Origin of the sequence: Actinoplanes sp. NPDC049802 (assembly GCF_040656595.1) — a bacterium.
Lineage (GTDB): Bacteria > Actinomycetota > Actinomycetes > Mycobacteriales > Micromonosporaceae > Actinoplanes.
Map to the genome: position 1 here is coordinate 1 of NZ_JBFAMR010000056.1, position 57,534 is coordinate 57,534.

The 57,534-nt window shown below is 70.9% G+C and carries 46 protein-coding genes; 23 read left to right on the plus strand and 23 right to left on the minus strand.

Annotated features, from left to right (window positions below; genetic code table 11):
• Window positions 1–97: 97 nt before the first annotated feature.
• The 3 genes from AB0I88_RS29910 to AB0I88_RS29920 form a co-directional block, all read right to left on the minus strand.
• A complete protein-coding gene (locus AB0I88_RS29910; RefSeq protein ID WP_361032059.1) occupies window positions 98–2,008 on the minus strand; it encodes an ABC transporter ATP-binding protein in 1,911 nt (636 codons plus the stop codon).
• Window positions 2,009–2,120: 112 nt separating this feature from the next.
• Complete coding sequence (locus AB0I88_RS29915) at window positions 2,121–3,857, minus strand: ABC transporter ATP-binding protein (RefSeq protein ID WP_361031931.1); 1,737 nt, start codon at window positions 3,855–3,857, stop codon at window positions 2,121–2,123.
• Window positions 3,851–4,459, minus strand: a complete 609-nt coding sequence (locus AB0I88_RS29920; protein ID WP_361031934.1) for a TetR/AcrR family transcriptional regulator — start codon at window positions 4,457–4,459, stop codon at window positions 3,851–3,853. The genes AB0I88_RS29915 and AB0I88_RS29920 overlap by 7 nt, the downstream gene beginning before the upstream one ends.
• Window positions 4,460–4,593: 134 nt before the next feature.
• Between AB0I88_RS29920 and AB0I88_RS29925 the strand changes: the two genes are divergently transcribed.
• Complete coding sequence (locus AB0I88_RS29925) at window positions 4,594–6,261, plus strand: sulfatase-like hydrolase/transferase (protein WP_361031937.1); 1,668 nt, start codon at window positions 4,594–4,596, stop codon at window positions 6,259–6,261.
• Window positions 6,262–6,318: 57 nt separating this feature from the next.
• Here the strand turns inward: AB0I88_RS29925 and AB0I88_RS29930 are convergent, their stop codons facing one another.
• A complete protein-coding gene (locus AB0I88_RS29930; protein ID WP_361031940.1) occupies window positions 6,319–7,290 on the minus strand; it encodes a nitroreductase in 972 nt (323 codons plus the stop codon).
• A 70-nt stretch (window positions 7,291–7,360) separates the two neighbouring features.
• Here AB0I88_RS29930 and AB0I88_RS29935 point away from each other — a divergent pair, with 70 nt between their 5' ends.
• Window positions 7,361–7,900 carry a GNAT family protein gene (locus AB0I88_RS29935; RefSeq protein ID WP_361031943.1) on the plus strand — a complete coding sequence of 180 codons (540 nt, stop codon included), beginning with the start codon at window positions 7,361–7,363 and terminating at the stop codon, window positions 7,898–7,900.
• A gap of 5 nt (window positions 7,901–7,905) precedes the next feature.
• Window positions 7,906–8,583, plus strand: coding sequence for an adenosylcobinamide amidohydrolase (locus AB0I88_RS29940; RefSeq protein WP_361031946.1), 678 nt, complete (start codon window positions 7,906–7,908; stop codon window positions 8,581–8,583).
• 82 nt (window positions 8,584–8,665) lie between these two features.
• On the opposite strand, the gene AB0I88_RS29945 is transcribed toward AB0I88_RS29940, so the two are convergent.
• Window positions 8,666–9,103, minus strand: a complete 438-nt coding sequence (locus tag AB0I88_RS29945; RefSeq protein WP_361031949.1) for a hypothetical protein — start codon at window positions 9,101–9,103, stop codon at window positions 8,666–8,668.
• A gap of 149 nt (window positions 9,104–9,252) precedes the next feature.
• Here AB0I88_RS29945 and AB0I88_RS29950 point away from each other — a divergent pair, with 149 nt between their 5' ends.
• The 5 genes from AB0I88_RS29950 to AB0I88_RS29970 all read left to right on the plus strand — a co-directional run bounded on the left by AB0I88_RS29950 (window position 9,253) and on the right by AB0I88_RS29970 (window position 16,299).
• Window positions 9,253–10,230 carry a methyltransferase domain-containing protein gene (locus tag AB0I88_RS29950; RefSeq protein WP_361031952.1) on the plus strand — a complete coding sequence of 326 codons (978 nt, stop codon included), beginning with the start codon at window positions 9,253–9,255 and terminating at the stop codon, window positions 10,228–10,230.
• Window positions 10,231–11,337: 1,107 nt separating this feature from the next.
• Window positions 11,338–11,847 carry an FBP domain-containing protein gene (locus AB0I88_RS29955; protein WP_361031955.1) on the plus strand — a complete coding sequence of 170 codons (510 nt, stop codon included), beginning with the start codon at window positions 11,338–11,340 and terminating at the stop codon, window positions 11,845–11,847.
• A 170-nt stretch (window positions 11,848–12,017) separates the two neighbouring features.
• The gene (locus tag AB0I88_RS29960; protein ID WP_361031958.1) at window positions 12,018–13,163 is read left to right on the plus strand and encodes a GNAT family N-acetyltransferase; all 1,146 of its coding nucleotides are present in this window, start codon (window positions 12,018–12,020) and stop codon (window positions 13,161–13,163) included.
• Window positions 13,164–13,172: 9 nt separating this feature from the next.
• On the plus strand, window positions 13,173–14,831 hold the full coding sequence (locus tag AB0I88_RS29965) for an FAD-dependent oxidoreductase (protein ID WP_361031961.1): 1,659 nt from the start codon (window positions 13,173–13,175) through the stop codon (window positions 14,829–14,831).
• Window position 14,832: 1 nt separating this feature from the next.
• Entirely contained in the window at window positions 14,833–16,299 is a 1,467-nt protein-coding gene (locus AB0I88_RS29970; protein WP_361031964.1) for an ATP-binding protein, read from the plus strand.
• A 44-nt stretch (window positions 16,300–16,343) separates the two neighbouring features.
• Here AB0I88_RS29970 and AB0I88_RS29975 read toward each other — a convergent pair whose 3' ends face one another.
• The 4 genes from AB0I88_RS29975 to AB0I88_RS29990 all read right to left on the minus strand — a co-directional run bounded on the left by AB0I88_RS29975 (window position 16,344) and on the right by AB0I88_RS29990 (window position 23,932).
• A complete protein-coding gene (locus AB0I88_RS29975; protein ID WP_361031967.1) occupies window positions 16,344–17,657 on the minus strand; it encodes an MFS transporter in 1,314 nt (437 codons plus the stop codon).
• A gap of 80 nt (window positions 17,658–17,737) precedes the next feature.
• Window positions 17,738–19,480: a S9 family peptidase gene (locus tag AB0I88_RS29980; protein ID WP_361031970.1), complete on the minus strand. Its 1,743-nt coding sequence runs from the start codon at window positions 19,478–19,480 to the stop codon at window positions 17,738–17,740.
• A 43-nt stretch (window positions 19,481–19,523) separates the two neighbouring features.
• Window positions 19,524–21,290: an N-acetylglutaminylglutamine amidotransferase gene (locus AB0I88_RS29985; RefSeq protein WP_361031973.1), complete on the minus strand. Its 1,767-nt coding sequence runs from the start codon at window positions 21,288–21,290 to the stop codon at window positions 19,524–19,526.
• A gap of 17 nt (window positions 21,291–21,307) precedes the next feature.
• Window positions 21,308–23,932, minus strand: a complete 2,625-nt coding sequence (locus AB0I88_RS29990) for a carboxylate--amine ligase/circularly permuted type 2 ATP-grasp protein (RefSeq protein WP_361031976.1) — start codon at window positions 23,930–23,932, stop codon at window positions 21,308–21,310.
• 191 nt (window positions 23,933–24,123) lie between these two features.
• On the opposite strand from AB0I88_RS29990, the gene AB0I88_RS29995 reads away from it, so the two are divergent.
• Both AB0I88_RS29995 and AB0I88_RS30000 read left to right on the plus strand, forming a co-directional pair.
• Entirely contained in the window at window positions 24,124–25,194 is a 1,071-nt protein-coding gene (locus tag AB0I88_RS29995) for an NAD-dependent epimerase/dehydratase family protein (RefSeq protein WP_361031979.1), read from the plus strand.
• A 120-nt stretch (window positions 25,195–25,314) separates the two neighbouring features.
• Window positions 25,315–27,444, plus strand: coding sequence for a bifunctional SulP family inorganic anion transporter/carbonic anhydrase (locus tag AB0I88_RS30000; protein ID WP_361031982.1), 2,130 nt, complete (start codon window positions 25,315–25,317; stop codon window positions 27,442–27,444).
• Window positions 27,445–27,866: 422 nt separating this feature from the next.
• On the opposite strand, the gene AB0I88_RS30005 is transcribed toward AB0I88_RS30000, so the two are convergent.
• From AB0I88_RS30005 to AB0I88_RS30030, 6 genes are all read right to left on the minus strand, one after another.
• The gene (locus AB0I88_RS30005; protein WP_361031985.1) at window positions 27,867–28,829 is read right to left on the minus strand and encodes a hypothetical protein; all 963 of its coding nucleotides are present in this window, start codon (window positions 28,827–28,829) and stop codon (window positions 27,867–27,869) included.
• Window positions 28,830–28,932: 103 nt separating this feature from the next.
• Window positions 28,933–30,477: a glycoside hydrolase family 13 protein gene (locus AB0I88_RS30010; RefSeq protein ID WP_361031987.1), complete on the minus strand. Its 1,545-nt coding sequence runs from the start codon at window positions 30,475–30,477 to the stop codon at window positions 28,933–28,935.
• Window positions 30,474–31,346 (minus strand): carbohydrate ABC transporter permease, encoded by an 873-nt coding sequence (locus AB0I88_RS30015; protein WP_361031990.1) that lies wholly within the window; start codon window positions 31,344–31,346, stop codon window positions 30,474–30,476. The genes AB0I88_RS30010 and AB0I88_RS30015 overlap by 4 nt, the downstream gene beginning before the upstream one ends.
• Before the next feature lie 2 nt (window positions 31,347–31,348).
• Window positions 31,349–32,275, minus strand: coding sequence for a sugar ABC transporter permease (locus tag AB0I88_RS30020; RefSeq protein WP_361031993.1), 927 nt, complete (start codon window positions 32,273–32,275; stop codon window positions 31,349–31,351).
• Window positions 32,276–32,277: 2 nt separating this feature from the next.
• Window positions 32,278–33,660 carry a sugar ABC transporter substrate-binding protein gene (locus AB0I88_RS30025; protein WP_361031996.1) on the minus strand — a complete coding sequence of 461 codons (1,383 nt, stop codon included), beginning with the start codon at window positions 33,658–33,660 and terminating at the stop codon, window positions 32,278–32,280.
• 244 nt (window positions 33,661–33,904) lie between these two features.
• A complete protein-coding gene (locus AB0I88_RS30030; RefSeq protein WP_361031999.1) occupies window positions 33,905–34,906 on the minus strand; it encodes a LacI family DNA-binding transcriptional regulator in 1,002 nt (333 codons plus the stop codon).
• Between the two features lie 335 nt (window positions 34,907–35,241).
• Here AB0I88_RS30030 and AB0I88_RS30035 point away from each other — a divergent pair, with 335 nt between their 5' ends.
• The 5 genes from AB0I88_RS30035 to AB0I88_RS30055 all read left to right on the plus strand — a co-directional run bounded on the left by AB0I88_RS30035 (window position 35,242) and on the right by AB0I88_RS30055 (window position 39,696).
• Window positions 35,242–35,763, plus strand: a complete 522-nt coding sequence (locus AB0I88_RS30035) for a methyl-accepting chemotaxis protein (RefSeq protein ID WP_361032002.1) — start codon at window positions 35,242–35,244, stop codon at window positions 35,761–35,763.
• 151 nt (window positions 35,764–35,914) lie between these two features.
• Complete coding sequence (locus AB0I88_RS30040) at window positions 35,915–36,229, plus strand: YchJ family metal-binding protein (protein WP_361032062.1); 315 nt, start codon at window positions 35,915–35,917, stop codon at window positions 36,227–36,229.
• 25 nt (window positions 36,230–36,254) lie between these two features.
• Window positions 36,255–37,106, plus strand: coding sequence for a tryptophan 2,3-dioxygenase family protein (locus AB0I88_RS30045; RefSeq protein WP_361032005.1), 852 nt, complete (start codon window positions 36,255–36,257; stop codon window positions 37,104–37,106).
• On the plus strand, window positions 37,103–38,347 hold the full coding sequence (gene kynU, locus AB0I88_RS30050) for a kynureninase (RefSeq protein WP_361032008.1): 1,245 nt from the start codon (window positions 37,103–37,105) through the stop codon (window positions 38,345–38,347). Before AB0I88_RS30045 ends, kynU begins: the two co-directional genes overlap by 4 nt.
• A complete protein-coding gene (locus AB0I88_RS30055; RefSeq protein ID WP_361032011.1) occupies window positions 38,344–39,696 on the plus strand; it encodes an amidohydrolase family protein in 1,353 nt (450 codons plus the stop codon). Before kynU ends, AB0I88_RS30055 begins: the two co-directional genes overlap by 4 nt.
• Window positions 39,697–40,135: 439 nt before the next feature.
• Here the strand turns inward: AB0I88_RS30055 and AB0I88_RS30060 are convergent, their stop codons facing one another.
• Window positions 40,136–41,161 carry a Gfo/Idh/MocA family oxidoreductase gene (locus tag AB0I88_RS30060; protein ID WP_361032014.1) on the minus strand — a complete coding sequence of 342 codons (1,026 nt, stop codon included), beginning with the start codon at window positions 41,159–41,161 and terminating at the stop codon, window positions 40,136–40,138.
• A gap of 289 nt (window positions 41,162–41,450) precedes the next feature.
• On the opposite strand from AB0I88_RS30060, the gene AB0I88_RS30065 reads away from it, so the two are divergent.
• Window positions 41,451–42,209, plus strand: coding sequence for a methyltransferase domain-containing protein (locus tag AB0I88_RS30065; protein ID WP_361032017.1), 759 nt, complete (start codon window positions 41,451–41,453; stop codon window positions 42,207–42,209).
• Window positions 42,210–42,232: 23 nt separating this feature from the next.
• On the opposite strand, the gene AB0I88_RS30070 is transcribed toward AB0I88_RS30065, so the two are convergent.
• The 4 genes from AB0I88_RS30070 to AB0I88_RS30085 all read right to left on the minus strand — a co-directional run bounded on the left by AB0I88_RS30070 (window position 42,233) and on the right by AB0I88_RS30085 (window position 47,119).
• A complete protein-coding gene (locus tag AB0I88_RS30070) occupies window positions 42,233–43,720 on the minus strand; it encodes a glycoside hydrolase family 130 protein (protein WP_361032020.1) in 1,488 nt (495 codons plus the stop codon).
• Entirely contained in the window at window positions 43,717–44,799 is a 1,083-nt protein-coding gene (locus AB0I88_RS30075) for a glycosyltransferase (RefSeq protein WP_361032023.1), read from the minus strand. Before AB0I88_RS30075 ends, AB0I88_RS30070 begins: the two co-directional genes overlap by 4 nt.
• 2 nt (window positions 44,800–44,801) lie before the next feature.
• Window positions 44,802–45,956 (minus strand): glycosyltransferase, encoded by a 1,155-nt coding sequence (locus AB0I88_RS30080; protein ID WP_361032026.1) that lies wholly within the window; start codon window positions 45,954–45,956, stop codon window positions 44,802–44,804.
• A gap of 161 nt (window positions 45,957–46,117) precedes the next feature.
• Window positions 46,118–47,119, minus strand: coding sequence for a glycosyltransferase family 4 protein (locus tag AB0I88_RS30085; protein ID WP_361032028.1), 1,002 nt, complete (start codon window positions 47,117–47,119; stop codon window positions 46,118–46,120).
• Window positions 47,120–47,201: 82 nt separating this feature from the next.
• On the opposite strand from AB0I88_RS30085, the gene AB0I88_RS30090 reads away from it, so the two are divergent.
• Window positions 47,202–48,890, plus strand: coding sequence for an alpha-glucosidase (locus tag AB0I88_RS30090; protein WP_361032031.1), 1,689 nt, complete (start codon window positions 47,202–47,204; stop codon window positions 48,888–48,890).
• Window positions 48,891–48,894: 4 nt separating this feature from the next.
• Here the strand turns inward: AB0I88_RS30090 and AB0I88_RS30095 are convergent, their stop codons facing one another.
• The gene (locus AB0I88_RS30095; RefSeq protein ID WP_361032034.1) at window positions 48,895–49,686 is read right to left on the minus strand and encodes an SDR family oxidoreductase; all 792 of its coding nucleotides are present in this window, start codon (window positions 49,684–49,686) and stop codon (window positions 48,895–48,897) included.
• A 64-nt stretch (window positions 49,687–49,750) separates the two neighbouring features.
• On the opposite strand from AB0I88_RS30095, the gene AB0I88_RS30100 reads away from it, so the two are divergent.
• The 3 genes from AB0I88_RS30100 to AB0I88_RS30110 all read left to right on the plus strand — a co-directional run bounded on the left by AB0I88_RS30100 (window position 49,751) and on the right by AB0I88_RS30110 (window position 53,282).
• On the plus strand, window positions 49,751–50,389 hold the full coding sequence (locus AB0I88_RS30100; protein WP_361032037.1) for a TetR family transcriptional regulator: 639 nt from the start codon (window positions 49,751–49,753) through the stop codon (window positions 50,387–50,389).
• Window positions 50,390–50,510: 121 nt separating this feature from the next.
• Window positions 50,511–51,005, plus strand: a complete 495-nt coding sequence (locus tag AB0I88_RS30105; protein WP_361032040.1) for a TspO/MBR family protein — start codon at window positions 50,511–50,513, stop codon at window positions 51,003–51,005.
• Window positions 51,006–51,119: 114 nt separating this feature from the next.
• Window positions 51,120–53,282, plus strand: coding sequence for an N-acetylmuramoyl-L-alanine amidase (locus tag AB0I88_RS30110; RefSeq protein ID WP_361032043.1), 2,163 nt, complete (start codon window positions 51,120–51,122; stop codon window positions 53,280–53,282).
• A gap of 38 nt (window positions 53,283–53,320) precedes the next feature.
• On the opposite strand, the gene AB0I88_RS30115 is transcribed toward AB0I88_RS30110, so the two are convergent.
• Complete coding sequence (locus tag AB0I88_RS30115) at window positions 53,321–53,950, minus strand: hypothetical protein (RefSeq protein ID WP_361032045.1); 630 nt, start codon at window positions 53,948–53,950, stop codon at window positions 53,321–53,323.
• A 77-nt stretch (window positions 53,951–54,027) separates the two neighbouring features.
• Between AB0I88_RS30115 and AB0I88_RS30120 the strand changes: the two genes are divergently transcribed.
• Window positions 54,028–54,693: a TetR/AcrR family transcriptional regulator gene (locus AB0I88_RS30120; RefSeq protein ID WP_361032048.1), complete on the plus strand. Its 666-nt coding sequence runs from the start codon at window positions 54,028–54,030 to the stop codon at window positions 54,691–54,693.
• On the opposite strand, the gene AB0I88_RS30125 is transcribed toward AB0I88_RS30120, so the two are convergent.
• Window positions 54,677–55,582, minus strand: coding sequence for an NADP-dependent oxidoreductase (locus AB0I88_RS30125; RefSeq protein WP_361032051.1), 906 nt, complete (start codon window positions 55,580–55,582; stop codon window positions 54,677–54,679). The genes AB0I88_RS30120 and AB0I88_RS30125 overlap by 17 nt on opposite strands.
• An 84-nt stretch (window positions 55,583–55,666) precedes the next feature.
• Here AB0I88_RS30125 and AB0I88_RS30130 point away from each other — a divergent pair, with 84 nt between their 5' ends.
• Together AB0I88_RS30130 and AB0I88_RS30135 are read left to right on the plus strand one after the other, a co-directional pair.
• The gene (locus AB0I88_RS30130) at window positions 55,667–56,707 is read left to right on the plus strand and encodes a methyltransferase domain-containing protein (protein ID WP_361032054.1); all 1,041 of its coding nucleotides are present in this window, start codon (window positions 55,667–55,669) and stop codon (window positions 56,705–56,707) included.
• Between the two features lie 63 nt (window positions 56,708–56,770).
• A partial coding sequence (locus tag AB0I88_RS30135; RefSeq protein WP_361032056.1) for a BTAD domain-containing putative transcriptional regulator occupies window positions 56,771–57,534 on the plus strand: 764 nt, incomplete at its 3' end.

Consider the following 57,534-nt stretch of genomic DNA (forward strand, 5'->3'; position numbering starts at 1 on the left):
AAGTGGGGCACGGCGGAGTCGGTGCCCCGTATGCGCATGTCACAGCCCCGCTGCGGCGGCTGGCGGACCGGTACGCACCCGAAAGCCACACGCTGTTTCAGTCGACTTCGACGACGGCCTGGGCGAACTGGGCCGAGTACAAGCGGGCGTACGCCCCACCGGCCGCGATCAGGGACTCGTGATCGCCCTGCTCGACGATCGTGCCGTTCTCCATCACCAGGATCACGTCGGCGTCGCGGATGGTGGAGAGGCGGTGCGCGATGACGAAACTGGTACGCCCGGTGCGCAGCGTCGCCATGGCCCGCTGGATGAGCACCTCGGTACGCGTGTCGACCGAGCTGGTCGCCTCGTCGAGGATCAGGATGCTGGGCTCGGCCAGGAACGCCCGCGCGATGGTGACCAGCTGTTTCTGGCCGGCACTGACGTTCGACCCCTCCTCGTCGATCTTCGTGTCGTAGCCCTCGGGCAGCATCCGCACGAAGCCGTCGACGTGGGCCGCCTCCGCCGCCGCGTGGATGGCGGCGAGGTCGGGGGCCGACGCGCCGTACCCGATGTTGTCGGCGATGCTGCCGCCGAACAGCCAGGTGTCCTGCAGCACCATGCCGATCTGTTCCCGCAGTTGCTCGCGGGGCATGGTGGCGATGTCCACGCCGTCCAGCGTGATCCGCCCGCCGGTCACGTCGTAGAACCGCATCAGCAGGTTGACCAGCGTGGTCTTGCCGGCGCCGGTGGGGCCGACGATCGCCACGGTGTGCCCGGGCTCGACGGTCAGGTTGAGGTTCTCGATGAGCGGCTTGTCCGGCAGGTACCGGAACGACACGTTCTCGAAGGCGATCCGCCCCTGAACCGGGGGCATCTCCACCACAGCCGGCTCCGGTGACTGTTCCGAAGCGTCGAGCAGGGCGAACACCCGCTCGGCCGACGCCACACCGGACTGGACCAGGTTCGCCATGCTGGCCACCTGGGTGAGCGGCTGGCTGAACTGGCGGCTGTACTGGATGAACGCCTGCACGTCACCGAGACTCAGGGTGCCGGACGCCACCCGCAGACCACCGACGACCGCCACCAGCACATAGTTGACGTTGCTGATGAACATCATGGCCGGCTGGATCAGCCCGGAGATGAACTGGGCGCGGAAGCTCGACGCGTACAGATGATCGTTGTGGGTTTTGAAGGTCGCCGCCGCCTCCTCCTGCCGGCCGAAGACCTTGACCAGCGTGTGCCCGGTGAACATCTCCTCGATGTGCCCGTTGAGCTGACCGGTGGTCTTCCACTGGGCGACGAACTGGGGCTGCGACCGCTTGCCGATCACGGTGGTCAGCCAGATCGACACCGGCACCGTGACCAGCGCGATCAGCGCCAGCAACGGCGAGATCCAAAACATCATCCCGAGTACGCCGACGATCGTCAGCAGCGCCGTCACCAACTGGGCGAACGTCTGCTGCAGGGTCTGCGCGATGTTGTCGGTGTCGTTTGTGGCGCGGCTCAGCACCTCGCCGCGGGCCTGCTTGTCGAAGTAGGACAGCGGCAGCCGGGCCAGCTTCTCCTCCACGTCCTGCCGGAGCCGGTAGACGGCGGCCTGCACGGCGCGGGTCGTGAGCCGGCCCTGAAGGACGCCGAAGATCCACGCGAAGACGTAGATGATCGCCACCCACATCAAGACCTCGGCCAGCCGGTCGAAGTCGATGCCCTGGCCGGGAACCGCGTCGACACCGGAGAGCAGGTCGGCCTGCGCGTCCTGACCGGTGGCCCGGAGCTGCTCGATGGCCTGCTCCCGGGTGACGCCGGGCGGCAGCTCCCGGCCGAGCATCTTGCCGACCACGCCTTCGAAGATCACGTCGGTGGCGTGCCCGAGCAGGTAAGGGCCGAGCACCGACAGGAAGACGCCGACCGCGCCGAACGCCAGCGCCCCGGCGACGAACAGGCGCTGCGGTTTGAGCAGCTTGAGCAGCCGCTTGGTGGAGCCCTTGAAGTCCTGGAGCTTCTCCGGCGGTCCGCCGGCCATCATCATGCGCGCGGCCGGCCCCCCGGCAACCGGACCACGCCGTTGCGGACCGGTCATGCTGCGCCTTCCATCGAACAGCGGCAAAGAACGCGTTCATGACGCTCGCTTCGCTCGGTCATGCCGCAGCCTCCTCGACCGTGAGCTGGGACAGGACGATCTCGCGGTACGTCGGGCTGGTGTCCATCAGTTCCTCGTGAGTTCCGGTGCCGACCACCCGGCCGTCGTCGAGCACGATGATCCGGTCGGCGTCGCGGATGGTGCTGACCCGCTGCGCCACGATCACCACGGTGGCGTCGGCGACGTGCTCGGTCAGGGCCGCCCGCAGGGCCGCGTCGGTGGCGTAGTCGAGCGCCGAGAAGGAGTCGTCGAACAGGTAGATCTCCGGCCGGTGCACCAGGGTGCGGGCGATCGCGAGCCGCTGCCGCTGGCCGCCGGAGACGTTGGTGCCGCCCTGCGCGATCGGGGCGTCCAGCCGTCCCTCCATCGCCTCGACGAACGAGCGGGCCTGGGCGATCTCCAGCGCCTCCCAGAGCTGTTCGTCGGTGGCGTCGGGGTTGCCGTACCGCAGGTTGGACGCGACGGTGCCGGTGAACAGGTACGGCCGCTGCGGGACCAGGCCGATCAGCCGGGACAGCAGCCCCGGCTCGATGTCGCGCACGTCCACCCCGTCGACCAGGACCTGGCCGTCGGTGGTGTCGAACAGCCGGGGGACCAGGTTGAGCAGGGTGGTCTTGCCGCTGCCGGTGCTGCCGATGATCGCCGTCACCTCGCCGGGGTGCGCGTTCAGGCGTACCCCGGAAAGGACGCTCGCCTCGGCGCCCGGATAGCGGAAGCCGATGTCGCGCAGCTCCAGCTCGCCGTGCCGGGACAGCGTGGTGACCGGCGCCGTGGGCGCCGCCACGCTGGACTCGGTGCCCAGCACCTCCTCGATGCGTTCGGCGCAGACCTCGGCCCGCGGCACCATCATGAACATGAAGGTCGCCATCATGATCGAGAAGAGGATCTGCATGAGGTAGCTGATGAACGCGGTGAGCTCGCCGACCTCCATGCCGCCGGAGTCGATCCGGTGACCACCGAACCACAGCACCGCGACACTGGACAGGTTCACGATCAGCAGCACGGTCGGGAACATCAGCGCCATGATCCGGCCGACCCGCAGCGACACGTCGGTGAGGTCGGCGTTGGCGGCGCCGTAACGCTCCCGCTCGTGGTCGTCGCGGACGAACGCGCGGATCACCCGGATGCCGGTGATCTGCTCGCGCATCACCTGGTTGACCCGGTCGAGGCGTTCCTGCATGGACCGGAAGAGCGGCCGCATCCGCACGATGATCAGGCCGATCACGATGACCAGCAGCGGCACGATGGCCAGCAGCAGCGCGGACAGCGGAACGTCCAGGCGCAGCGCCAGCACGATGCCGCCGACGCACATGATCGGCGCCGACACCATCAGCGTGAAGGTGAGCAGGACCAGCATCTGGATCTGCTGCACGTCGTTGGTGATCCGGGTGATCAGCGACGGCGCACCGAACTGGCCCACCTCACGCGCCGAGAACTCCTGCACCCGGCCGAAGATCGAGGCGCGCAGGTCACGGCCCACCGCCATCGCGGTACGGGCGCCGAAATACACCGCCACAGCCTGAGCGGCGATCTGAAGCACCGTGATCCCGAGCATCCCGGCGCCGACCCGCATGACGTAGCCGGTGTCGCCCACCACCACGCCGTTGTCGATGATGTCCGCGTTGAGCGCGGGCAGGTAGAGCGTCGCGATCGTCTGCAGGAACTGGAAGAGCACCACCAGGGTGATCTCGGTCCGGTAGGGCTGAAGGTGTGATCTTAGCAATTTGATCAGCAAGGCTGATCCTCCTTGATGTGGATGCCGTCGAGCAGCAGGGCCGCCAGATCCGCACCACTGAACGAGCCGGGCTCCCCGTAGGGCCCGAAGGTGTTGGCGCCGCAGAACATCAGCAGCAGCTGCGCGGCGCGGGCCGGTGTCACCCGGAGGCTCTCCGCGTCGGGCGCGAAGACGTCGGCGACCGCGGCGCAGATCCTCTCCCGGTCGGCGGCCATCCGGGCGACGGTGTCCGGATCCTGCTCACCCACCATGATCAGTTTGCGGGCGGCGTGCATGAGATGGGCGCGTTCGACGAATCGCTGGTGCACCAGTTCGGCCGCGGCGATCACCCGTACGCGCAGCGGTGCGGAACGGTCGATCGCGGCCAGCCCGTCGAGGTCGGCCTGCGGGTCGAGCGCCTTGATCACCGAGCAGACCACGAGTTGGCTCTTGCTCTCGAAGACGCCGAAGATGGTGCCTTCGGCGACACCGGCCGCGTTCGCGATCTGCCGGGTGCTCACCTCCAGTCCGTGTTCGTGCAGCAACGGGATCGTCGCGTCGATGAGCGCCGCCCGTCTCTCCTCCGGCGCCATGGCCGGGACGCGTCTGCGCCGGGATTCCATGGGAGCCACTGTAATGAGCGAGTGCTCACTCATCCAACCCGGTGTGTGGATTTCGGGCGCGCATCGCGCCCGAAATCCACACACGGGTTCACCCGCGTCGAACCGGACCGGGAAGCCTGGCGTATGAAGGGAATGTGAGCCCAACGAAGCCGCACCACCGGATCATCCGGCACCTGACCACGGGATTCGCAGCCGTGCTGGTGTTCCTGGCGCTGATCGTGCCGGACCAGATCTTCCGGCTGCCGCCCGGCAACTCGGTCTTCACCGCGCTCCTGAGAGTCCCGGTCGAGGCGCTGATCGCCGGCGTCCTCCTGCTCCTGCTCCCGGATCGGGGGCGCCTCGGCCGGGCCCGCCGCCCCCTCGCCGCCGGCCTCGGCGTGACCCTCGGCCTGCTGACCGTCGTCAAGATGATCGACATCGGGTTCTTCGCGGTGCTGGCCCGCCGCTTCGACCCGGCCCTCGACTGGATCCTCTTCGACGACGCCTACATCGTCCTCGCCGACTCGATCGGCCGGGGCGCCACCATCGCCGTCGCGATCGGGCTGGTGCTCGCCGCGATCGGGCTGGTGGCCATCATGACCTGGGCGGTGCTGCGACTGAGCGGCATCCTCCGGAGCCACCGCGCCCGGGCCTGGCGGGGCCTGGGCGCGGTGGGCGCCGCCTGGATCGCCCTGACCGCCATGAGCTTCCAGCTGATCGGCGGCATCCCGGTCGCCTCGCACACCGCCGCCGACCTGGCCGCGCACACCGCGCTGGCGCTGCCCAACGACCTGGCCGACCGGAAACGGTTCGCCGCCGAGGTGGGCGTGGACGCGTACCGGGACCGGCCCGCCGACAGCATGCTGACCGCCCTGCGCGACAAGGACGTGATCCTCTCCTTCGTGGAGAGCTACGGCCGCAACGCGCTGGAGGACACCCGGTACAACACGGCCGTGCTGAACAGCCTCGCCGCCAACGGTGAGAAGCTGGCCGCCGCCGGGTTCGTCTCCCGCAGCGGCTGGCTCTCCTCGTCGACCGCGGGCGGCGGGAGCTGGCTGGCACACTCCACCTTCCAGTCCGGACTGTGGATCGACAACGAGCGCCGTTACCGCAGCCTCGTCGCCACCGACCGGCTCACCCTCACCCGGGCCTTCCGCGACGCCGGGCACCGGACCGTCGGCATCGAACCCGGGCACACCTTCGCCTGGCCGGAAGGTGACTTCTACGGGTACCAGCAGCTCTACGACGCCCGCAACGTCGGCTACAACGGCCCCGCCTTCAGCTGGTCCCGAATGCCCGACCAGTACGTGCTCTCCGCCTTCAACCGGCTGGAGTACTCCCGCGCCGACCGGGGCCGGATGTTCGCCGAGATCACCCTGACCTCCAGCCACACCCCGTGGACCCCGGTGCCCGACATGCTCGACTGGGACACGATCGGCGACGGCAGCGTCTACGGCCCGATGGCGGCGGCCGCCGAGACCCCCGAGCGACTGTGGAAGGACGAGAACCGGGTCCGCACCGAGTACGCCCGCTCGGTCGCCTACTCGATCGACGTCCTGACCGGGTTCCTCACCGAGTACGCGGACGACGACACCGTCATGATCTTCCTGGGCGACCACCCGCCCGCCCCCGTCGTGGCCGGCGCCGCCAACCGCGACGTGCCCGTCACCATCGTCGCCAAGGACCCGAAGGTGCTCGACCGGATCGCCTCCTGGGGCTGGACCGACGGCGTCAAACCGGACCAGGCCGCCCCGGTCTGGCGGATGGACGCCTTCCGGGACCGCTTCCTGGCCGCCTACGGACCCGAGGGCGACCCGCACTGACCACTCCTCCGCCCAGACCCGGCCGGCCCTCCGTCAGGAAGGCCGGCCGGGTCGCCGTCAGCCGGCGACGATGTCGATGACCTGCCCGGCCGGCAGCCGGGGCGTCTTGGGTGGCGCCGAATGCGCCGGATCCAGCGTCCCCAGCCGCATCGCGAGGTAGGGATAGCCGACGTCGCCGAGCATCCGGCGCAGCGTCTGCCGGGTGAACGGCACCTCCACCGGGCTGCTCAGCGGCAGCAGATTGATCGCCTGCTCGGTCGCGGCCAGCCACACGGCGCTCAGCGCCTCCCCGGCCCGCAGCCAGTCCTCGTCGTCGTCCCCGGGGCCGTAGAGCACCGCGTACGTGGCGGCCTTGTCGTGGCCGTCACCGGCCTCCAGCGTCCCCGGGATCTGGAAGTCACGCTCGGCGACCGTCGTGAGCGGCACCTCCGCGGGCAGCGCCGACGCCGGGATCCCGGTCCCCTCGGCCCGGTCGCCGCCCACCCAGGCCGCGGTCTCCGCCTTCAGCCGGTCGTCGCCGTACTCCGCGTGCTGCGCCCGGTCCACCGCCACGGCCAGCGCGATCACCTGGTCCCGGCCGAGCACGTGCAGCCGGCCGCCAGCCTCCTCGGTGACCTTCACGAGGTGGCGCAGCGCGTCCTCCGGCACCCTCTCGTCGGTCACCGTCCGCCGGTCGGTACGCCGGACCTGCAACATCTGGAAGTGCCGGGTCGCCTCGGGCCGTGCCGGCACCTGCTCGACAGCCCGGATCCTCGCGAGCGGCTCCCCGGCCGGCCGCTCCACCTCGTGCCGCCACCCCTCCGCGTCCAGCGCGACCCGGGCGTGGTGCAGGGCGGTGCCACAGCTCAGCAGAAGCATCCGGCCGTCCGGGTCCTGTTCGCGCAACTGCCGCTCGGAAACCGCGTACAGCTCCAGGTTGCTGTCCCGGACCACCCAGCGCCACGGTTGCGTGTTGTGGATCGACGGGGCGAACCGTGCCGCATCCGCCGCCTGGACCAGTGCGCGCTTGACCACGTCGGTGTCGTTCATCTCTCCATGGTGCGATGGCCGGACGGCCGTCCGTAAGGCCTTTCGTCACTATCGCCGCTAGGCTGCCCCGGTGTTCTCGATCGACCTCACCGACGGCGCCGAGTTGCGCCCTCTCGAACCGTGGCAGGCCGCGGAGTTCCTCGCCCACATGGATCGCGCCCGGGCCACCGTCGATCCGTGGATTCCCTGGGCCGGCGTCAGCACCGACCTGACCAGCGCGACCGCCACCCTCCAGCGGTACGCCGACAACACCGCCCGCGACACCCAGCGCCTCTACGGCATCTGGCTGGACGGGACGCTCGTCGGTGGCACCATGTTCGTGGCGTTCGACACCGGCTCCGGCAACTGTGAGATCGGTTGCTGGCTGGAACCGGCCGCCACCGGGCGCGGGTTGGTCACCCGGGCGGTCCGGGTCCTGATCGACTGGGCCTTCCGGACCCGCGGCATGCACCGGGTGGAATGGCACTGCAACCCTGACAACACCAACAGCTCCAACGTGGCCCGGCGTCTCGGGATGACCCGCGAGGGACTGCTGCGACAGTCGTACCCGTGGCGGGGCGTCCGCAACGACACCGAGATCTGGGCGATCCTCGCCACCGAATGGGAGTAGCGACGATGTTCGCTGAACCGTCCCTCACGCACCGCCGGGAGGACGGCCTGGACGTCCCCCTGCTGCTCTGGCGCTTCCCGGAGCCGCTGCTCGCCGCCTCCAGCGCGGTCCTCGGCGGCGGTGCCGGCCCACGCGAGTGGCTGATCAACGCGTCCGTCGCGATGTCCTACGCCCGCCCCGATCCGGACACCCACCTCGCCGAGCTGGCCACCGGCCTGGGCCTCACCGGCCCGGGAGTGGGCCTGCTCACCGGCGTCGACGTGGCCGACGTGGTGGCCACCGACGAGGACGGCGTCCAGGTCTACGCCACCGTCGGGCTGGGCGCCCCGATCCTGGCCGCCGATCCGGCGGCGGTCGGCTTCGACCATCAGCCGGGCACGGTCAACATCGTCGTCTGGGCGCCGCAGCGGCTCTCCGACGGCGCCCTCATCAACATGGTCGCCACGGCCACCGAGGCGAAGTCGCAGGCGCTCGCCGACCTCGGGCTGGCCGCCACCGGTACGGCCACCGACGCCGTCTGTGTGCTCTGCCCGCTCGACGGTCCACCGGCCGCCTACGGTGGGCCGCGCTCCCGGTGGGGGGCTCCGATGGCCCGGGCCGTGCACCGGGCGGTCCTGACCGGCGGCGCCACCAACCTGGCCACCGGCCGTTCCTGGTCCGGCCGGGCGGCGTCCGGGAGGTAGCGGGTCAGGGGGTAGCGGGTCAGGGACGTAGCGGATCAGGGACGTAGCGGGTCCGCGACGCAGCGGGCAAGGGGGTAGCGGGTCAGGGACGTAGCAGCCCACTGTCGAGCAGGATCCGCCGCCCGTCCCCGTCCCGGAGGAACTCGGCGAACGCGGCCGCCTCCGCGCCGGCACCCGGCACGACCACCACCCGCAGCGGCCCGATCTTCTCGACCGTCCCGGTGGCCGCCGGCACGGGATCGTCGGTGACGACGACGTCGGCCGGTTCGCCGTCACCGGCGGCCACCAGCACCTCGATGCTCGGATGCCGCATCTCGAACCCCTGCTCGACCGGCGCGAAATCCTCCGCCAGCGACTCGGCCACGGCCACCCGCAGCTCGACCAGGCCGGCCTGCGGCTCACCGCCCGGTGCCCCCGCACCGGGCGCACCGGGTTCGCTGTCGCGGGACTCGGATCCGGCGCCCGCACAGCCGCCCGCCGCCAGCACCCCGGCGGCCAGTACGACGATCAGTCCTCGCATCACCCCTCCACTCCCTCGACTCGCGCTGTTTGACTGCCCGGAGGGCGGGGAGGTTCCGTACACCGGCGCAGTGCGGTGACAAAGCGGCACAAAAAGTGCAGCCGTTCCGGCGTTGCGTCCGTCACTCCCGCACCTGCATGCTGAGAAGCGTGCCGGAACGCATCGCCGAAGTCACCGCCCTGCTTGCCGAGGTGCTGGCACCGCGTGCCCCGCTCACCGTGATCGTCGACGGCGGCGATCCCGGCGCCGCGGCCGCGTTCGCCGCCCGCCTGGCCGCGGCCTTCCCGTCCACCGCCCGCGCGTGGAACGTCGACGCCGTCCTCGGACTGACCGGCCCCGGCGGCGGCATGTTCGACTCCGCCCTCAACGTCCTGGAACCGGCCACCGACCAGATCCTGGTGTTCCTCCGCGGCGGCCCCCGCCACCGTTTCGCCGAGGGCGACGGCGAACGCCGCGCCCAGGTGGTCATCGACCACCGCGACCCCGACTGGCCGGTGATCCGCCACCTGCACCCCGACCTGGCCGACCCCGACCGGTGGTACCTGTCGGAGACCCAGGCCTTCTTCGCCGCACGTGCCGTCGACTGGGACGCCAAGTTCGGCGACGACATGCCCCGCTACGCCGAAGCCGTCCGCCGCGCCGGAATCCGCCCCGGCCATGTGGTGCTGGACGTCGGCTGCGGCACCGGCCGGGCGTTACCGGCGCTCGCCGCGGCCGCCGGCCCCACCGGCCGGGTGTTCGGCCTCGACTTCACCCCCGGCATGCTCGAGGCCGCCCGCAAGGCGGGCCGCGACGACGACGCGACCCTCGTCCTGGCCGACGCCCGCCGCCTGCCGATCGCCGCCGCCACCGTCGACGCCGTCTTCGCCGCCGGCCTGGTCCACCACCTGCCCGACCCGCTCGCCGGGCTCGCCGAGTTGGCCCGCGTCACCCGCCCCGGCGGCGTCCTGGCGATCTTCCACCCCACCGGCCGCGCCCAGCTGGCCGCCCGTCACGGCCGCACTCTGCGCCCCGGCGAACCCCTGAGCGAGGAACGCCTCGGCCCGCTGCTGGCAGGTTCCGGCTGGCGCCTGCGCGGCTACGAGGACCTCCCCGAGCGCTTCCTGGCCATAGCAGACCGTCTTTGACCAACCCATTTCCGGTACGGGCGCCAAAGTCACCAACCGCAACCCACATGCCCCGCCGCTGACGGTGTCCCCTGGACTCCAGCGTGCGGCACCGGCCGGCCACCACACGCAACCACCACCACGATCACCGGCTGGCACCGCACGCGGAGACGGGTCCCCGTCCGGGGAGACGGGTGTTGGCGGACACCTCAACTTCCTCGTGCACGGACATGACTGAGTCCCCCATATCGCGATAACAGCAAGTGACGAAAGGTGGCTCATTACCCCGCCGACAGCGCGCGCTTGACTTGCTGAGCCGATCCTTGTCCGGCGGCACGGAGCCCCCTGGACCACGCAATCCGGTGGCAAGCCGACCCGCACCGCAGCCGCGTCATACGCGGCGAGGAGTGGAAGCGGCGCAGCAGGATCCACCGCGCCCAACGGCTCAAGCCGGCGGCGTCCCCATGAGAGTTTGAACCCGCTTCCGTCGCCCTCCGCTCGGCCACTACGGGGAGCGACGAGTTGTTCGCCAGAAGGGATCCAAACTGTCCGTCAGCGTGGAGCATGATGCCCGCCAAAAGGGATAATCCGGTGTCCGCTGTCAACGGGACAGGGATCACGGCCGTCTGTGTTCCGCAGACGTGACACCCGCAACGGGTGTCATCACACCCACCACGGGTGTCACGTTCTCCGAGCACACATCGCCCTGCACGCCGGCCCTCCGCCCACCGGACGCCAGGACGGTAGGGCGCCAGGGCGGCAGGACGGTAGGGCGCCAGGGCGGCAGGACGGTAGGGCGCCAGGGCGGTAGGGCGCACCGTCGGTGTGTCTAGTGCACCCCCCGCACGCCCGGCGGGGGTGCAGGCGGGCGGGCGGGACGGGCGATTTGGCCAGCGGGTCAGCTCGGGGGTGCCAGCCGGACCCAGTGGCCCGTGCGGCGCCAGCCGCCCGGGCCGGATCGTGCGGCGCCAGCCGCCCGATCAGGCTCAGCCCGGTGGGCGCGGCACGGGCTGGACCCGGCAAATGCTCGCGGGGCTCGGCGGGACACGCCGGGTGCGGTCGGGGGCGGTGTCGCCCGTACCGGAAATTGGGGTGAGGTTGATCTGGGGTTGGGTTAGTTTCGCGGGCATGTTGGCACTCGGGGAGAGGGAGATTCGCGGCTCCTTCGTGAATTGCAGTAAGGGCGAGGCGAGCCGGATCAAGATGCCACCGGGTTTCTCGGACGGCAGCGTTCCCTGGGATGACCTGGACTTTCTCGGCTGGACCGATCCGGGTGCGCCGATGCGTGCCCTGCTGGTGGTGCCGGACGAGGGCGGGCCGACCGGGATCGTGCTGCGGCGGCCGGAGGCGATGCGGGCCAGCGCGATGCGGTCGAGCATGTGCCGGGTATGTCTCACCGATCACGCCGCGTCGGGGGTGTCGCTGTTCGTGGCGCCGCTGGCCGGGGCGGCGGGGCGTAACGGGAACAGCGTGGGGGAGTACCTCTGCTCCGATCTGGCGTGTTCGCTCTACCTGCGGGGGAAACGGCAGCCGAGGATGCGGCTGGTCCGCCGGGAGGAGACGCTCACTCTGGCCGAGCGGGTCGACCGGGCGATGAGCAATCTGGCGGCGTTCACCTCCCGGGTGGTCGCCGGCTGATGTGCCGGCCGCGAGCCGGACCAGGTGACTCGTGCGGCGCCGGCCGCCGGAGAAACCAGGTGACCCGTGCGGCGCCAGCCGCCCGGTCAGGATCGTCACCGTCGACGACGGTCGCCGATCACGCGCGGGCATGGAAGGCTGCATGGGGGCGCGTGGGACGGAGGGCCGGCATGGGCATGGTCGAGGTTGTCGGGCTGGTGCTGCATCCGCGGCGGGACTGTGGCTCCGCGATCCGGGCGATCACCGGGTGGGCCGAGGAGCGCGGGGTGACCGTGCTGGGCCTGCCGGCGGAGGTGAGCCGGATCAACCATTGCACGGCGGTGGCGGTCGAGGCGGAGGAGATGGTGCAGCGGGCCGGGCTGCTGGTCAGCCTGGGCGGCGACGGCACCATGTTGCGGACGATGCGCCTGGTCGAGGGGCGGAAGACGCCGGTCCTCGGGGTCAATGTCGGCCGGCTGGGTTTCCTCGCCGAGGTCGATCTTCCGGCGCTCGGCGAGGCGCTGTCGGCGATCGACGAGCACCGTTACACGGTGGAGTCGCGGACGGCGGTGCGGACCGTCCTGCCGGACGGCCGGGAGGTGTCGGCGTTCAACGACATCGCCCTGGTCCGGGTGCCGGGGCACGGTCTCGCGGCGGTCGGCATCCGGGTGGAGGGCCGCGGGTTCGTCAACTACGCGGCGGACGCGGTGATCGTGTCGACGCCGACCGGGTCGACGGCGTACAGCTTCTCGGCGGGCGGCCCGATCGTCTCGCCGAACGTGGAGGCCCTGATCGTGAGCGCGGCGGCCGCGCATTCGTCGTTCAACCGTTCGCTGGTGCTGGACACGTCGGAGCAGCTGGCCCTGGAGGTGCTGCCGTCCAGCGGCCGGCTGGCCATCGAGGTGGACGGGATCATCGAGGGGCACGCCGAGCCGGGTGCCCGGCTGGAGATCCGGCCGGCGCCCGGGGCGGCCCAGGTGATCAGGTTCGGCAGAACCTCCTTCTACGAGCGGGCCCGCCGCAAGCTGCGGGTCGAGGGCAGCGCCCAGGCCGGCGCGCTGGACGCCACCGACGTGGTGGTGGTCGACAGTTTCGAGCGGGAGCGTTACGAGGTGCTGCTCGGCGGCGAGGTGGCCGGCTTCTTGCGGTACCGCCGTGACGCGGGCCGTCTGGAGCTGCTGCACACCGAGATCGACCAGGCCTTCTCCGGTCGTGGCCTGGCGAGCCGGCTGGCCGCCGCGGCGCTCGCCGACGCCCGTTCCCGGGCCACCCCGGTCACCGCGAGCTGCCCGTTCGTCATGGGCTATCTGGAACGCCATCCTGAGAACGAGAGCTGAGGACCACACATGGGCCAAGCCGCGATCCTCACGGTCGACGACGACCCGTCGGTCTCCCGCGCCATCGCGCGTGACTTGCGCCGCCGCTACGGCGACCGGTACCGGATCGTCCGGGCGTCGTCCGGCGCGGAGGCGCTCGAGGTGCTGCGTGAGCTGAAGCTGCGCGGCGGCCGGGTGGCGGTGATCCTGGCCGACTACCGGATGCCGCAGATGAACGGCATCGAGTTCCTGGAGGAGGCGATGGACCTCTTCCCGCACGCCCGGCGGGCGCTGCTCACGGCGTACGCGGACACCGACGCCGCGATCCAGGCGATCAACGTGGTGGACGTCGACCACTATCTGCTCAAGCCGTGGGATCCGCCGGAGGAGAAGCTCTACCCGGTGCTGGACGCGCTGTTGGACGCGTGGCAGGCCACCGGCGACCAGGAGGTGGCCGACATCCGGGTGGTCGGGCACCGGTGGAGCGAGCCGTCCTTCCAGATCCGGGACTTCCTGGCCCGCAACCTGGTGCCGTACAAGTACTTCGGCGCCGACGAGCCGGAGGGGCGCCGTCTGCTGGAGGCGGCGGAGGCCGGCCCGGAGGCGGTGCCGCTGGTGGTGACCGCGGACGGGCGTGCGCTGTCCCGGCCGACCGTGCAGGAGGTGGCGCGGGCGGCCGGTCTGTCCACGAACCCGGGCCGCGATTTCTACGACCTGATCATCGTGGGTGGTGGTCCGGCCGGGCTGGGCGCCGCGGTGTACGGCGGGTCGGAGGGCCTGAAGACGCTGCTGGTGGAGCGGCAGGCGGTCGGTGGGCAGGCCGGGCAGAGTTCCCGGATCGAGAACTATCTGGGCTTCCCGGACGGGATCTCCGGCGCCCAGCTCACCGACCGGGCCCGGCGGCAGGCGGACAAGTTCGCGGCCGAGACGCTGACCACCCGGGAGGTGGTGGGGCTCCGGGCGGACGGCTCCGCGCGTACCCTCACGTTCGCCGACGGCGGCGAGGTGTCCGCGCACGCCGTGCTGCTCGCGACCGGGGTCTCCTACCGTCCGCTGCTGGCCGACGGGGTGGCCGACCTGACCGGGTCGGGCGTGTTCTACGGGTCGGCGGCCACCGAGGGGCCGGCGTGCGCCGGCACCGACGTCTACATCGTGGGCGGCGCCAATTCGGCCGGCCAGGCCGCGTTGTTCTTCTCGAGGTACGCACGGCGCGTCACCCTCCTGGTGCGCGGCGACTCGCTCGAGGCGTCCATGTCGTACTACCTGATCCAGCAGCTCGCCCAGGTGGAGAACATCGAGGTGCGGACCCGCTGCGAGGTGATCGGCGCGCAGGGCGACGGCCACCTCCAGGCGATCACCATCTGTGACAGCAAGGACGGCACGAAGGCGACCGTCGAGTGCGGCTACCTGTTCGTGTTCATCGGCGCCGAGCCGCGGACCGATTGGCTGGGTGACACGCTGCTGCGCGACGGCAAGGGTTTCATCCGCACCGGTACGGATCTGCTCGTCGGCGGGGAGCGGCCCAGGGGATGGGATCGGGATCGCGATCCGTTCTATCTGGAGAGCAGTGTCCCCGGCATCTTCGCCGCCGGTGACGTCCGGGCCAGTTCGGTGAAACGGGTGGCCTCGGCGGTCGGTGAGGGAGCGATGGCCGTCGCGCTGGTCCACCGCTACCTGGAGGCCCGATAACATGTCCGACTACGAGGAGATCCGGCTCGAGCCGTGTGCTCCCGGGGTGCTCACCCCGGCCGAGTTGAAGACCCTGTTCCTGTTCGAGAAGCTGACCGGCGAGCAGCTGGACTGGCTGGCGTCGAACGGCTGCACCATGCGGGTTCCCGCGGGCGGCCTGGTGATCCGGGAGGGCGATCCGGCCGAGTTGTTTCTCGCGCTGCTCAGCGGCACGATCGCGCTGACCCGGCGGGTCGGTGAGGACGAGGTCACCACGATCCGGACCGAGCAGCGCGGCGTCTACATGGGGGCGACCCAGGCGTACCTGCGGGACGAGGGGGTGCCGCGCAGCTATCAGGCGTCGATGCGGGCGCTGACCGACTGCGAGTTCTTCGTGTTGTCGGCGGCCGACTTCGGGTGGCTGATGCGGGAGTGGTTCCCGATGGCAATCCACCTGCTGGAGGGCTTGGCGCTGGGGATGCGCAGCTCTCAGGCGGCGATCGGCGAGCGGCAGCGGCTGGCCGCTCTCGGCGCGCTGTCGGCGGGTCTCATGCACGAGCTGAACAATCCGGCCGCGGCGGCCGCCCGGGCCACCAGCGCGCTGCGCCAGCGGGTCGCCGCCATGCGGATGAAACTGGGCAAGCTGGCGGCCGGCAAGGTCGCCCCGGACCGGCTCACCGCCCTTCTGGAGTTGCAGGAGGAGGTGATCGAGCGGGCCGCGAAGTCTCCGGCGCTGACCGCGATGCAGACCGCCGACCTGGAGGACGAGCTGGGCGAGTGGATGGACGAGCGGAAGATCACCGGTGGGTGGGATGTGGCCCCGGTCTTCGCGCAGGGCGGCATCGACACCGGCTGCCTCACCGACCTGGAGACCCGGCTCGCCTCGCCGGAGCTGCTCGATCAGGCGATCCACTGGATCGGGTACGCGCTGGAGACCGAGCAGCTGATGAGCGACATCGAGGACGCCACCGGACGGGTGTCGTCGCTGGTGCATTCGGCGAAGCAGTACTCGCATCTGGACCGGGCAGCGCACCAGTGGATCGACGTGCACGTCGGGCTGGAGAGCACGCTGGTGATGCTGGGCCACAAGATCGGCGACGGGGTCCGGGTGGTGAAGGAGTACGACCGGGCGCTGCCGCAGGTGCCGGCTCATCCCGCCGAGCTGAACCAGGTGTGGACGAACCTGATCGACAACGCGGTGCAGGCGATGGCGGGCGGCGGGACGTTGACCATTCGTACGTTCCGGGAGGACGACCGGCTCGTGGTGTCGGTCGGGGACACCGGCCCCGGTGTGCCGCCGGAGATCCGTAAGCGGGTGTTCGAGCCGTTCTTCACCACCAAGCCGGTCGGTGAGGGCACCGGGTTGGGGCTGGACATCTCGTACCGGATCGTGGTCAACGGTCACGGCGGTGACATCTCGCTGGAGTCGCGGCCGGGTGACACGAGGTTTCTGGTGAAGCTGCCGTTCGCCGAACCCCCGTCGGCCTGAGTGCCGGTGCCGCCCCGGCATCGGCCGGGGCGGCACCGGCACGCTCAGGTCCCGGCCTCGACCTTCCGGTCCGCATCCGCACCCCGCCGTTCCGCCAGCACCGACCGCAGCGGGCGCACCACGATGCCCTCCCGGCGCCGGGCCAGCCGCCGGGTCCGCAGAATGCCCGCCACTCCTACGGCCGCCACCAGGAACTGCACCGACATCGCGACCTTGAAATCGTCGATGTGGTAGTCGGTGCCGCCGCCGGTGCGAGCGTCCAGGATCAGCCCGATCAACTGGATGGTGATCAGCGACGCCACGAAACCGCCCACGTTCACCACCCCGGTCGCGGTCCCCAGCCGGCTCGGCGGGTTGAAGGTGCGCGCGAAGTCGAACCCGATCATCGAGCCCGGCCCGCCCAGGCCCAGCGCCACCACGAGCAGCACCAGGACCGGCAGCGGCGCCCGCCCCGGCCACGCGATCACCAGCGCCCAGGCGCCCATGTTGGCGGCCACGATCCCGAGCACCAACTGGGAGCGGCGCAACGGATACCGCTGGGTGAGCAGGCCCAGCACCGGGCCGGCCGCCATGCCGGTCACCACGAACACGGTGAGCAGGGCGCCCGCCGTGGACCGGCTCAGACCTTCCCCGGCGATCAGGAACGGCACGCCCCACATCAGGGCGAACACCGTACCGGTGAACTGGGTGGTGAAATGCGCCCACAGGCCGAGACGGGTGCCCGGGTGCCGCCACGAACTGCCCAGGTCGGTGCCGAGCCGCTGCCAGCTCATCGGGTGACCGTTGTTGATCCGCCGCTCCGGGGTGTCCCGCAGCGCGATCACCACCGTGATCGACACGAACAGGCCGGCGCCGGCGGCGCCCAGGAAGCCGCTGGTCCAGCCGGCGCCGGCCAGGACCGCGGCCAGCGGCACCGCCGACAGCACCTGACCGATCTGGCCCATGATGCCGGTGAGCTGGCTGAGCAGCGGCACCCGCCGGGCCGGGAACCAGTGCGGCACGAGGCGCAGCACGCTGATGAAGGTCATGGCGTCCCCGGCGCCGACCAGCACCCGGGCCGTGATCGCGCCGCTCAGCCCGTCGGTGAACGCCATCAGGGTCTGCCCGGCGGCCATCAGGAGGGCGCCGGACAGCACCAGCCGCAGCGAGCCGAAACGGTCCAGCAGCAGCCCGACCGGGATCTGCAGCCCGGCGTAGACGAGGAGCTGCACGACGGCGAAGACGGCCAGCGCCCCCGCGCCGACCCCGAAACGTTCCTGCGCGTCGAGCCCGGCCACCCCGATCGAGCTCCGGTGCAGGACGGCGACGATGTACGCGGCCATCCCGGCGGCCCACACCGCCCAGGGACGCAAGGGCATGGGGAGCCTTCCAGTGGTCCGGGGGTAACGTGCTCTTCAACCCTTCTCCCTTACCGGCACCCCCGGCAACGTGCGTCTTCTCACTCGGCCAGGAGATGAGTGGTCAGCCAGTCCAGGGTCACCCGGAGGAATTCGGCCCGTGCGGCGCGGTGCAGCAGCTCGTGCCCCTCGCCGGGGAAGAGCAGGTAGCGGTGCGGGTGGCCGCGTTCGGTGAGCGACGCCACCACCTGCTCGGCCTCGATCACCGGTACGTTGCTGTCGTTCTCGCCGTGCACCACGAGCAGCGGGGCACGCAGCCGGTCCAGCCGGTGCAGCGGGGACAGGTCACGCAGCAGCTCGGCGTCGTGCACGGGATGGCCGTACTTGCTGACCGCGGCCGCCGCGATCCACGGCTCGGTGTGCTGGTAGAAGGTCTTGAAATCGGACATGCCGCAGATGTCGACGCCGACGGCGAACAGGTCCGGGAAGGCGGTCAGTGCGGCCAGCGTCAGGTAACCGCCGTAGGACCGGCCCATGATCCCGATCTTTCCCGCGATGCCGGCCTCCTGGAGGAACGTCACGCAGGACCGGACGTCCTCGATCGCGTCGTGGCGGCGCGCCCCGTTGTCCGCGTCCACGAACGCCCGCCCGAACCCGGAGGAACCGCGCACGTTCGGCGCGAAGACCGCGATGCCCCGGGCGGCCAGCGTCTGGAACAGCGGGCCGTGCCCGGGACGCTCCTGCGCCTCCGGGCCGCCGTGGAACCACAGCACGGTCGGGTGCGGCCCGGGCGTACCGGGCCGGAAGAGCCACCCGGTGAGGGTGAGCCCGTCGTGCGCCGTGACCGCCTCCAGGGTCGGGTGGACCGCGTTCGGTGACGCCGGAGTCGCGGAGACCGCACGTATCCCGCCGGTCTCCCGCTGCCAGACCCAGACGCCGTGCGGTTGGCCGGGGCCTTCCGCCGTGAAGGCCAGCGTGGACGCGTCGAAACTCCACGCCAGGCCGCCGACCACCGGACTGGGCAGCGGCGACACCGGTTTCGGGCCGCGATCGGCGTCGTGGTCCAGGTCGATCAGCGCGGCCTCCGACTCGCCTCCCCGGACGTTCCACAACACCGCAGCGGTACGCCCGTCCGCGGTGATCGTGAAGTCCTCCACCTCGCCGCCGGACGCCAGCACCTCCACGGCGTCGCCGGCCACCCGGATCAGGGCCGGGAACTCGCCGTCCTGGCTGAGCGCGTAGACGCACCCGCCGCCGGGGCTGAACACCGCCTGCTCGCCGCGGGTGACCGGCTTCTCGGTGCCGGTGGACAGGTCACGCAGGATGATCTCGCGGGCGCCGCGTGGCCCGTACCGCAGAAGCGCGAAGCGCCCGGCCGGGTCCACGTCGAGGAGCGAGAGGAGGTCGCCCCGCGCGATCACCGTCCTGGTCTCCGCGGTGACGTCGACGAGGACGGCGCTGGTCAGGTTCTCGGTGAGGGCCAGCACCGGGCGGCCGGGCAGCCAGCGCATGTTGTCCGCGGTGTCGGTGCCGAACCCGGCAACCTGATGCAGATCGGAGCCGTCCGGCCGGACCAGCCACACCTCCTGCCGTGGCGCCCCGCCCGGGGCGATCCGGCAGGCCAGCCAGCCGCCGCCGGACGACCAGGCGACCGTCGACACCGGCTCGGGACCGGTGTCGACGCGAAAGGTCAGCTCACTGCCGACCGGCTGCACCCAGACCGCGGGGGTGCCGTCCCGGTCGGAGACGTACGCCAGGTGCCGTCCGTCCGGCGACAGGGCCGGCGACCAGTTCCCGGCGAGCTCCGACGCGATGCGACTCCAGCCCGCGGGCAGCACCGTCACATCGACACGGTGGAGCTGACCCTCCATTCCGATCCCCCTGCTTCTAGTCGAGAACTGTCTGCAGCCACATCTCCAGCAGCGCGAGCTGCCACAACTGATTCGCCCCGAGCGTGGTGCGCGGGGTGTTCGGGTCGGCGAGCAGCGCCGACACGTACTCCGGCCGGAACAGCGCCCGTTCCCGGGCGGCGGGCGCGTGCAGCGCCTCCCGCACCATGTCCAGCACCGGCCCGTCCAGGTGCCGGATGCCGGGCACCGGGAAGTAGCCTTTCGGCCGGTCGATGACCTCGTCGGGCACCAGCCCGCGGGCCGCCTCCTTGAGCACTCCCTTGCCGTCGTGGGCCAGTTTCAGCTCGGGCGGGCAGGCCGCCGCGAGCTCGACCAGTTCGTGATCCAGGAACGGTACGCGTGCTTCCAGCCCCCACGCCATAGTCATGTTGTCGACCCGTTTGACCGGATCGTCGACGAGCATCACCTGCGAGTCCAAGCGGAGCGCCGCGTCGACCGCCGTGGTCGCCCCGGGCCGGCCGAAGCTCTCCGCCACGAACTGCCGGGCCACGTCCTCGTCGATCAGCCACGCCGGGTTCAGCTGCCGGGCCAGTTCGGCGTGCGGCCGGTCGAAGAACTCCTTCGCGTACGCCTCGACGGCCTGTTCCCGGGGCACGCCGGCGAGGGGCGGGTACCAGCTGTAACCGGCGAAGATCTCGTCGGCACCCTGCCCAGATTGCACCACCTTGACATGCTCTCGCACTGTTTCGCTGAGAAGATTGAACGCGATGCAGTCATGACTCACCATCGGCTCGCTCATCGCGGCGACGGTCCGCTCCACGGCCGGCAGGAACCGCTCGTGACCGATCCTGATCTGGTGGTGGGTGGTCTGGAACTGCTTGGCCACGATGTCCGAGTACTCGAACTCGTCCCCGCTCTCGCCACCCCCGGCCTCGAACCCGATGCTGAACGTGGTCAGCCCCGCCTGCCCCCGCTCGGCCAGCAGCGCCACGATCAGGCTCGAGTCCAGCCCCCCGGAGAGCAGCACCCCGACCGGCACGTCGGCGACCATCCGGCGCTCCACCGCCTGCCGCAGCTTCTCCCGGACCGCCTGAGCCCAGTCGGCCCGCTCCATCGCACGGGTGAACGACGCCTCCCAGTAGACCCGCTCGGTGGACGTGCCGTCGGCGCGGATCACCCGGACCGTGGCCGGCGGCAGCTTGCGGATCCCGGACAGGATCGTCCGCGGCGCCGGCACCACCGAGTGGAACGTCATGTAGTGCTGCAGCGCCACCCGGTCGATGGTGGTGTCCACACCGCCCGCGGCCAGCAGCGCGGGCAGCGTGGAGGCGAACCGTAGCCGGCCCGGCGACTCGGCCAGGTAGAGCGGCTTGATCCCGAGCCGGTCCCGGGCCAGCGTCACGGTCCCGCTGTCGTGCTCCACCACGGCGAAGGCGAACATCCCGAGAAACCGGGTGACACAGTCGGCGCCCCACCGGTGGTACGCCTTCAGGATCACCTCGGTGTCCGAGGTGGAGAAGAACCGGTAGCCGTCCTTCGCCAGTTCGTCGCGCAGCTGCCGGTAGTTGTAGACGCAGCCGTTGAAGACCACGGTCAGCCCGAGCCGGTCATCGGTCATCGGCTGGGCGCCGGCCTCCGACAAGTCGATGATCTTCAGCCGCCGGTGACCGAGAGCGATCCGCCCGTTCGACCAGAATCCGTGCCCGTCCGGGCCGCGCGACGCAAGGCCTGGCAGCATCCGCCGGACCGCGCCGGTGTCCGCGGCCCGCTCGCCGTAGCAGATCTCCCCGGCGATTCCACACATGAAATTACCTCCCGATGTCAGCCGAGCAACCAGGTGTCCTTCGATCCGCCGCCCCGCGAGGAGTTGACGATCATGCTGCCGGCGGGCGCCACCCGGGTCAGGGCGGCCGGCGCCACCACCGACTCCTTCCCGGTGAAGACGAACGCCCGCAGATCCACGTGCCGCGGGGCGAGACGGTGCCCGTCGAAGACCGGATGGGTGGAGAGCTCGACCAGCTCCTGCGCCACCCAGCGGTGCGGCGCCGCCCTGATCTGCCGGCGCAGCGCCTCCAGATCGGCGGGGCTCGCGTGCGGGCCGATCACGATCCGGTCGCCGCCGTAGCCGTCGACCGGCTTGCAGACCAGCTCGTCCAGCCGGCCCAGCACCTCGGCCCGCTGCTCCGGGATGCCGCACAGGTAGGTGGGCACGTCCGCGAGCAGCGGCTTCTGGCCCAGGTAGTACTCGATGAGGCGGGGCACGAAGGCGTACACCGCCTTGTCGTCGGCCACACCGTTGCCGAGCGCGTTGGCCAGCACCACGGTGTCCGCGTGCAGCGCCGACACCAGGCTGGGGCCGAGCGGCATGCCGTCCGCGCCCGGTGAGTGCACCAGGCTGTCCTCGCCCATCCGCAGGTAGATGACGTCGACGGGGTGCCGGTGGCCGTCGCGCAGCCGCCACACCCGGCCCTCGTCGACGAACAGTTCGGTGCTGCGGACCACCGGGACCTCCATGGCCTCGGCCAGCATCCGGTGCTCGAACCAGGCCGAGTCGTCCGGGCCCTGGCTGAGCACCACCAGCGCCGGATCGTCACCGGCCGACGGGCCGGCCGCCTCCAGCAGCGCCCGCTTCAGCAGGCGCGGCGTCTCCTCCACCGACATCAGCGCGGCCGGGCGGGGCAGCTCCGGCAGGACGCTCCAGGTGAGACGGCGGTTCTGCATGGCGTACGCGATCCCGGACGGCACCCGCAGGTTGTCCTCCAGCACACACCAGTTCCCGTCCCCGTCGCGAACCAGGTCCACCCCGGCCACCTGGGTGCGGACCGCGGTCCGGCTGATCAGGGCGCCGCTGGCCCGCAGCTCCGGCGACCCGTCGATCACCCACTCCGGGATCACCCCGTCGGCCACCACCTGCCGGTCGCCGTAGACGTCGTCGAGGAACGCGTCCAGCGCCCGCACCCGCTGGACCAGGCCCTCGGTGAGGCGCCGCCAGTCGCCGGCCGGCACGATCCGGGGCACCAGGTCGAACGGGAACAGCCGGGTCGCCGCCTCGCCGGCCACACTGAACGTGATGCCGCGGGCCCGCTGCTCGTCGTCACGGTGGTCCTCGCGCTGCCGCAGGCCGGTGGCGCCCAGCGAGGTGAGCACCGGCAGGATCCCGGCGTACGCGGGGGAGACCCGCCCGGCCGGGAACGCCTCGTCGCCGTCGGCGGCGTACGCCTCGAGCAGTGACGGCGCCGGAGCGCCGGCCGGGCCCGTCCCGGTGGCCCCGCCCCGGGTCTCCGCCACCAGCGCGTCCACCACGTCGGAGAGCCGGCCGCGCCGGGCCAGCGCACGCCGCTGCCGGGCCGCCGCGCTGCCCCGGCTCAGCGCCCGCAGGGTGAGGTCGAAGACCTGATCCCAGTCGCCCAGCTCCTCCAGGTACGGCCGCAGCTCGCCGACCAGGCGCTCGACCGCCACGGCGGCCGGCACCGGGACCGGGGAGCGGGGCAGGTCCAGCAGATCGCCCTCCAGACCGGACCGGGCGGCCCGCCACATCGCCGCCCGGTGCAGCGGCGGACGGATCAGGAAAGGCTCCGTCTCCGTTCTACGGGTGGTGGGTGGGGCGGTTGGATGGGGCAGGGGCAGCCCGCGCCGGTGTTCGCCCTGAGCCCGCAGCACCAGCGCCCGGAAGATCCCGGCCAGCAGCACCACGGTCTCGGTGTCCGGGCTGGCGTCGGTGACCCGCAGCTCCACGGTGGGCACGTGCGCGGACGGCCGGACGTCGAAATAGACCATCTTGGGATCGCTGATCGTGCCGGACGAGATCAGGTCGCTGACCAGCGCCTCGTGCTCCTCCGCCGAGCGCAGCGTGCCACTGTCGCCGGCGGTCGGCCAGCGCATCCACACCAGGGAACGGACGCTGGCGTACCCGGAGTCCTCGCCCATCCAGTACGGCGAGCTGGCCGACAGCGCGAGCAGCACCGGCAGCACCGGCGACACCCGCTGGGCCACCGCCACCGCCTCGTCCCGGTCCGGCACCCCGACGTGCACCTGGGCGCCGCAGATCAGCTGCTCCCGGACGAGCATCTGGTATTCGCTCAGCATCCGCCGGTAGCGGGACGTCGGGGTCACCGGCAGCGCGTCCAGGTCGACCAGGGGGACGGTGCCGGCCGCGACCAGCCCGAGGCCGAGCGACTCGGCCACCCCGATCGCCGCCCGGCGGCGCGCGACGATCCCGTCCCGCAGGTCGTCCAGAGTGGCGCTGACCGGGGTGTTGGTCTCCACCACCGACCGGTGCAGCTCGGCCGAGAAGTGTGCCCCGTCCAGCCGGTCCAGGATCTCCGGCGCCCGGGGGACCAGCTCCCGGGTGCCGAGGTCGACGACGTGGAGTTCCTCCTCCACGCCGAGGGTGAGTGCGGCCCGTTCGGGGACGCGCGGATCCGACGCCTGTAGTGACTCCGTCATCGAGACCGCCTCTGCATAGGTTCAGCCCGGTTTCGCCGGAGCCTTCCCATCGGATGTAGCGAATCTGTGACGTGCCCGTTTCGCGCGGCCGTCAAGCATGACGATCGCGACACTCCAGCCCGGGCCGGAGGTCCTTTGCTGCTCACCGGTAGTGTCGCCCGGTGACGCCCGACACCCGCGGAGGTCCTTCAATGAGCAGCGTCGTGGTAATCACCGGATCGGCCGGCCTGATCGGATCGGAGGCGGTCCGGCACTTCGCCGCCCTCGGCATGGACGTGGTCGGGGTCGACAACGACATGCGCGGCTACTTCTTCGGCGCCGACGGCTCCACCCAGTGGAACCTGCAGCGGCTGGTCAAGGAGGTCGGCGACCGGTACACCCACCACAGCCTCGACATCCGCGACCGGGAGGGCCTGGACAGGCTCTTCGCCGATCTCGGGTCGAACATCGGGCTGGTCATCCACGCGGCCGCGCAGCCGAGCCACGACTGGGCCGCCCGCGAGCCGTTCACCGACTTCGACGTCAACGCGGTCGGCACGATCAACATGCTGGAGGCGACCCGGCGGCACGCCATCGACGCGCCGTTCATCTTCACCTCCACCAACAAGGTGTACGGCGACACGCCGAACTCGCTGCCGCTGGTCGAGCTGGAGACCCGGTACGAGCTGCCCGAGGACCACAAGTGGTACGGCGGCATCGACGAGACCATGACGATCGACAACAGCATGCACTCGGTCTTCGGCGCCTCGAAGGTGGCGGCCGACGTCATGGTCCAGGAGTACGGGCGCTACTTCGACATGCCGACCGCGGTGTTCCGGGGCGGCACGCTGACCGGTCCCGGCCACTCGGCGGCCGAGCTGCACGGCTTCCTGGCGTACGTGATGCGCTGCGTGATGGAGCAGCGGACGTACAAGATCTTCGGTTACAAGGGCAAGATGGTCCGCGACGCCATCCACTCGCACGACCTGATCACCGCGTTCGAGGCGTTCCACCGGGCGCCGCGGGTGGCGGAGATCTACAACATGGGTGGCGGCCGGTTCTCCAACTGCTCGCACATCGAGGCGTTCGCGATCGCGTCGCAGATCACCGGCCTGGAGGCGCGCACCGAGTACGTGGACCAGGCCCGGCAGGGTGACCACCAGTGGTGGATCAGCGGCACCGGCCGGTTCGAGGAGCACTACCCGGACTGGAAGCTGACCTACGACGTGCCTGCCATCCTGCGGGAGATCTACGAGGCCAACAGCGAGGTCTGGAAGTCCTGACCGCATAGTTATGCGCCCGAGGTGCCGCCTGGATATCAGCCAGGCGGCACTTTTCTGTGTGCTTACTGTAAGGACCGCTTAGTTAATCACCCGTTAACCGATCTTCGGTATATTGCCGAAATGTCCGACTTGACGCAGAATCTGCGCCGGGACTTGCCGGCGTCCATCGTCGTTTTCCTGATCGCCATCCCACTGTCCCTAGGCATCGCGGCCGCCTCCGGAGCGCCCCTGCTCTCCGGACTGGTGGCCGCCGTCATCGGCGGCATCGTCGCGGGCGCCCTCAGCGGAGCCCCCTTACAGGTCAGCGGCCCGGCCGCCGGCCTCACCGTGATAGTCGCCGGCACCGTCGCCGACTTCGGATTCGCCGGAACCGCCGCCATCGTCGCGGTCGCCGGCCTCGTTCAGATCGTCCTCGGCGCGTCCCGGCTCGGCCGCGCCGCCCTCGCCCTGTCACCCGCCGTCGTCCACGGCATGCTCGCCGGCATCGGCCTGGTCATCGCACTCAGCCAGGTGCACGTGATGCTCGGCGGCACCCCGCAGAGCTCCGCCTGGCGCAACCTGCGCGACCTGCCCGGCCAGATCGCCGCCCACCACGGGGCAGCCGCCACGCTGGGCGTCCTCACCGTCGTCATCCTGGTGGCCTGGCCCCGCCTGGTCCGGATCTCCATGCTGCCGGCCGCCCTGGTCGCGGTGGTGTCGATGACCGTGCTCGCCGTCGCCATCGGTGCCGACGTCGACCGGGTCCGGCTGCCCGGCGAACCGCTCGCCGGACTGATCACACCCGTCTGGCCGGACGCCCCGGCACGCGAGATCGCCGTCGCCGTCCTCACCATCGCCCTCGTCGCCAGCGTCGAATCGCTGCTCTCCGCGGTCGCCGTCGACCGTCTGCACGACGGCCCGCGCGCCAACCTCAACCGGGAACTGGTCGCCCAGGGCGCCGCCAACACGGTGTCCGGCCTGCTCGGCGGGCTCCCGGTGACCGGCGTGATCGTGCGCAGTTCGACGAATGTGGCGGCCGGCGCGCGTACCCGTCTCTCGTCGATCCTGCACGGTGTCTGGATCGCGGTGTTCGTACTGTTCTGCGCCGGCCTGCTGGAGACCATCCCGATGGCGGTGCTGGCCGCCGTACTGATCGTGGTCGGTCTCCGCCTGGTCAGCCTGGCCCAGATCCGCACCTACGCCCGCCACCGGGAACTGCCCACCTACCTGGTCACCGCCGCCGGCGTGGTCTTCACCGACCTGCTCACCGGGGTCGCCCTCGGCATGATCACCGCGGCGCTGCTGATCCTCTGGCGGCTCACCCGCTCGGAGATCCGCCGGGTCGAACGCGCCCCCGGCGACTGGCTCGTCACCATCAACGGCACCCTGTCGTTCGTCGAGTCGGCCCGCCTCACCCGCGAGCTGGGCGCCGTCCCCGGCGGCAGCGACGTCGACATCGAGCTGCACCTCGACTACCTCGACCACGGCGCCTACGAGACCATCCGGGACTGGTGCTCGGCGCACGAACGGACCGGCGGCACGGTCCGCATCCGCGAAGTGCACGACTCCTGGTTCTCCCAGGCCACCTCCGGCCGGCTCGGCAGCGGCAAACGCACCCCGCGCGTGCTCGGCTCCTGGTCACGCTGGCAGGACATGGACCAGCAGCGCCGCGGCGCCATGGCGGCCGGCATCGCCGAGTTCGAGCGCACGGTCGCCCCGCTGGTCCGGCCGCACCTGGCCGACCTCGCCCGCGACGGCCAGCGCCCGCAACAGCTCTTCATCACCTGCGCCGACTCCCGGGTGGTGCCCAACCTGATCACCGCGAGCGGCCCGGGCGACCTGTTCTGCGTCCGCAACGTCGGCAACATCGTGCCCCCGCACGGCGCCGGCGACGCCTCGGCCGGCGCCGCCGTCGAATACGCCGTCGACGTCCTCGGCGTCACCACCATCACGGTCTGCGGCCACTCCGGCTGCGGCGCCGTCCGCGCCCTGATGAGCGGAGCGGCCCGGTCCGGCTCCGCCCTCAGCGACTGGCTCGCCCTCTCCCGGGTCCGGTTCAACGACGGCGGCGACGAGGAACGCTGCTGCACCGACAACGTCGTCCAGCAGCTCACCAACCTGCGCACCTATCCGTCGGTCCGGGCCGCCGAGGCCGCCGGCCGGCTACGCCTCGCCGGCATGTACTTCGACCTCGCCGAAGCCCGCATGTACGAGGTCGATCCGATCCTCGGCGACGCCCGCCCCATCTCAACCCCTGGTGTGTGGGTTTAGGGTCCGCATCGCGCCTTAAACCCACACGTGCCGCTCGTGGCGATTCGCCGCCGCCTTCGAGCCTGTCGCAACCCCTTTCCGGTACGCGGCGGATCGTCCCCGAAGAATCGGGGCCGTTCCGCCCCGCCACGCGAGCGCGCTGCGGCCTCACCGCCGTAACGCGCCCGCCGGGCCGATGCGTGACCTCACCCAACGGCGTGTGGGTTTCGGGCGCGTACCGCGCCCGAAACCCACACACTGCTGTGGGGTTGCGAGTGGCCGCGGGGTTCGTGCCTGGCTGGGATCCAGCGGCGTGTGGGGTTGCCAGTGGTCGCGGGGTTCGTGCCTGGCTGGGATCCAGCGGCGTGTGGGGTTGCGAGTGGTCGCGGGATCCGTGCTGGCTGGGATCCAGCGGCGTGTGGGTTTCGGGTGCGATTCGCGCCCTAAACCCACACACCGCTGTTGGGCTGCCAGCCTGCGGCGGTGAGGGCCGCTCGCAGTTGATTCGCCACCATCTCGGGCCGGCTGCGGATGAGGCCGGCGGGGAAACGGAGAATCCGGTCGCCGTCGATCCACACCAGGTTCTGCCGGAGCATGTCGTCCTCCCACTGGCGGGCATCCATGTGATGGGAACCGTCCACCTCGACATGTAGCCGCCACATCGGCCAGTAGGCGTCGAGGTAGCGCCGCCGTCCGGAGGCGTCCCGGCGTACCCGTTGGAGACTGGGGCGCGGCAGCCGGAACCTCAGGCACAGGTCCAAGAAGTCGATCTCCGACAGTGCCTCGGCGCCACCCGCGACGTCGAGGACGGTTCTCCTGATGGTCCCGGCCCACGGCAGTCGCCGCCGCATGGCCAGCACCTCGAGAACCTCGTCGGGTGTCACACGCTTCTGCTGGAGAGTGGCCGCGATGATCGTCCGGGCGGCGGCGTCGCTGGGTGCCCAGGCGGCAGCGTCGACCAGGGCCCGCGCGGTGACGACCCGTGGTGGGTGACCCGCCTGCCGGTGCTCTTCCGGCAACACCCGGGTACGGGTGACGCGGAGGGCGGGCATGTCGGGTGGCATCGCCGGTATCCGAAGGGTCCTGCTGCGAGCCGCGGGAATCAGCACACGCAGGTTCTCCTCCCGTAGCCCTCGCACACCGGCCTCGGTCAGCGCGGTGACCCCGGCCAGCAGAGCTTCCGGCCCCGCGGCCAGGACCGCGACCCACAGTTGCTGGGCACGGACCAGGGAGCCGTTGGTCGTGCAGAGGATGCCGCGGCAGAGGCGGCGCCATCGGCGCGCCCGCAGATGCCCGCGGACCTGCCCTCGGCCCTGGAGCCGAATCGCCTGGTCGGTGGTCAGCACACCGGACTGCTGGAAGCACGTCCGGGAGAACTCATCATCGAAGTCGGGCTGAGCGGCCATCGCGCCAGCCTGGCAGCTCTGAACGCCCGCCCGAGGACGCCTGTGGACAACCCGGCAGCGTGTGGGTTTCGGGTGCGTACCGCACCCGAAACCCACACGCTTGTCAGCGGTGCAGCCAGACCGCGGTGTCCCGGGGGAGGAGGGCGCCGTCGAGGGGGCCGCTGGCGAGCAGGACGGTCTCGTGCTCGGGCAGGGGGACGGGGCCGCCGGAGAGGTTGAGCACGCAGGCGAAGTCCGCGCCGCGGCTCCAGGCGAGCACCTCGGGACCGAGATCCAGCCAGGCGAAGTCGCGGTCCGTGAAGGTACGCAGGCGGGTCGCCGACCGGTAGAGCTCCAGCATCGAGCTGGGGTCGCCGGTCTGGGCCTGTACGGTCCGGTCCTTCCACTCGGCCGGCTGGGGAAGCCACGGCTCGCCGGTGGTGAAGCCGTACGGCGGCTCGTCACCGGACCAGGGCATCGGCACCCGGCAGCCGTCCCGGGTGTGGCCGCGGCGCGCGTACATCGGATCCTGAATTCGATCTTCGGGGATCTGCTCGTTCTCCCAGAGCCCGAGTTCTTCGCCCTGGTAGATGTAGGCGGAACCGGGCAGGGAGAGGGTGAGCAGCGCGGCGGCCCGGGCGCGGCGGGTGCCCAGTTCCAGGTCGACCGGGGTGCCGTCGAGGTTGTTCGCGAAGCTGAACGTGGTGTCGGCCCGGCCGTAGCGGGTCACGTGCCGGGTCACGTCGTGGTTGGACAGCACCCAGGTGGGCGGGGCGCCGACGTGGGCGTGCGCGTGCAGGGTCCGGTTGACGCAGTCGCGCATCAGCCGCGCGTCCCAGGCGCAGCCCAGGAAGTCGAAGTTGAACGCCGCGTGCAGTTCGTCGGGGCGCAGGTAGTTGGTGAACCGCTCGACGTCCGGCATCCACACCTCGCCGATCAGCGCACGGTCGGTGTATTCGTCGGCGATCCGGCGCCACGAGCGGTAGACGTCGTGCACCGCGTCCAGATCGTGGAACGGGTGCGGCTGTCCGTCGACCACCTCGGGCAGCGCCGGATCCTTGAACAGCAGCGCCGCCGAGTCGATTCGGATGCCGTCGGCGCCCCGGTCGAACCAGAACCGCAGGATGCTCTCGAACTCGGCGCGCACGTCGGGATGGTCCCAGTTGAGGTCGGGCTGCTCCGGGGTGAAAAGGTGCAGGTACCACGTGTCGTCGTCGACTCGGGTCCACGCCGTGCCACCGAACTCACCCACCCAGTTTGTAGGCATATTTCGGCTCTTACGGAACCAAAAGTAGTCGCGCTCGGGACCGCCGGCCAGCGCCGCCCGGAACCACGGATGTTCGCTGGAGATGTGGTTCGGCACGATGTCGACGATGATCCGGATTCCGGCCGCGTGCGCCTCCCCGATCAGTGCCTCCGCCTGGGACAGGTCACCGAAGACCGGGTCGATGTCGCGGAAGTCGGACACGTCGTAACCGGCGTCGGCCATCGGGGACGGGTACCACGGGCTCATCCAGATCGCGTCGACGCCGAGATCTCTCAGGTGGCCGAGCCGGGCGCGGACACCGGCGATGTCACCGACCCCGTCGCCGTCGCCATCGGCGAAACTGCGCGGATAGACCTGGTAGATCACCGCGTCACGCCACCACTGCATTGTCATCGGAGTCATCCCTTGAGGCTGCCTGCGGTCAGGCCCGACATGATGTTGCGCTGGAAGATCAGGAAGATGATCACGGTCGGCAGTGCTGCGATGACCGACGCGGCGACCACCACGTTCTGCGGGGTGCCGGCCGCGAAGGCGTAGATGCCGACGCTGATCGTGCGGGTCTCCGGGTGCGGCATGACCAGCAGCGGCCAGAGGAAGTCCTTCCACACCGCGGTCACCGCGAAGATCGACACCACGCCCAGGATCGGCCGCGACATCGGCAGGATGATCGACCAGAGGGTACGCAGGGCGCTGGCGCCGTCCACGAACGCAGCCGACATGATCTCTTCCGGGATCGAGTCGAAGAACCGTTTGAGCAGGAAGATGTTGAACGCGTTGGCGACCATCGGCAGCCAGATCGCGAACGGCGAGTCGAGCAGGCTGAGGTTCAGCACCGGCAGGTCGATCACCGTCTGATACTGCGGGACGATCAGCACCATCGCCGGGATCATCAGCGTCGCCAGCATGGCGCTGAGGATCGCGTTGCCGAACGCCGGCCGCAGCTTGGACAGCGCGTACGCCGCCGAGGTGTCGAACACCAACTGGAACAGCACCGCCCCGGCCGCGTAGTAGAACGTGTTGAACAGTAGTTTCGCCAGGTCGAGCTGGGTCCACGCGTCGACGTAGTTCTGCGGCTGCGGGTCCTGCGGGAACAGCGTCGGCGGCGTCTGCGCGATCTCCTGGCCCGACTTGAGCGCGCCGGTGACCATCCAGTAGAGCGGCCCGAGGAAGACGAGCGTGAACCCCACGACGACGACGGTCAGCAGCGTCCAGTAGAGCACCCGGCCGCGGCCGCGCCGGAGCTGAGCGTGCGAGATGAGTGTCCGGGTCATGGTCAGTCCTTCGTGCTCAACCGCAGGTAGACGGCGGAGAAGACGGCCAGGACCAGGAGCATGATCACACCGAGGGCCGCGGCGCCGTTCAGATCGTTCTGGAAGAAGCCGTGCTGGTAGATCAGATACACCACCGAGGTCGCGGAGTCCTGCGTTCCGGCGCCGTTGGCCAGGATCAGGGGCTCGATGAACAGCTGCATGGTGGCGACGATCTGCATCATCGCGAGCAGTGCCAGGATGAGCCGGGTCTGCGGGATGGTGACGTGCCAGATCCGTTTCCAGATGCCGGCGCCGTCCAGTTCGGCGGCCTCGTACAGATCGCCGGAGATGTTCTGCAGCGACGCCAGGTAGATCAGCACCGCGCCGCCCATGTTCATCCAGGTGGAGGCGATCACCATGGCCGGCATCGTCATGGTCGGCGACTGCATCCACTCCGAGGTCGGCAGATGTGCCGCTTTCAGGAGAGCGTTGAAGAGGCCGGCGTCGCTCGGGTCGTACGCGTAGTACTTGAAGAGGAACAGCGCCGACGCCGGCGGCAGCATGACGGGCAGGTAGACCAGCACCCGCAGATAGCCTTTGGCGTGCCGGAACTCGTTGAGCAGGATGGCCAGGAAGAACGGCGCCGCGAATCCGAGGATCAGCGCCAGGCCGGTGAAGTAGAAGGTGTTCTTCCAGGCGACCCAGAAACTCGGGTCGTCGATGATGCGGAGGTAGTTGTCCCAGCCCACCCAGGTGGTGACGCCGCGGCGGGTGCGCTGGAAGCTCATCACCAGCCCGCGGATCATCGGGTACCACATGAACAGGGCGAAGCAGAGGACCGCGCCGATCAGGAACCCGTGCCCGGTCAGGTTGTCGCGGATCTTGCGGCGACTCTTCGGGGAGACCCCCGCCGCGGCTTTCGCCGGGGCGGGGGCGGTCAGGACGGCCATCCTCAACTACCGGCCGCCAGCAGCTGGTTGACCTTCTCCTCGGCGGTCTTGAGCAGCGTGTCGATGTTCGCGTTCGGGTCGGTGAGGACCCCGGACATCGCCGAGTCGAGGATCGCGTAGATCGCCTGCGCGTCCCGCGGTTCGCCGACGATCGGCAGCTGCTTCGCCTCGAACAGCGCGAAGTTCTCCACCGGTACGTTCGCGTTCGCCTTGCGCAGCTCGAACTCCTGCTTCTGCGCCTCGGTGCCGTTCGCGAACAGCAGCGGCTGCGGCAGGCCGACCGGGTAGTTCTGCGGCTTGGCCCGCGCGTAGTCGAACTGGCCCTTGCCCGGCGTCAGCTTCTGGTAGGCGATCCACTTGAGGCCCGCCTCGACCTGCTCGGAGGTGAGGTCCTTCTTGAAGAAGTAGCCCTCGCCACCACCCAGCGTGCCCTTGCCCAGGTCGGTCTGACCCGGCAGCGGGGCGACCGCCCAGTCCTCGAATCTGCCCTTGAACTGGCTGACGATCGCCTGGGTGGTGTCCGGCGCGCCGATGAACATGCCGACCTTGCCGGCCGCCGCGTTGGTCAGCAGGTCGCCCCACTGCAGCAGTTGGCGGCTGCCCATGCTGTCGTCGCCGTACCGCATGTCCTTGAGGTTCTGCAGGACCTGCTTGCCCTCGGCGGAGTTGAAGGCGGCCTTCTTGCCGTCCTCGGACAGGATCCGGCCGCCCTGCGAGTAGAGCAGCGAGGTGAAGTGCCAGCCGCCGGTGTTGCCGGCGCTGTACTCCGCGTACCCGGCCACGCTCTTGTCGGTGGCGGAGATCTTCTTGGCCGCCTCCCGCACCTCGGGCCAGGTCTTCGGCGGGTTGTCGACGTCCAGGCCGGCCTTCTGGAACAGGGCCTTGTTGTAGACCAGACCCATCGAATAATTCTTCACCGGTACGCCGTACAGCTTGCCGCTGTCGGTGAAGACCTCCTTGAGCGCCGGGTCGACGCTGTCCCAGGTCGCGATGGTGTCCTTGCTGACGTACGGCGTGATGTCCATGGCCTGGCCGGAGTCCAGCACCTGCTGGAGATCGGTCATGTAGCCGTAGAAGACGTCGGTCGTGGTGCCACCGGCCAGGCGCGCGGTGAAGTCCGGCGGGTTGTTGCACTGCTGGCCGACGCTGATGCTCTTGATGACGATGTCGGGGTTCTGCTTCTGGAACTCGGCGACATCCGCGTTCCAGTTCTGGAGCAGCTCCTTCTGCGCGGCGACCGGCTGACAGTCGACCGTGATGGTGACCTTGCCGGCGGCTTCCGCCCCGCCGTCGTCGTCGCTCTTGGTGGAGCACGCCGTGAGGCTGAGTCCCAGGCCGGCCACGAGCGCGAGCGCCGCAACCTTCCGGTACTGCGGTACGGACATCGGTCCATCCCTTCGGGAACGGGTCTATCCATGGCCTTCGTGATCTGCGTTGTGGTCGCTACGGACCGCCCTACGGTGAGGACTGTTTCCCGTAGTGAGTGGAGTCACTGTAACGAGGCGAACATGTTGACGCAAGGTTTCGATTTCTTCATGAAAAAACTCGACTGTGTTACGGCTGGATCGGATTTCGGGCACAAAGAAGGCCGCCGACCAGGTGGTCGGCGGCCTCAGACGGGGTGTCTCGTCAGGTCCTCGGCGCGGGCGCCGTCGAACCCCGGACCACCAGCTCCGGCTCGAACAACAGCTCGTCGGAGAACTCGCGGGCCTCGTCGATCTGGCCCACCAGCAGATCCACGGCGGCCTGGCCCATCGTCTCGATCGGCTGCCGCACCGTCGTCAACGGCGGATCGGTGCAGGTCATGAACGCGGAATCATCGAAGCCGACCACCGAGACATCCGCCGGCACCGACCGGCCCAGGCGCCGCGCCGCCCGGATCGCGCCCAGCGCCAGCACGTCGCTCGCGCAGATGATGCCGGTCACGCCGCGCTCCACCAGCCGGGTCGCCGCCACCCGCGCGCCCTCCATGGAGAAACTGGACCGCTCCACCCGCGAAGCCGTGTCGTCGGCGCCGGCCACCCGGATCATCGCGGACAGCTTGCGGCGTGACGGGATGTGCCCCTCCGGGCCGAGCACCATGCCGATCCGCTCGTGACCCAGGGAGCGCAGATGCCCGTACGCCTGCTCGACGGCCACCGCGTCGTCCGTCGACACCCGCGGAAAGCCCAGCTCGTCGACGCCGGCGTTGACCAGCACCACGGGCAGGCCCCGCTCGGTCAGCCGCAGGTAGTGCTCGTGCGAGGCGTCGGCCAGCGCATACGACCCACCCGCGAAGATCACGCCGGACACCTGGTGGTCCAGCAGCATCTCCACGTAATCCGACTCCGGCACGCCGCCGATCGTCCGTGCGCACAGCGCCGGGGTGAACCCGCGCTGCGCCAGCGAGCCGGTCACCACCTCGGCCAGGGCCGGGAAGATCGGGTTCTGCAGCTCGGGCAGGACCAGGCCGACGAGCCGGGCCCGCTCGCCGCGCAGTTTGGTGGGCCGCTCGTAGCCCAGCACGTCGAGGGCGGTGAGCACCGATGTGCGGGTGGCCTCGGAGACGCCGGTGCGCCCGTTGAGCACCCGGCTGACGGTCGCCTCGCTGACTCCGGCCTTTTTAGCCACCTCGGCTAGTCGTTTGGTCACCACGGAATCCTACGTCAGAACCTTGCAAAAACTGAACCGTACGAAGCGGAGGTCTTGCATTATTTGCGGAGCCTCCGGTTCTCCGGCGGTCCGGGGGCGAGCATATTTCACCCGGTGTGGCCGGTCACCCCCGCCTGAATCGGTTAAGCCGTCGCTCTGCGCGATGCCGGGCACGTCAACACTTCCACCGGATTGCAGCCCCTCCGCGCCGTCCCGCCCCCTGCGACAGCGGATCAATGCCCGGAAGTGGGGGTCTTGATCCGGGAAAACCCTCCGCGGCCGGTGGGCGGGATGGGATGTTTTGCGGAGACCGGCAGAGAGGGGCCGCCACCATCATGTCCGACTGGGATCAGAACGACGGCCGACCCGACAACCAGCAGCAGGACTGGTCGTCGTCCGCGGCCGGGCAGAACGACTGGTCGGCGCGGGACTCGGTGCACCGGCTGGCCAACGTGAGCAACGACATGGCCACCGCCACCCAGGCGGCGGTGCACGCGGCCGAGACCGCGGTGCAGGTCATCCAGCGGCTGGAGGCCAGCAGCACGGAGATCGGCAAAGTGGTGCAACTGATCGCGACGATCGCCAAGCAGACGAACCTGCTGGCGCTGAACGCGACGATCGAGGCCGCCCGGGCCGGCGAGGCGGGCCGCGGGTTCGCGGTGGTGGCCAGCGAGGTCAAGGACCTGGCCAACGAGACGGCCACCGCGACCAGCGAGATCGGCACCCAGGTCGGCGGGATCCGGGCCGACACCCAGAACGCCGTCTCCGCCATCGAGGAGATGCAGGGGCTGATCGAGGAACTGGACCGCTGCCAGAAGGTGATCAGCGGGATCGTGGTCGAGCAACAAGCCGGCTGAACCGCGGCGGCGCGGGGGTTGTGGACAGCGTCGGGGGTCGCCCGCGGGCTGGGGGAGACTGGGGCGCATGGCTCGTAGATCCCCCAGACTCCGGAAGGCCTCTTCCGCGTGCCCGTGCGGGCGCCCGGCGTACGAGGAATGTTGTGGCAGCCTGCACGACGGGAAGGCCGCGGCGGACCCGGAAGCGCTGATGCGCTCGCGATTCAGCGCCTTCGCGCTGGACAAACTCGACTACGTGCTGGCGACGTGGCATCCGGCGACGCGCCCCGCGACCGTGGCGAAGGAGCCCGGCCTGCGCTGGACACGCCTCGACGTGCTGGGCCACAGCGGCGGCGGCGTCTTCGACGCGGAGGGGACGGTCGAGTTCCGGGCGCGCTTCACCGACGGCGGGCACCCCGGCGAGATGGTGGAGACCAGCCGGTTCGTCAGGCACGACGGCCGATGGGTGTATTGGGGGCCGCTGTGATCTCCTTGGGGCAGGAGGTGGCGTGATGTCGGCACAGCGGCCGCTCGAGAACAGCATCGTCAGGGACTTCAAGGTCAATCTCTCGTATGGTGAATATCTGCACCTCACGGAGATCCTCGGGTCGCAGCACCCGGTGAGCGTGCCCGAGCACCACGACGAGCTGCTCTTCATCGTTCAGCACCAGACATCCGAGCTGTGGCTGAAACTGATCATTCATGAGCTGCGCGCGGTGCAGGTGCACCTGGCCAAGGACGAGCTGCGTCCCGCGCTCAAGGGCCTCGCCCGGGTCAAGCACATCCAGCGCACCCTTACCGAGCAGTGGTCGGTGCTGGCCACCCTGACCCCGACGGAGTATGCGCAGTTCCGCAGCTTCCTCGGCACGTCGTCCGGGTTCCAGAGCCATCAGTACCGGGCGATCGAGTTCCTGCTCGGCAACAAGAACCGGGACATGCTGTCGGTCTTCGACGACCAGCCGGACGCGCGTGCCCTGCTGGAGGACGCGCTGACCAGCGGAAGCGTCTACGACGAGTTCCTGCGCTTCCTGGCCCGCCGCGGGCACGCCGTCCCGGCCGCGATCCTGGAGCGCGACGTCACCGAGCCGTATGAGTACCAGGCCGACCTGGTCCCGGTCTTCCAGCGGATCTACGAGAACGCCGAACAGAACTGGGACGTCTACGAGGCCTGCGAGGAACTCGTCGACCTGGAGGAGAACTTTCAGTTGTGGCGGTTCCGCCACCTGAAGACGGTGGAGCGGACGATCGGCTTCAAACGGGGCACCGGCGGATCCAGCGGGGTCGGCTTCCTGAGAGCCGCCCTCGATCTGACATTCTTCCCCGAGCTCTACGCCGTCCGGACCGAAATCGGAGTGCCCCGTTGACCTCCTCCCCGACCGATGACCTGCTGGCCCGCGCCGCCGATCTGGACGCGGCCGACCCCCTCGCGTCGTTCCGGGAGCAGTTCATCACCCCGCCGCCCGCCGACCTGCTCTCCTACCTCGACGGCAACTCGCTGGGCCGGCCGCTGGAGGCCACCGCCCGGCTGGTCGACGAGTTCATCCGGGAGCAGTGGGGTGGCCGGCTGATCCGCGGCTGGGACGAGGGCTGGCTGGAGTGGCCGCTCACCCTCGGCGACCGGCTCGGCTCGATCGCGCTCGGTGCGGGACCCGGCCAGGTGGTGATCGGCGACTCCACCACCGTCCTCATCTACAAACTGGCCCGGGCCGCGGTGGACGCCCGGCCGGGCCGCCGCAAGGTGGTGCTCGACACCGACAACTTCCCCACCGATCGGTACGTTCTGGAGGGCATCGCCGCCGAACGCAACCTGGAACTCGCCTGGATCGAGACCGACCCGGCCACCGGCATCGACCCGGCACAGGTCGCCGGGGTGGTCGACGCGGACACCGCGCTGGTGCTGTTCAGCCATGTGGCGTACCGGTCGGGGTGGCTCGCCGACGTCGCCGAGATCAACCGGATCGCGCACGCGGCCGGGGCGCTGGCCATGTGGGATCTGTGCCATTCGGCCGGCTCGGTGCCGGTCGAACTGGACGAGTGGGGCGTCGACCTGGCCGTCGGGTGTACCTACAAGTACCTCAACGGTGGCCCGGGAGCACCCGCCTTCGCCTACCTGCGGCGGGAGTCGCAGGGCGAGTTGCGGCAGCCGATCCAGGGCTGGATGGGCCACCGGGCCTCCTTCGAGATGGGCCCGGGATACGAGGCGGCCGACGGGGTGCGGGCGCTGCTCAGCGGCACCCCGCCGATCCTGGGCATGGTGCCGCTGCACGCCAACCTGGACATGCTGGCGGACGCCGGGATCGGCGCCGTCCGCGCCAAGTCGCTGCTGCTCACCGAGTTCGTGCTGGAACTGGCCGACGAGTGGCTGGCGCCGCACGGCGTCACCGTGGCGAGCCCGCGCGAGCCCGCCCGGCGCGGCGGCCACGTGACGCTGCGGCGCAACGGCTTCCGGGAGTTCCTGGAGCCGCTGTGGGACAGCGGGGTGATCCCCGACTACCGGCGACCGGATGGTCTGCGGATCGGCCCGGCCCCGCTGAGCACCAGCTTCACCGAGGTGCATCAGGGGCTTGCGGTGCTGCGCGACCTGCTTCAGAAGAACGCGCGGTGAACGAGCCCACCGAGCCGCCCGCCGTTCGTGACGAGCCGGCGGCCGGGGTGGCCGCGGTTTGTGGCGTGCCGGCGGCCGGGGTGGCCGCCGTTCGTGACGAGCCGGCGGCCGGGGTGGCCGCGGTTTGTGACGAGCCCGCGGCCGAGGTGGGCTGCTGCGGTTCCGCGGGCAGGTGCGGCCTGTCCGGCCTGCGGCGCGGCTCCGGCCCGCGCCCCACCGTCACGGTGGCCGAGGAGACCCCGATCCCCTCGGCCGGCGCCCTGCCCGAGCCTCCCGCCTCCACCTGGCCGCCGGCGATGGCTGCTGCCGGGCGGGTTGAGTGGCTGGTCGCGGAGACGGTCTGGTGGGGCGGGCGCCTGCGGTCCGGGGTGGCCCTGCGGGTCGCGCCGGACGGGCGGGTTCGGCCGGTGCCCGCTGAACTCGCGCCGGATGGAGATGACACCCGGCGGTTTCCGGGCACGCTGCTGCCCGGGCTGGTGGACGCGCACGTGCATTCGGCGCTCGTCGATCTGGGCACGGTCCGGGCCGGTGGAATCGCCGAGGTGTGGGATCTCGGCGGCGTGCCGGAGAAGGTCGCCGCCCTAGCCGAGCGTGCCCTCGCATCGGGTGCCGGGCGTGCCCTCGCAGCGGGCGCAGAGTTGCCGAGGATCCGCTTTGCCGGACCGTTCCTGATCGCTCCCGGCGGCTATCCCAGCGACCGGGCGTGGGCGCCCGAGGGCAGTTGGCGGGAGATCCGGTCGGTCGCCGGCGCCGCCGAGGCGGTGGCCGCTGCCCGGACGGCCGGGGCGACCCTCATCAAGGTGACCGCGCATGCCGGTGGGCCGATGCTGGAACCGGCCACGCTGGCGGCGCTGGTCGCCGCGGCACGGGCCGTGGAACTGCCGGTGGTGGTGCACGCGGAGGGCGCCGGGACGGTCGCCGCCGCCGTGGCGGCCGGAGCCGCCATGCTGGCGCACACACCCTGGACCGAGCGGATCGACGACGCGCTGCTCAAGGTCTGCGCGGAGCGGATGACCTGGATCAGCACGCTCGACATCCACGGCTGGGGCGAGCCGGACCCGGCGGCCGAGGTCGCGGTCGGCAACCTGCGGCGGTTCCTGGAGTTCGGCGGCAGCGTCCGCTACGGCACCGATCTGGGCAACGGGCCGCTCCCGCCGGGCGTCAACCCCCGGGAGATCCGGCTGCTGCTCTCCGCGGGCCTCACCCCGGACGGGGTTCTCACCGCGATGACCGAAACCGGCAGCTCCACGATCTGCTGGGTCCCGGGCGGGCTGGATCTCGCCGCCCTGCCGGATTCGCTGGCCACCGCCCGCGTCGTCGGCCCCGGGGTGCGCCCGGCCATCCACTGAGCGGCGCCTTCCGGCCGGGCGGGTGTGGTGGTGGCCTTCCGGCCGGGCGGTGTGGTGGGCGCCTTCCGGCTGGGCGGGTGCGGTGGTGGCCTTCCGGCTGGCGGGCGCCGTGGGCACGTGACCGGTCGCGCCCGGCATACAGCCGAACGACAGCGGGTGCGTGGCCGGGCCCCGCAGCGGGGTCCCCGGCCGGGCGGGGACGCTCCGTGGCGGGTTAAGAAGCCGCGCCCTCGAGATGCGGCTTCCCGCATATCCGAAAACGAGGACACCCGCTGTGGGCGTAGCCACGCCCACAGCGGGTGTCCTCGTTTTCGATTGTCGAGGGGTTTGGGGATGGTTGAGGGAACCAGCAGGCGTCGACCGGCGGGAAGGTTGTCCGACGCCGCCAGATGTCTGAGCGGGTCGGCGGGGGGATCCCGGCGGCGCCTACGTGAGGCCCTTAAAGGGTGACCGCGACGCCTTGGGTGGCGCTGATGCGGGCCGCGTCGAGGATCTCCATGGCGCGGACCGAGTCCCACGGGTCGACCGGGAGCGGCCCCTCGCCGAGGACGGCCGAGGCCACCGCCGGGTAGAAGGTGTCCCAGCGGCCGCGGCAGCTCTCGACGGGGGCGCCGGTGGAGCCGCGGAAGAGGTGGCCCCAGCGGTGTTCCGGTTCGATGCCCCAGCGGTCGCCGAGCTTGGCGGGGTTCTTGCCGGACTTGAGCACCTCCTCCTGGCAGTCGAGCAGGGGCGAGATGTAGGTGCCGGCGGTGCCGCTGACCCGGAAACGCGGGCCGGGACCGGCCTGGCGCCAGCTGCCCCACAGGTGGGATTCGACGCCGCCGGCGTGGTGCAGGGCCAGGAAGAAGTCGTCGTCGAGGCCGCCGTCCGGGCCGTGCACCTCGGCGTAGACGCGGGTGGCCGGGCCGTGCAGTTGCAGCGCCTGGTCGACCAGGTGGGAACCGAAGTCGAGGAGGGTGCCGCCGCCGGCGTCCTTGGGCAGCCGGTCGGGCGCCCAGCGTTCCATCCGCGATTCGAACCGGCGGACCGTGCCGAGCGAACCGTTCTCCATCAGCTTGCGGATGGTGAGGATGTCCGAGTCCCACCGCCGGTTCTGGTAGACGGTGAGCGGTACGCCCGCTTCCTCGGCGGAGGTGACCAGCTTGCGTGCGGTCTCCGCGTCGAGGGCGAAAGGCTTGTCGACGACGACCGCGAGGCCTGCCGCGATCGCTTCCTGCGCCAGCGGGGCATGGGTGGCGGCGGGCGTGGAGATGGCCACCGCCTGGACACCGTCGGCGGCCAGCGCGGCGATCGAGTCGTACGCCGCGACGCCTGGAAGCTCCTGCGCCAGCTGGGCCCGCCGCTCTTCGGACGTGGTGACGACACCGGTGAAATCGATGTTCGCCGCCGACGCGATCAGCGGCGCGTGGAACACCCGGCCGCCGGTGCCGTAGCCGACCAGCCCGAACTTAACCCGTTCGATCATGCCCGGAAGTTTTACACATCGGTTGCCAACCTGTTGCCTGTGATTCCACTGGTTACCTGTGATGCCGGAAACAGGGCGGTCCGTGTGGGTTGATTCCTTCGCCCGGACGTGTGCGGAGGCCGCACAAAATTCGGTCGATCTAGCGAAAGGGCAGGTGTATCGCCTGTCGGATGGGTGACGAGTGGCTACGAACGGTGGCGCGGAGATGAACAATTGCGGGATGGAACCCGCGCAGAAGGACCGGACGCCCTTTTCCGACATCGACCGTCTATCGGTACAGATGTCAGAAATGGTGCTGGAGGTGCTCGTCGCCATGGGCCGCCATCCGGAGATCCAGCGGGTACGCCGGGTCGGTTACGACTCGCTCCGGCCGACCGCCGGGCAGCGGCTGCTCGACGCGGGCTCCGGCGCCGGTGACGTGGCCCGGCTGCTGGCCGCGACGGTCGGCGGAGACGGCGACGTCCTCGCCGTCGACTATTCCGCGTCGTTGACGGCGGCCGCGGTCGACCGGCACGACGGCAGCAACGTCCGCTACCTGACCGGTGACGTCAGCGCGCTCGACCTGCCGGACGATTGCGTCGACGGGGTCTGGTGCGAGCGGGTTCTTCAGCACGTCGACGACGCCGACCGGGCGATCGGCGAGATGATCCGGGTGACCCGGCCCGGCGGCCGGATCTGCCTGATCGACACCGACTGGGACTCGCTCGCCTTCGACGGCATGCCGGCCGGCCTGGGCGAGGTGGTGCTCGCGCACGTGCGCGGCAACTTCACCCCGAGGCAGCACGACATGGGGCGCACGCTGCGGCGGCGGCTGGTCGCTTCCGGGCTGAGCCGGCTGACCGCCACCCCGGTGACCTGCTTCTTCGGCACACCCGAGTCGGCCGCCGTGGTGTTGCCGATGGTCAACCCGCAGGTTCCCGAGGAGGTGTGGGCCACCCCGCCGGGGCTGCGTGACGAGTGGCTTGCCTGTGTGGAGGCGGCCGGGGCGAGCGGGACGTTTCTGGCGGTGCTCACCATCTGGGTGGTGACCGGCACTGTTCCGGGCTGACCGGGGGACAGTGCCGGCCCCGCTCAACCGCCGACCGGCTGCATGCGGTGCAGCAGTCGGTCCAGCGGCATGCTGGCGAAACTGATCCGTACGTCACTGGAGGCGTACGGCAGCCAGAACCGTCCGTCGTGGATCATCCCGCCGCAGGAGTAGAGCACGTTCGGCACGTACCCCTCCCGTTCGGACTCGTCCGGATCGATCAGTCCCTGCGGCAGATCGGCGATGACCCGCTCCGGGTTCTCCAGGTCGAGCAGCATGGCGCCGATGGCGTACCGCCGCATCGGGCCGACGCCGTGGGTGAGCACCAGCCAGCCGGCCTCGGTCTCGATCGGCGACCCGCAGTTGCCGACCTGGATCAGGTCCCAGCCACGGTGCGGCACGAGCAGCGGGCCGGCCGGCTGCCAGCGGTGCTGATCGTCGCGGACGGCCAGGCCGAGGGTCTCGCCGTCGGAGCGGCAGAGCGCCATCTTTCTTCCGTTGATGTAGCGCGGGAACAGCGCCATGCCCTTGTTGCGGGCGGCCGGTCCCTGCAGGGTGGTCACCTCGAAGTGCCGCAGGTCCCTCGAGTAGATGACCCGCCCGGAGATGTTGAACCCGTCGTAGGCGGTGTAGGTCGCCTGGTAGGCGGGCCGCCCGTCCGGGTCCACCACTTGCACGAACCGCGCGTCCTCCATGCCGCGGCTCTCGCTCGGGGTGGCCGGCCACAGCACCCGCTGGTGCATCGGGGTGGTGGCCGGGAACGTCACCGCGTAGTCGTCGCCGACGACCCGGCGGATCAGCTCGAGGGTCATCGGGGTGGTCGGCCGGGCCAGCAGTTCGGCCGGCAGGTGGCTCATGACCTCCTCGAACACCGTGTCGTCGTAGCGTTGGGGCAGGGCGCTGATCACGTAGGCCGCGGCCTCGTTGTCGATGTCCTCGTCCCCGAGCGCCGCGACGAGCTGGTGCTTCATGTGCTTGGCGCCGACCCGGTTCCCGATCATCAGGGGGCCTTCGCGGTCCTCCAGGCGCAGAGTCGCCCCGGGGCCGAGCACCACGCTGCAGAAGCCGATCGACGAGATGTGGCCCTCACCGATCTGCCGGAGGCTGAGCGCGGCCCGCATCTCGCCCGGTGCGAGATCGCTCTGGTCGGGGTGCGGCACCATCGACGGGTTGCAGAGCGCCGCGGCCTCGACCGAGAACTCGTGGCTGAAGTACGCCCCGATGAGGGTGCGCGCGGACGGCGACAGCTCGATCTCCGGCGGCACCCGGTGCTGTACCACCTCGTAGTGGTGCTGGAAGACGCCGAGGATGTCGTGGTGCCGACCGGAGAAGCGGCTCAGCACGTCGTCGAGCAGGGTGCCGATGTGCGTCTCGTCGAGCTGCAGGATGCGCTCGATGAGGCAGGAGGCCCGGTTGTGGGCGACCTGCGCGTCCTCGCCGGGGACGAAGAGTTTGATGACGACGCGCCGGCCGTCCGGCGCCATGGTGAGGTTGTGACGGGTGATGTCGGTGGTGTTCACGGTTGCGGTCACGCTAGGCCGCCTGACGGTCGGGTCGCGCTCCGGCTCGCCAGCGTGCGGGCATGCTGCAGCGTGGAGACGAGCGCGAGAGTGGATTCGGCTCCTTGGTTCAGATTAGGACCATTGGCCGTCAATCCGTCATAACATCCGCCAGTCTCGGCGTCGTACATCACCGTTCCGGTGTCGTTGTCCCCGAAGAACCAGGCGATGGCCTGGAACAGCGGGGCATCCCAGCCGTCGTCGCCGGTGACCGCGGACGCCGTGGCGCAGGCGTCCGCGGTGGCCGCGGCCTCGATCGGCTGCTGGTCGTGCCGGTGGCGCGGCTCGCCGGGCCGCCACCCGCCGACCGGCACGGTGGACAGGTGGCCGTTGTGCTCCTGCATCCGGCACAGCCACGTGAGCATCCGCAGGCCGTCGCCGAGCAGGGCCTCGTCGCCGAGGAGGTCGCCGGCGGCGATGACCACCTCGGCGAGCGCCGGGTTCGCGTAGGTGAGTTCCGGCTCCGGCCAGACCCACTCAGGATCCGGGCCGGGCGTGCCGATGACCGTGGCCGCGTCGCCGAGCAGGTCGGCGGCGGGCCGGTCGCGCGGATCCCCGCGAAGCACCTCGGCGGCGCCCAGCCCGGCGAACGCCATGGCCCGCGGCCAGGTCGACCGGCAGGCCACACCCTGCCGGAACGCGTTGGCCGCCTCCCGGCGGATCCACGCCGACGGTCCGCGGGCGGCGGCGGTGCCGAGGCCCCACATGGCCCGGCCCCACCAGTCGCCGAGGCTCGGCTCGTCCAGCCACCGGCGGTCGTAACCGAGCCGGTTGCGGAACCCGCCGTCGGCGCCCTGGGCGTGGGTGAGGAACGCGAGGTACCGCTCGGCCAGCCGGACCAGGTCGGACCCGGGCCGGGGTTCGCGGGCCGCGGCGAGCAGGCCCCGGGACACGTCGTCGACGCAGTAGCCGTGCTCGCGCCGGGCGATCGCGTTGCGGGCGTGTTCGAGCAGGCCCGTGTCGTCGGAGAGCCGGAACACGTGGTCCCAGCGGGGAGCCGGAATGTCGTTCAGCCGAATCGGTGGCGGCACCAGCCGCAGTGACAGCCCCATGCCTACGCCGGAATCGTGGCCGCGGCGAGCGGACGACGGCCGGCGATCAGCCGGGCGGCCAGTGCCTGGTACCGCGCCGCCACGGCGGGCCAGCGCAGGGTGGGCCCGCCGGCCAGCCCGGCGAGCCGGCCGGGCAGTCCGGGCTCGGCGAGCACGTGCCGGATGGCTATCGCCATCGCCTCCGGATCCTGATGGGGTACGAGCAGACCCGGCCCGTCGGCGAGCAGTTCCACCGCGTGCGGGAACTCGGTCGCCACCACCGGGATGCCGGCGCCGACCGCCTCGATCAGCACCCCGGAGGTGACCTGCTCGGTCGAGTCGTACGGCAGCACCACGGCGTCGGCCGACCGGATCAGGCGGGACAGTTCGGCCGGGTCCAGGTACGTGTCGGCCCACTGGACGCAGTCGTCGACCCCGAGTTCGGCGGCCAGTTCCTTGAGCGAGTCGCGGTAGACGTCACCCTGCTGTTCCAGCACCTTCGGATGGGTACGGCCGGCGACCGTGTACACCGGGCGCGGGCGCACGTCGCCGAGGAACGCGAGGGCTCGCAGCGCCCACTCGATGCCCTTGCCCGGTCCGAGCAGGCCCCAGGTGAGCAGTTGCGGCTGGTCGTGGTCCTCGCGCGGGATGCCGGTGTGGCTGCCGGCCCCGTGCGGGATCACCGTGATCTTGCGAGGGTTCACGTCGTAGAAGGTGGTGAGCCGTTGCCGGGCGGTGTCCGTCATGGTCACCACGGCGTCGGCGGCCGCCACGATCTGCTCCAGCACGTTTCGCTGCAACGGGTCCGGGTGGGTGAGTACGGTGTGCAGCACCACGATGGCCGGCACCCGCAGCGCTCGCAGCACCGGCAGCACCTCGCCGCCGGCGTCACCCGGGTAGATGCCGTACTCGTGCTGGAGGATCGCCACGTCGAAACGGTTCAAGGCGGTGGCGGCGGCCACCCAGCCGCCGGGCCGGTCGGTGTTCCAGGTGTGCACGACCCGCGGCGCGGCCCGGTCGAGCGCGATCCCCCCACTGGTGTCGTCGCCGGCGAGCAGCCGTACCACGCCTGACCCGGCGGAGCCCTCGGTGAGGTGTACCGCAAGTGCCGCATTGAACGTCGCCAAACCGCATTGAGTGGGGGGATAAGTGCTCAAAAACCCGTATGTCGCGGGCATGACTGGGCCTTTCTCTCCTCGGCCGGCTGCACACCCGCAGCACGGACTCAGCGCGCGCGGGCACGGTGCCGTACACCGCGGGTGAACAGCGCAAAGTCGGTACCGGAATAGGGACCGTTTAACGCGCAATTCACATTGCGACGTTAACAAGACCCAGCTATTCAGCTGATGATTTTTCGGTAAATCGCCAGATACTCGTCGACCATGCGATCGGCGGAGAAGCGTTCCCGGGCGCGTGCCGAGCAGGCCGCTCGATCGATGTCCGCGATCCGTCGTACTGCGGCGACGGCCTCGTCGACGCCGTCGGCGAGGAAGCCGGTCACCCCTTCGTCCACCACCTCCGGCATCGATCCCTTCCGGTACGCGACGACGGGCGTCCCGCAGGCCATCGACTCGACGACCGACAGCCCGAACGGCTCGGCGAACCGGATCGGGTGCAACAGCGCCGCACCGGAGCCCAGGATGGTCCCCCGCTCGTCCGGGCCCACCGAGCCCAGGTAGACGACCCGTTCGCCGTCGATCAGGGGTTCCACGCGTTCGGCGAAGTAGTCCCGGTCCTGCACGATGCCGCACATCACCAGCCGCCGTCCGGCCCGCCGGGCGATCTCGATGGCGATGTCGGTGCCTTTGTCGGGATGGATCCGCCCGAACAGGATGAGATCGTCGCCGCCGTCGGCGTGGAACGGCAGCCCGCCCAGATCGACGCCGTGGTGGATGGTGGCCAGATACTCCAGGTCGGGGGAGCGGTCACTGTCGGAGATCGAGACGAAGTGCGACCGGGCCCGCCGGTACGCCGGCAGGATGGCACGCCCGGAGAAGCCGTGCACCGTGGTCAGCATCGTTGTCCGGCAGTGCGCCGAGAACGCCAGCGGCAGCCAGTCCAGGTGATTGTGGATCAGGTCGAACTCGCCGGACCGGGCCAGCGCGTGACTGACGTGGATCGCCTCCCAGACCCGGCCGTCGATGTCGTCGCTCTCCTCGTACCCGGTCGGCACGACACCGTCGAGGGTGGCCTTGGTGACCGAGTCCAGGGTGGCGAAGAGCGTGACGTCGACACCGCGCTCGGTCAGGCCCTCCGCGAGCAGGCCGGTGATCAGCTCCCACGGGCCGTAGTGCAACGGCGGCGTACGCCAGGCGATCGGCCCCAGCAGCGCGATCTTCATGACAAACCAGAATTTTCGCCCATAACCACGTGGTCAGTATGCATCGCCGGTCACGCGGCCGTTCACGTGTTAGAGAAGACCAATGACGGATTCGTGGTGGAAGAAATCGGTCGTCTACCAGATCTACCCGCGCAGTTTCGCGGACGCCGACGGCGACGGCATGGGTGACCTGCGCGGCATCATCGACCACCTCGACCATCTCGCCGAGCTCGGCGTGGACGTGCTGTGGCTCTCCCCGGTCTACCCGTCGCCGCAGGACGACAACGGTTACGACATCAGCGACTATCAGGACATCGAGCCGCTCTTCGGCACCCTGGAGATCTTCGACGAGCTGCTGGCCGGAGCGCACGCCCGGAACATGAAGATCATCATGGACCTGGTGGTGAACCACAGCTCCGACGAGCACCCGTGGTTCCAGGAGAGCCGATCCTCCAAGGACAACCCGAAACGCGACTGGTACTGGTGGCGGCCCGCCCGCCCCGGCATGGACTCCGGCACCCCCGGCGCCGAGCCGACCAACTGGGGCTCCGTCTTCGGCGGCCCCGCCTGGGAGCACGACGAGAAGACCGGCGAGTACTACCTGCACCTGTTCTCGAAGAAGCAGCCCGACCTCAACTGGGAGAACCCGGAGGTCCGGCAGGCCGTCCACGCGATGATGCGCTGGTGGCTGGACCGGGGCGTCGACGGTTTCCGGATGGACGTCATCAACATGATCTCCAAGGACGTCAGCCTCCCGGACGGCCGGCTCAACGCCGGATCCGCCTACGCCGACGGCTCCGCGGCCTTCATCGGCGGACCCCGGCTGCACGAGTTCCTCCAGGAGATGCACCGCGAGGTCTTCGCGGGCCGCGACGGGCTGCTCACCGTCGGCGAGATGCCCGGCGTCACCGTCGACGAGGCCCGTCTGCACACCGACCCGGAACGCGGTGAGGTCGACATGGTCTTCCAGTTCGACCACGTCTGGGTCGACCGTGGACCCGACCCGTGGCTGCTGGTCCCGCTCCAGCTCACCGCGCTGAAAGCGATCCTCGGCCGCTGGCAGGCCGGCCTCGCCGACGTCGGCTGGAACAGCCTCTACTGGAACAACCACGACCAGCCCCGCGTGGTCTCCCGGTTCGGCGACGACAGCCCCGCCCACCGGGCCGCCTCCGCCAAGATGCTCGGCACCGTCCTGCACCTGCACCGCGGCACCCCGTACGTCTACCAGGGCGAAGAACTCGGGATGACGAACCACCCGTTCGGCGGCATCGACGAGTTCCGCGACATCGAAGCCCTCGGGCAGTACCGGCAGGCGGTGGAGCTCGAAGGGCGTACCCCGGAGGAGGTCTTGAGGGTGTTGCGAGCCCGCGGCCGGGACAACGCGCGCACACCGATGCAGTGGGACGACTCCCCGCACGGCGGCTTCACCACCGGCACGCCGTGGCTGCCGGTCAACCCCAACCACACCGAGATCAACGCGAGAGCGCAGCGGGCCGACCCGGAGTCGGTCTTCCACTACTACCGCAGGCTGATCGAGCTGCGGAAGACCGAACCCGCGGTCGCCGACGGCGACTTCACCATGCTGTTGCCGCACGACGAGCGCCTCTACGCCTTCACTCGCCGGCTCGGCGCCACCGAACTGCTGGTGATCGGCAACTTCTCCGGCGTCGAGGCGCGCGCCGAGATCGACGGGTGGGAGGGCGCCGAGCTGGTCCTGACCAACCTGGAACGGCCCGCCGCCGGGCTGACTCTCCAGCCCTGGCAGGCCGTCGTCTACCGCCGGGCGGTCTGAGACCTCACGGCAGGCCGTTGCGGCGCATCATCGCGCCGATGGCGGCCGTCGTGACCCGCCGGCCGGCCAGCCGCCCAACGGTGATCATCAGGCGGTTGGCCCGGCCGGTGATCAGGCTGGGCGGCGGGTTGCGCCGGTCCAGGGCCCGCAGTGCCAGATCGACCACCTTGTCGGCGGGCATCCGCCGGGTGCCACCGTCGGCGCCCTGACCGGCCACGTCGAAGAACTCCGTCTCGGTGGCGCCCGGCGACAGCGCCATCACCCGCAGCCCGGTGCCGCGCGACTCCTGCCACAGCGCCTCGGTGAAGCTCAGCACGAACGCCTTGGTCGCCGCGTAGACGGCCAGCGTCGGCCCCGGCTGGTAGGCGGCGATGCTCGCCACGTTGAGCAGCACGCCGCCGCCGTGCGCGCGCAGCGGCTCGATGAACGCCCGGCTGATCTCGGTCAGGCTGGTCACGTTGAGGGTGATCTCGTCGGTGATCCGCTGCGGATCGGACTCGTGGAAGAGCCGCTGCGTCCCGAACCCGGCGTTGTTGATCAGGCTGGTCACCTTCAGCCCGCGCTCGGCCACCGCGGCGCTCAGCTTCGCGCCCGCGCCCGGCGCGGCCAGGTCCATCGTGATCGGGGTGACGGTCACGTTCGAGAGCTCGGCGGCCAGCTTCTCCAGCCGGTCGGTGCGACGGGCGACGAGCACCAGGTCGGAGCCGCGCTCGGCCAGCCGGCGGGCGAACAGGGCGCCGAGCCCCGAGCTGGCTCCGGTGATCAGGGTGGTCTGGTTGCGATAGTCGACGGCCATGGGTGGCACGCTATGCCGCTTTGGCACTCAGTGTCAATGAGGCATGGCGTGTTAAAGTGCGGGCATGTCGCTCTGGTCCCGGACCCGCAACACCGTCTACCGCGAGATCACCCGGACCGCGATGGAGCTCTTCCTCGAGCGTGGCTTCGACGCCACCACCATCGACGACATCGCCGCCGCCGCCGGCATCTCCCGCCGCTCCTTCTTCCGCTACTTCGGCACCAAGGAGGACGTCGTCCTCGGCGACCTCATCGCCAGCGGCGACCTCGTCCGCGAGGCCCTCGAAGCCCGCCCCGGCGACGAGGAGATCTGGGAGGCGCTGCGCAACGCCCTGCACAGCGTCAAGGACACCGCCTTCGACGAGCCGACCATGATGAAGATCATCAAAATGGTCAACGAGACCCCCTCGCTGCGCGCCCGCAGCATCGAGAAACACCTCCAATGGCAGGCGCTGCTCACCCCCGAGGTTCGCCGCCGGCTGGGCGCCGACCCCGCAGACCCCTCGGATGTACGCGCGGACGCGCTCGTCGCCACCGTCATCACCTGCCTCGACGTGGCGGCCGACGCCTGGACCCGGTGCGGCGGCGAGGTCTCCCTGGAAACCCTCTTCGACGCCGCGGCCGCCGCGGTCCGGGCCCCCGCTGACGTCGACATCGCCGACCGGCCTCGCACGGCTCCTTCCAGGACGGCCTCTCCCGGCTGACCCCTCCTCCCGGTACGGGCGAAGCCGTCCCGTCCGCAGTGGTCGTGACCCGTCGGCCCGGGAACGCCGGCGCACGACCGGGAGCGGGATAGCGGACGGGGAAACGGGGTACCGGTCGGGGATGACCAGTCATGTGACGCGTAGGCGGGGCGGGGCGGTGTCGCCCTGGCTGGGGCTCGCCGGGTTCGGGGCGGCGGTGGCGGCTGCCGCCCTGCTCGGTGGGCTGGGGGTGGCCGGGACCGCCGGGGAGTACCAGAGTCTGGATCGTCCGTCGTGGGCGCCGCCGTCGGCGGTCTTCGGGCCGGTCTGGACGGTGCTCTACGTGATGATCGCGGTCAGCGGCTGGCTGGTCTGGCGGCGGACCGGGTGGTCGACGGCTCTCCACTGGTATGCGGCGCAGCTCGTGCTGAACGCGATCTGGACGCCGATCTTCTTCGGATTCGGCCGATACGGCCTCGCGCTCGTGGACATCGTGGTCCTCTGGTCGGTGCTCGGAGTGACCGTGTGGAAGTTCCGGCCGGTCTCCAGGGTCGCGGCCGGCCTGCTCCTGCCGTACTGGGCGTGGGTCACCTTCGCCACCGCGCTGAACACCGCGATCTGGCTGGCGAATCAATAAATCCGAGCAATTTTCACAGAACTTCCCACCTGCCCCGCCGGTGCCCGGCAAGGTGTCAGGTGGTCGCCGGCGCACCCGAAATGACCCCTTATGCCGGTGGCCGGGGGAGTTCCTATGCGCCGCAACCGGCTTACCGCACGCCTCGTCGCCGCCCTGATCGCCGCCACCCCGGCGGTGGCCGTCGCGATCGCCGGAGGCGCTGCCGTCGATCCGCCCGCCGAGACCGCCCGCCGGTCGAACGGACCGGTGCTGCAGACGTTCGCCCTGACCGGGCCGGCCGGCGACGACGGCCCGATGCGGTTGATCTCGGCCCGCTCCGGATCCGCCGGCGCGGAACTGACACGGCGGGCCACCGAACCGTTCAGCCTGCTCGGCGTCACCTGGACCGACCCGGGGGCGGCGCCGGCCGGGGTCATCGAGGTGCGCACCAGAAACGCCGCCACCAGGCAGTGGACGGCCTGGCAGACGCTGGAGACCGACAACCCGGACGCCTCGGCCGGAGCGGGCGGCGCACACGTCCGCGGAGCGAGCGACCCCCTGTGGGTGGGCCCGTCCGACGGCGTCCAGGCCCGGGTGGCGACCGGGGACAGCGCCACGCTGCCCGCGGGCCTCCGTGTCGACCTGATCAACCCGGACGCCGGGGAAGGCGGACCGGAAGGCCGGCGGACAGCCGCGAGCCCGGCCGGGGAGACCGAGCGGAGCCCCGCGCCGGAGGCCCTGACGCGGGTGACCGAAGCGGCGCCTCGGAAGAAACGGACGGCGGACCGGACGGCGACCGAGGTGCGGCTGCCGCTGCGGCCGGTGCCGCGGATGGTGACGCGGGCCGGCTGGCGGGCCGACGAGGCGATCGTCAAGGAGCCGCCCGAGTACACCGGGGCCGTTCACGTGGTGTTCGTGCATCACACCGCCACCGGGAACGGTTACAGCTGCGCACAGTCGGCGGCGATCGTCCGGGGGATCGAGACGTACCACGTCAAGAGCAAAGGCTGGAACGACATCGGCTACAACTTCCTGGTCGACAAGTGCGGGAAGATCTTCGAAGGGCGCGCGGGCGGCGTGCACAAGTCCGTGCTCGGGGCACACACGCTCGGCTTCAACGCGAACGCCAGCGCCGTCGCGGTGATCGGGAACTACAGTTCGGCGCCGATTCCCGCCGCGGCCCGGGCCGCGGTGTCGCAGATGGCCGCCTACAAGCTGGGGGCCTGGGGAAACCCGCCGCTCGGCAAGGCGGGACTGGTCTCCAGCGGCAGCGACCGCTACCCGGCCGGGCAGACCGCCGTCCTCAACCGCGTCGCGGGGCACCGGGACACCGGGCGGACCGAATGCCCCGGCGACTCCCTCTACGCGCAGCTCCCGGCGATTCGGCGGGTGGCGGGAGCCGCACCCGCCGGGTTGCGTTACCGAGGGGTCAACAACGCCACCGGCGCCGCCGGCCGCTACTACACCAAGGGATCGGCCGGACCGGCCTGGGACCTGGACACCCCGAGCCGGATGATGGACCGCTTCGAGGTGTGGGTCGACGGTGAACTGGCGGCGGCCGCGCCCAACGGGCACCGGCAGGCCGCGGTCCTGCTGACACCCGGCGAGCACCAGGTCACGATCAAGGCGGTACACCTGTCCGGCCGGACCGCGACGGCCAGCGCCCTGATCGTCGCGGATCCGGAGGCGCCCGCCTTCACCCGCGCGCCGCTCGTGTCGCTGCGGGAGGGCGCGGTCGGCGCCACCGCCCCGGTCCGGGTCGACTGGGGACTCAGCGACGCCTCCGGCCTCCGATCGGTACGGGTGTCCGGCGAAACCCTGACCGGCGCCGCCCGTGGCATCACCGACACCGCGCGGCTCGGTGACCCCGCCACGTGGTCGGTGACCGCCACCGACCGGGCCGGGAACACCGGAAACGCTTCGGTCACCCGTACCCCCGTGTTGTCGGCCGAAGCGGAGGCGACGCGGACCGGAACCTGGCGCCCCGTGCGCGACCAGGGACATCTCGGCGGCGAAGCCGTCGCCACCTCAGCCGCCGGATCGTCGTTGACCTGGCGTTTCACCGGAAGTTCGGCGGCACTCGTGGCGGCACGCACCTCGACGTCCGGGCGGGTCCGGGTGTATGTGGACGGCGAGTTCCAGGGAATCGTGGACCTACGGTGGGGCAAGCCCCGGTACCGGCAGGCCGTGTGGGCACGGACGTGGCGCAGCAGCGGCGCCCACACCGTCCGTGTCCAGGCCGAGGGCACCGCCGGCCGCCCGTCGGTCGTGCTGGACGGTCTCGTCCACCTCCGCTGACCGGGTTGCCGACAGCCCGCCCCGTTGCGGGCCGAGCCTCAGCTCGAGTGGAAGGGGAGGGCGGCGAGCGACGGATAGTCGTTCAGCGTGATGGACTCAGCCTTGCTGAACTGCTTCTCGAGGATCTGCCGCGACGGCCAGCGGGTCATCATCCGGGTGGAGAACGCACGGAGCCGGATCCCCGCCCGACTCATCGGCGCGAACATCGACATCCCGCCGGGCGGCAGTTCGAGGCCGCCGGCCACATAGTCGGCCATCTCCCGTTGGTAGGCGGCGCAGGCCTGTTCCGGGTCGCGGGCCCGGGTCAGTTCGCCGGCCAGCACATACGCGCCGACCAGGCTCATGCTGGTGCCGAGCCCGGCCAGCGGTGACCCGCAGTATCCGGCGTCTCCGAGCAGGACGGTCCGTCCACGCCACCAGCGATCCACCCGGACCTGGTTGATCGAGTCGAAGTAGAAGTCGGGGGCGCCGGGCATCGCGGCCAGCAGGTCCGGGACTCGCCAACCGGCGCCGGCCATGCGTTCGGCGACGACGCGTTCCGCGTCGGTTCGGGACAGCCGGTCGTAGCTGGGTTCGGGATGCCGGAAGCTGAGGCCGGCCTTCGCGGTGCCGCCCCGCTCCGGCCGCAGGTAGGCGACGCGGCCTCCGGGCGCGTTGAACATCAACATCCAGTGGTCCAGGTCGCCCGGATCGGGAGCGGTGAAATACGCCGTGTAGCCGCCCAGATAGCGGACGAACCGGTCCCGTGGGCCTGAGCCGGGAGCGCATCGTCGCGGCGGCCGTCGCCCTCGCCGACCGCGACAGCATGGCCGAGCTGTCGATGCGCCGGATCGCCGCCGCGTTGAACGTCGCCACCATGTCGCTCTACCGGCACGTCCCCAGCCGCGACGACCTGGTCATCGACATGATCGACGCGGCGCTCGGCGAGCTGCGGGTGCCGCCCCGCTACCGTGGCGACTGGCGTGCTGACCTGGAGCGTTGCGCCCGGTCCCTGTGGGAGGTCTTCCAGCGGCATCCGTGGCTCGCCCCGTCGATGTCGATGACCCGGCCGCAGCCGGCGCCCAACGCTCTCCGCTTCGGCGAGTGGATGATGGGTGCGCTCCACCCGACCGGCCTCACCGTCACCGACCGGATGCTGGTGCAGTTGCTGCTGTTCGGTTTCGTGCGTGGCGTGGCGAGCAACCTCGAACCGGAGGCCGAGGCGGTCCGGGACACCGGGCTGACCGACGAGGAGTGGCTGGAGACGCAGAGTCGCGCCTTCGAGCGGTTCGCCACCCAGCATCCGGCGCCGCACTACGAGCAACTGTTCCGGCTGGACTCGGATTTCGAGTTCGACCTGGGCGTCCTCTTCGAGTTCGGTCTCGCCCGGTTCCTCGACGGCATCGGCGTGTGGATCAGCTCCCGAAGGTGAGGACCACCTTGCCGCGGGCGTGCCTCGACTCCACGGCCGCGTGCGCCGCCGCCACCTCCTCGAACGGGAACGGCAGCACCGGCAGGGTGATCTCGCCCGCCCCGGCCAGCGCCACGACCGCGGCCAGCCGCTCCGGGGAACGGGCCGCGCGGACCACCCGGGCGCCCAGCTCGGCGGCCGCCTCGTCGTCGACGATCGTGCCGACCCGGTCCGGCGCCACACCCAGCGCGATCGACTGCGCGATCGCCTCCCCGCCTGCGGCGTCGAGGGCCACCGTCGGCTTCAGCCCGGTGGCCGCCACGGCTTCGATCAACTCCGTTCCGTACGGGACGGGCGCCGCCCCCATGGCCCGCAGCCGGTCGTGGTTGCCCGCACCGGCGGTGCCGATCACCGTCGCCCCGGCCCGGACCGCCAACTGGACGGCGATCGTGCCGACACTGCCCGCACCGGCGTGCACCAGCAGCACGTCACCGGCGGTCACGTCCAGCTCCAGCAGCGCCCCGCTCGCGGTCTGCGCGGCCGCGACCAGCCCGGCCGCCTCCGGGAAGGTCAGCGTCTCCGGTTTCCCGACCACGTTCACGGCGGGGACGGTGAGCAACTCGGCGACGGCGTTCAGCATCGTCGAGCCGAGGACCGGGTCGCCGGCCCGGACGTCGCCGACGCCGGGGCCGACCTGTTCCACCACTCCGGCGTACTCCTGGCCGATCTGCTGCGGAAACGTCGCCTTCACCCACGGCATCGCGCCGCGGCGCACCGCCACGTCGAACGGCTGGACACCGGCGGCCCGCACCCGGACCAGCACCTCACCCGGCCCGGGAGACGGATCCGGCAGTTCGGCGATCCGGAGTACCTCGGGCGGACCGAAACGGTCGAAGACGGCAGCTCTCATGAGCGGCAGTCTGCAAGCTCAAGAAAGGTTGAGGTCAAGCGTTCCGCACGAACTCTGCACTCGATGACCGGCAGGCTCGACGGCATGACATCACCGACCGACATCCTGGGCGAACGCCTGCTCGGCGCCCTCACCGGCGCTCTCGAACTCTGCACCGTCGAGCTGGGCCGCCAGCTCGGCCTCTACACCGCGCTGCGGGACGGCGCGCACGACCCGGCCACGCTCGCCAAGTCCGCCGGCATCGACGAACGGTACGCCCGCGAATGGCTGGAGCAGCAGGCCGCCGCCGGATTCCTGACCTTCGGCGACGGCGGGTTCGCCCTCGGCCCCGGCGTGGCGGAGGTGCTGCTCGACGAGGACGGGCCGGCGTACGCGGGCGCCGCCGGCGAGTTCGCCCTCGGTGTCGCCCTGCTCACCCCGCGGGTCGTCGAGGCGTTCCGGACCGGCGCCGGAGTCCCCTACACCGAGTACGGCCACGTACGCCACGGGATCGCCGGCTTCAACCGCCCGATGTTCACCCACCTGCTCGCCGGGGAGTGGCTGCCCGCCGTGCCCGGCATCGACCGCCGCCTGCGGGAGCAGCCCGGCGCCCGAGTGCTCGACCTGGGCTGCGGTATGGGGCATTCGTCGGTGGCGCTGGCCCGCGCCTACCCGGCGATCACGGTACGCGGCGTCGACCTGGACGAACACTCGATCAGCGAGGCACGGCGGGTCGCCGCGGCGGCCGGGGTCGCCGACCGGGTCGGCTTCACCACCGGCGACGCGGTCACCGCCGGCGGCACCTACGACCTGGTGACGATCTTCGAGGCGCTGCACGACATGGGCGACCCGGTCGGGGTGCTGCGCAACGCCCGGAACCTGCTCGCGCCCGGCGGCAGCGTGTTCATCGCCGACGAGCGGGTCGCCGACGAGTTCACCGCGCCGGCCGGGGAGGTGGAGCGACTCCAGTACGCGTTCAGCGTCCTGCACTGCCTGCCCGCCACCCGGGCCGAGGCCCCGGTCGTCGCCAACGGGACCATCCTGCGGGCGTCCACCCTGCTCGACTGGGCCCGCGAGGCCGGGTACACCCGGCCCGAGGTGCTCGACATCGACAACGACTTCTGGCGCTTCTACCGGCTGCGATGACAACTGTCCGGTCCCCGATTCTCGGTTGCGGCACCCTCGGGTCCCTCACCTACCGTCGGGAACGTGCTGGTACGGGTGCTGGGCCCCTTCGAGGTGGACGGCGGGGACGGGCCGGTCGCACTGGCCGGCGCGTCCCAGCGCGCCATCCTGGCGGCTCTCGCCCTCCGCGCGGGCCGCCCGGTCGGTGTGCCCGAGCTGGTCGACGTCCTCTGGCCGGAGGACCCGCCCCCGTCGGCGCGCAACACCCTCCAGTCGCATGTGGCCCGGCTCCGCGCCCGCCTCGGCAGGCCAGGCCTGATCACCCGGGATCCGGCGGGTTACCGCCTCAACCTGCCCCGCTCCGCCGTCGACGCCCTCCTCTTCGAGGACCTGCTCCGTGACGATCGCGGCGAGGCGGTGGCCCTGTGGCGGGGCGCGCCGCTGCCCGAGTTCCCCGGGGAGCCGTTCCGGGGCATCGCGGCGCGGCTCGTCACCCTGTACCGGGCCGCGCTGGTCCGGCACGCCGGCTCGCTGATCGCCGCCGGACGGCCCGCCGACGCGGCCGCCGAGCTTCACCCGGCCGCGGACGCCGACCCGTGCTGGGAGGACGGGTCGATCACCCTGGCCGCCGCGCTCGCCGCGGCCGGGTGCCGCGGCGACGCCCTCGAGGCGCTGCGCCGCCATGCCGACGCGGTGGTCGATCAACTGGGCATAGACCCCTCCGACGAGGTACGCCGCGCGCAGCTCGCCCTCCTCCGCGGCGAACCCCTGTCGGCACCGCACACCCCGGGGTGCACGCCCTCGACCGCGAGCATCAGGTCGTCGGCCGGGAAGGTGATCACGTTGCG

Excerpts from the sequence above, each read along its gene's own strand:
- AB0I88_RS29910 (WP_361032059.1), bottom strand. The coding sequence starts at position 2,008 with ATGATGGCCGGCGGACCGCCGGAGAAGCTCCAGGACTTCAAGGGCTCC.
- AB0I88_RS29920 (WP_361031934.1), bottom strand. The coding sequence starts at position 4,459 with ATGGAATCCCGGCGCAGACGCGTCCCGGCCATGGCGCCGGAGGAGAGA.
- AB0I88_RS29930 (WP_361031940.1), bottom strand. The coding sequence starts at position 7,290 with ATGAACGACACCGACGTGGTCAAGCGCGCACTGGTCCAGGCGGCGGAT.
- AB0I88_RS29940 (WP_361031946.1), top strand. The coding sequence starts at position 7,906 with ATGTTCGCTGAACCGTCCCTCACGCACCGCCGGGAGGACGGCCTGGAC.
- AB0I88_RS29945 (WP_361031949.1), bottom strand. The coding sequence starts at position 9,103 with ATGCGAGGACTGATCGTCGTACTGGCCGCCGGGGTGCTGGCGGCGGGC.
- AB0I88_RS29955 (WP_361031955.1), top strand. The coding sequence starts at position 11,338 with ATGTTGGCACTCGGGGAGAGGGAGATTCGCGGCTCCTTCGTGAATTGC.
- AB0I88_RS29960 (WP_361031958.1), top strand. The coding sequence starts at position 12,018 with ATGGGCATGGTCGAGGTTGTCGGGCTGGTGCTGCATCCGCGGCGGGAC.
- AB0I88_RS29965 (WP_361031961.1), top strand. The coding sequence starts at position 13,173 with ATGGGCCAAGCCGCGATCCTCACGGTCGACGACGACCCGTCGGTCTCC.
- AB0I88_RS29970 (WP_361031964.1), top strand. The coding sequence starts at position 14,833 with ATGTCCGACTACGAGGAGATCCGGCTCGAGCCGTGTGCTCCCGGGGTG.
- AB0I88_RS29975 (WP_361031967.1), bottom strand. The coding sequence starts at position 17,657 with ATGCCCTTGCGTCCCTGGGCGGTGTGGGCCGCCGGGATGGCCGCGTAC.
- AB0I88_RS29985 (WP_361031973.1), bottom strand. The coding sequence starts at position 21,290 with ATGTGTGGAATCGCCGGGGAGATCTGCTACGGCGAGCGGGCCGCGGAC.
- AB0I88_RS29990 (WP_361031976.1), bottom strand. The coding sequence starts at position 23,932 with ATGACGGAGTCACTACAGGCGTCGGATCCGCGCGTCCCCGAACGGGCC.
- AB0I88_RS29995 (WP_361031979.1), top strand. The coding sequence starts at position 24,124 with ATGAGCAGCGTCGTGGTAATCACCGGATCGGCCGGCCTGATCGGATCG.
- AB0I88_RS30000 (WP_361031982.1), top strand. The coding sequence starts at position 25,315 with ATGTCCGACTTGACGCAGAATCTGCGCCGGGACTTGCCGGCGTCCATC.
- AB0I88_RS30005 (WP_361031985.1), bottom strand. The coding sequence starts at position 28,829 with ATGGCCGCTCAGCCCGACTTCGATGATGAGTTCTCCCGGACGTGCTTC.
- AB0I88_RS30010 (WP_361031987.1), bottom strand. The coding sequence starts at position 30,477 with ATGACTCCGATGACAATGCAGTGGTGGCGTGACGCGGTGATCTACCAG.
- AB0I88_RS30015 (WP_361031990.1), bottom strand. The coding sequence starts at position 31,346 with ATGACCCGGACACTCATCTCGCACGCTCAGCTCCGGCGCGGCCGCGGC.
- AB0I88_RS30020 (WP_361031993.1), bottom strand. The coding sequence starts at position 32,275 with ATGGCCGTCCTGACCGCCCCCGCCCCGGCGAAAGCCGCGGCGGGGGTC.
- AB0I88_RS30025 (WP_361031996.1), bottom strand. The coding sequence starts at position 33,660 with ATGTCCGTACCGCAGTACCGGAAGGTTGCGGCGCTCGCGCTCGTGGCC.
- AB0I88_RS30035 (WP_361032002.1), top strand. The coding sequence starts at position 35,242 with ATGTCCGACTGGGATCAGAACGACGGCCGACCCGACAACCAGCAGCAG.
- AB0I88_RS30045 (WP_361032005.1), top strand. The coding sequence starts at position 36,255 with ATGTCGGCACAGCGGCCGCTCGAGAACAGCATCGTCAGGGACTTCAAG.
- AB0I88_RS30060 (WP_361032014.1), bottom strand. The coding sequence starts at position 41,161 with ATGATCGAACGGGTTAAGTTCGGGCTGGTCGGCTACGGCACCGGCGGC.
- AB0I88_RS30065 (WP_361032017.1), top strand. The coding sequence starts at position 41,451 with ATGGTGCTGGAGGTGCTCGTCGCCATGGGCCGCCATCCGGAGATCCAG.
- AB0I88_RS30075 (WP_361032023.1), bottom strand. The coding sequence starts at position 44,799 with ATGGGGCTGTCACTGCGGCTGGTGCCGCCACCGATTCGGCTGAACGAC.
- AB0I88_RS30080 (WP_361032026.1), bottom strand. The coding sequence starts at position 45,956 with ATGCCCGCGACATACGGGTTTTTGAGCACTTATCCCCCCACTCAATGC.
- AB0I88_RS30085 (WP_361032028.1), bottom strand. The coding sequence starts at position 47,119 with ATGAAGATCGCGCTGCTGGGGCCGATCGCCTGGCGTACGCCGCCGTTG.
- AB0I88_RS30090 (WP_361032031.1), top strand. The coding sequence starts at position 47,202 with ATGACGGATTCGTGGTGGAAGAAATCGGTCGTCTACCAGATCTACCCG.
- AB0I88_RS30095 (WP_361032034.1), bottom strand. The coding sequence starts at position 49,686 with ATGGCCGTCGACTATCGCAACCAGACCACCCTGATCACCGGAGCCAGC.
- AB0I88_RS30100 (WP_361032037.1), top strand. The coding sequence starts at position 49,751 with ATGTCGCTCTGGTCCCGGACCCGCAACACCGTCTACCGCGAGATCACC.
- AB0I88_RS30105 (WP_361032040.1), top strand. The coding sequence starts at position 50,511 with ATGACCAGTCATGTGACGCGTAGGCGGGGCGGGGCGGTGTCGCCCTGG.
- AB0I88_RS30110 (WP_361032043.1), top strand. The coding sequence starts at position 51,120 with ATGCGCCGCAACCGGCTTACCGCACGCCTCGTCGCCGCCCTGATCGCC.
- AB0I88_RS30115 (WP_361032045.1), bottom strand. The coding sequence starts at position 53,950 with ATGTTGATGTTCAACGCGCCCGGAGGCCGCGTCGCCTACCTGCGGCCG.
- AB0I88_RS30125 (WP_361032051.1), bottom strand. The coding sequence starts at position 55,582 with ATGAGAGCTGCCGTCTTCGACCGTTTCGGTCCGCCCGAGGTACTCCGG.
- AB0I88_RS30130 (WP_361032054.1), top strand. The coding sequence starts at position 55,667 with ATGACATCACCGACCGACATCCTGGGCGAACGCCTGCTCGGCGCCCTC.